We start from the raw sequence: 45,728 nt of genomic DNA, 5'->3' as shown, positions 1-45,728 counted from the left end.
TGTGGCGGGTGTCATCAAGATGGTGATGGCGATGCGCAACGGGGTGCTGCCGAGGACGCTGCACGTGGACCGGCCGTCCACGAAGGTCGACTGGGGGGCCGGGAAGGTGCGGCTGCTGACCGAGCGGCGGGAGTGGCCGCGGCAGGGCCGTCCGCGCCGGGCCGGGGTGTCCTCCTTCGGTATCAGCGGCACCAACGCCCACACCGTCATCGAAGAGGCGCCCCCGGAGGACCGGCCGGACACCGAACCGGATGCCCCGGCCGTCGTGTGGCCCCTGTCCGCCCGCTCCGCCCAGGCCCTGCCCGCGCAGGCCGAACGTCTGTACACGTACCTGGCGGACCGGCCCGAGCTGCCCCCCGCGGCCGTCGCCCGTGCTCTCGGCACCCGGCGCACCGCGTTCGACCACCGGGCGGCGGTCACCGGTACGGACCGCGACCGGCTGCTGGCCGCTCTGCACGCCCTCGCCACCGGCGCGCCCGCCCCCGAGGCCGCCACCGGCAGGGCCCGGACCGGGACCCGTACGGCGTTCCTGTTCACCGGCCAGGGCGCCCAGCGCCTGGGCATGGGCCTCGAACTGCGCGCCCACTACCCGGTGTTCGCCGACGCCTTCGACGCGATCGACGCCCGTCTCGGTCTGGACCTGGCCGGAGTGCTGGCGGGCGACGACGCCGACGCGGTCCACCGCACCCAGTACGCCCAGACGGCGCTGTTCGCCTTCGAGGTGGCCCTCTTCCGGCTCGTGGAGTCCTTCGGCCTACGGCCGGACCTCCTGGCCGGGCACTCCGTCGGGGAACTCGCCGCCGCCCATGTCGCGGGCGTCCTCGATCTGGACGACGCCTGCGCCCTGGTCGCCGCCCGCGGCCGGCTCATGCAGGCGCTGCCGGAAGGCGGCGCGATGGTCGCCGTACAGGCCACCGAGGACGAGGTACGGCCGCTGCTGGACGACCGCGTCGGCCTCGCCGCGGTCAACGGCCCCAGCTCCGTGGTCCTTTCGGGCGAGGAGCGGGCGGTGCTCGCCGCCACCGCAGGCTTCGCGAAGACCAGGCGGCTCGCCGTCTCGCACGCCTTCCACTCCCCGCTGATGGACGGCATGCTCGACGAATTCCGTGCCGTGGCCGAGAAGCTGACGTTCCACCCCCCGCGCGTCCCGCTGGTGTCCACCCTCACCGGCCGCCCCGCCGAGGGTGAGCACCTGTGCGACCCGGGCTACTGGGTGCGGCACGTGCGGGAGACGGTCCGGTTCGCCGACGCCGTCGCCGCCCTCACGGCCTCGGGCGCCGGACGATTCGTGGAACTCGGCCCCGACGCCGTGCTGACCGGCCTCGCCCGCGAGTGCCCGGAAGCCGACGGTGCCGTCCTCGTCGCCCTCGGCCGACGCCACGGCAGCGAGCCCGCCGCCCTCGTGTCCGGCCTCGCCCGCCTGTACACCGACGGCCTCGCCCCCGACTGGGCGGCACTGTTCCCCGGTACGGCCCGTGCCGAACTGCCCACCTACGCCTTCCGGCGCCGGCGGTACTGGATCGACGCGGACGTACCCCTCACCGCGGGCCCCCTGGGCGAACCCTCGGCGCCTGCCGCCGCCACCGGTCCCGTGGACGCCGAGCCGCTGCGGCAGCGGCTGGCCGATGCCCCGCCGGCCGAGCAGGAGGCACTGCTGACCGACGTGGTCCGGGCCCAGGCCGCAGCGATCCTCGGCCATCCGGGACCGGAGGCCGTCGAACCCGACGCCGTGTTCCTGGAGATCGGCATGGACTCCGTCTCCGCGGCCGAACTCCGCACCTCCCTCGGCGCCGCCCTGGGCGTCCCCCTGCCGGCCGGTGCCGTCTTCGACCATCGCACCCCGGCCGCCCTCGCCGCCGCGCTGCGCGGGCACCTGACCGGCGGCGCGCCGGACCCGGAAAGCGCCGGTGACTCGGAGTCGGTCAGCGCACTGGTGCGGCGCGCGGCGGCCGACGGACGGATGGCACAGGCCATCGAACTGCTGCGCACCGTCGCCGAGATCCTCCCCGGCTTCTCCTCCCTGACCGAACTCGGCGACGTCCCCGATCCCGTGCGGCTGTCCACCGGCGACGCCGCCCCGCGGCTCGTCTGCCTGCCGTCGCCGATGGCACTCGGCGGCGCGCACCAGTACGCCCGGTTCGCCCGGCACTTCACGGGCCACCGGGACGTCCTGGTGCCCGCGGTGCCCGGCTTCGGACCCGGCGAGGCGCTGCCGCGCTCCGTGGACGCCGTGCTGGAGGTGCTGGTCGAGGGCATCCGCCGCGCCTGCCCGGACGAGCGGCCGTACGTGCTCGTCGGCTACTCCTCCGGCGGCCAGTTCGCCCACGCCGCCGCCGAGATCATGGAGAAGGCCGGACAGCCGGCCGAGGGTGTGGTGCTGCTGGACACCTATCTGCCCGGGGACGACGGAAAGGACGACCTGTGGCGGCAGATGTTCGACGGGATGCTGGACCGTGAGTCCGCCCTGGGCGGCTTCGGGACCGCCCGTCTGGCCGCGATGAGCCGCTACAGCGACCTGATCCAGCACTGTCTGCCGGGCGCCCTCACGGCACCCGTGCTGTTCGTGCGGCCCGAGGAGTCCTTCGCCATCGGGACCGGTGCCGACGACTGGCGGGCGACCTGGCCCGGCGAGCACGAACCGGTGGACGTGCCGGGCACGCACTTCACGATTCTGGAGGAGTGCGCGCAGGCCACCGCGGCGGCGGTCGACGCGTGGCTCGACGACCTGCCGGCCGGCCGGCGCGAAGAAGCCGAATAGATACGACGGCATCGGGAAACCGGAGTTGTTCCACGGTGGCACGGCCGAGGCCGAACGGGCCGCGGGGCGCGGTGGTCGAAAGGCCGACCGCGCCCCGCGGCTTCCTCACTTTCCGGCCTCATGAAAATGCGCCAGCCATGCGTCGATATCGCAGCGGATACTGTCCGGATCCACGCCCAATTGCAGGGCGATTTCATCCGCTGCCAATTCCGGTTGCCAGCCGCTCCGCTGCAGCGCCAGCCACATCGTCGTGCCACGCGGGCCGCACCGATGCCGCTTCCCCGTGCGCCGGGAGAACAGCTCCAGATATCCGTCGGGCCGGACCTGAGCGGTCAGTTCGTGGTCAGGCCTCCTGGCCATGGGACTTCCCATCTTTCGAGGATTGATCCGACGGTTCCGACGTTACCCGCAGTCCCGCCGGACGGCACGGGTGCTAACCGAACTTTCCGACGGGGAGTCAGGTATTCGGACAGAGGTGGGAAGAGATATCCGGGCGGGGGAAGTTTTCTCGCCCTTGACAGCACGACCACGGAGTTCGCGGGCCATCTGTCGAAACCTGCCGTGCCGAGGTAGAGAAACCTCTACCTCGAACCGGCCGGAGAATGCCAATGTGCCGCGAGCCCGTCGTTCCTAATGTGGTCACCAGACACCGCGTGAGAAGCGCGTCATCTCATAGGGGAGCCCCCAGTGCACACTTCACAGGACCTCCGCCGGGCGGAGGCGGTACGGCTGGACGCCGTGTCGAAGACCTATGGCCGGGGAGACAGCCAGGTGGCTGCGCTCCGAGGGCTCACCATGAGCTTCGCCGACGCCACCTTCACCGCCGTGATGGGCCCGTCCGGATCGGGCAAGAGCACCTTCCTGCACTGCGCGGCGGGACTGGTCCAGCCCACCTCCGGCACGGTCACCGTCGGCGGCACCGACCTCGCGGGCCTCGACGACACCCGGCTCACCAAGCTGCGCCGCGACCGGATCGGCTTCATCTTCCAGTCCTTCAACCTGCTGCCCGCGCTGACCGTCATGCAGAACATCACGCTCCCCCTGCAACTGGCCGGACAGCGGCCCGACAAGAGCCTCATCCGCAACGTCGTGCAGCGCGTGGGCCTGGCCGAGCGACTCGGCCACCTGCCGTCCCAGCTGTCCGGCGGCCAGCAGCAGCGCGTCGCCATCGCCCGCGCCCTGGTGACCCGGCCCGCCGTGGTCTTCGCCGACGAGCCCACCGGCGCCCTCGACACCCGCACCGCCGCGTCCGTGCTCGCCCTGCTGCGCGAGTCCGTCGACACCGCGGGCCAGACACTGGTCATGGTCACCCACGACCCGGTCGCCGCCTCCTACGCCGACCGCGTCGTCTTCCTCGCCGACGGCGCCTTCGCCGGCGAACTGCCCCGGCCCACCGCCGACGCGGTCGCCGCCCGGATGACCAGGCTCGGCGCCTGGGAGGACGACACCCACCGGCAGGGCATGCCGCAGCACTCGGGAGGTCGGCACTGATGTGGCGCCTGGCACTGCGCACCCTGAAGTTCCGCAGGACGAGTTTCGTCGCGACCTTCCTCGCCATGTTCCTCGGCGCCGCGATCGTCATCGGCTGCGGCGGCCTGATGGAGACGGGCGTCCGCATGGCGGCCGACCCGCAGCGCCTGCAGGGCGCCCCGGTCGTCGTCACCGGTGAACAGACCTACAGGTCCGTCGCCCTGACGGAACGACACCGCATCGACGCCGGCCTCGTCCGCAAGGTCGCCGAGACCGACGGCGTACGCACGGCCGTCGGCGACGTGTCGGTGCCGGCCACCGTCCTCAAGGACGGCGAGCCGGTGACCGGCAAGGCCGACTCGTTCGGCCACGGCTGGGCCGCCGCCCGGCTCACCCCCTATACCCTCGCCGCCGGTACCTCCCCCGTCGCCGGCGGCGAGGCCGTTCTCGACGCGGACCTCGCCGAGCGCGTCGGCGCCCGCCCGGGCTCCTCGGTCGACATCGTCGTCCAGGGCACCACCCGGCGGTTCCGGGTCACCGGCATCGCCGAGCAGCACGGTGACCGCAATCCCGACGCCGCGGTGTTCTTCACGGACGACGAGGCGCGTGCCCTCGCCGGCGGCCGCATCGACTCCATCGGCGTCCTGCCCGCACGAGGCACCGACGTCGCCACCGTCGCGGACGCGGTGCGCGCCGCCGTCGGCGACCGCGCCGAGGTGCTCACCGGTGAGCGCCGGGGGCTGGCCGAACTGCCCGGCACCCTCTCCAGCCGGCGTACGGTCGTCATCCTGGCGGCGGTCTTCGGCTCGTCGGTCGTCCTGATCGTCATGTTCGGCGTCGCCTCCACCCTGGGCCTCTCCCTCCAGCAGCGCGCCCGCGAGATGGCCCTGCTGCGTGCCGTCGGCTCCACCCCCCAGCAGCTGCGCCGCATGATCCTCACCGAGACGGCCGTGCTGTCGGCGGGATCCGTACTGCTCGCCCTGCTGCCCGGATACGCCATCGGCCGGCTGCTGTTCGGGGTGCTCACCGCCAGCGGGGTGGTGTCGTCGTCGATCGTCTACCACGCCGGCTGGATCCCGATGGCCGTCGGAGCGGTCGTCACCGTGCTCGCCGCGGCCGGCGCCACCCGCTTCGCCGGACGGCGGGCCGCCCGCACCGAACCGGTCGCCGCTCTCGCCGAAGCCACCGCGGGCACCCGCTGGTTCAGCGTGCCCCGGCTGCTCCTGGCGCTGTTCTTCCTCGCCAACGGCATCGGCCTGGCGATCGCCACCGCCACCGTGATGGACGACGGCCCCACCCTCGCCAGCACCGCCGGGCCCGCCTCCGTGCTGTTCTGCATCGGTCTCGCCCTGCTCGCCCCCGGCATCACCAAGGCCATGGTGGTGCTGCTGCGGCTGCCGGTGCGCGCCGTGTCCGGACTCGCCGGCCGGCTCGCGCTGCGCAACGCCGCCACCGCCAGCGTCCGCATGGCGGGCGCCGTCGCCCCGATCGTCCTGCTCATCGGCATCGCCACCGGCACCCTGTACATGCAGTCCACCGAGGACCACGTCTCCCGCAGTTCCTACGACCGGAACATCCTCGCCGACTACGTCCTCGACTCCACGACGGGCGGCTTCGCCCCCGGCGTCGTCGACCAGGTGCGCGCGACGCCCGGTGTGGCCGCGGCCTCGGAGTTCGTCACCAGCCGCGGCTTCGTGGACCGGCCGGACGGCCCGGCCGACGCCGATCTGCGGGGTGTCTCCGCCGACGGCGTGCGGCAGAGCCTGGACCTGCCCCTCGTCTCCGGCTCCCTCACCGACCTGCGCGGCGACACCGTGGCCCTCTCCGACAAGAAGGCCCGGGAGTACGGGGTGAAGGTCGGCGACCGGCTGCCGATGCACCTCGGCGACGGCACCGCCGTCCGTCCCACCGTCGTGGCCCTCTACACCGACAACCCCAAGCAGCAGTACCTGACGCTGCCCGCAGCGGCCCTCGCCCCGCACACCGGTGACGGGCTGCCGCACCAGATCCTGGTCCGCGCCGCGCCCGGCGGTGGCGCCGGGGTCCACGACCGCCTGGCCGCACTGGCCGCCCGGGTGCCCGGCACCGAACTGGACGACAGCTCCTCGCTGGCCGGCCGGAACAACCAGATCCAGCAGATCCTGGTGTCCGCGAACTACACCATCGTCGCCATGATCGTGGGCTATGCCGCGATCACCGTCGTCAACACCCTGGTGTCGGTCACCCGGAAACGGCGCGCGGAGTTCGGCCTCCAGCGGCTCACCGGCGCGACCCGCGCCCAGGTGCTCGCCATGCTGACCGTCGAAGGCGTGCTGATCGGAGTCGTCGCCACCGTCCTCGGCACGATCGCCTCGGCGACGACCATCGTCCCCTACAGCCTCGTCAAGAGCGACTCGTACCTGCCCTCCGGCTCCATCGGCATCTACCTCGCGATTGTCGGCGGGTCGCTGCTGCTGGTGTTCGGTGCCACGCTGCTGCCCTCCTGGCGCGGCATGCGCAGCCCCGCCGTCGACACGGTGAAGGCCGCGTGAGCCTCCCCCCGGCCGGGCCGTCCCCGCTTCCCCCGGGCGGGGACGGCCCTTCCACGACCGGCGGCCGGGGATGGGAGCATGAGGACATGAAGCCTGTGCCGGTCACGTGGCGCGGCCGAGCCGGCCGCGCCGCCCTGGACACCCTGCTCGGCGTGGCCGTCGCCACCGGAGCCCTGCTGTCGATCGTCCTGTTCGTCACCACCGCCTACTTCATCATCCTGTGCCTCATCGGCATCGGCTTTCTCGCACTGCCCTATCTGACCCGGGCGGTGCGGTGGCTGTGCGACCTCAACCGGCGCGCGGCCGCGCGCTCCGGCGTCCCGGTCGAGCGGCCCTACCGGCCCGAACCGGAGGAGATCGAGAAGGACATCGTCGGCTGGATGCGCCGCTGCAAGTGGATCCTCGCCGACCCCGCGACCTGGCGGGACCTGCTCTGGCTCCTCCTCAACTGCGTGGTGGGACTGGTGGGTTTCACGCCGGCCGCCCTGCTCTACTACGCGGGGGAGGGGCTCTTCCTGGCCTGCGGCCTGTGGCGGCCCCTCGCCGAGGGCGGACAGGGCCGCTGGTACGCGTTCGTCACGGTCGACAGCTGGCCGGCCGCGCTGGCCGCGGCCCTGCTGGCCCTGGTGGTGCTCACCGGCTGGCTGTTCCTCGGCCCGCTGGTGCTCAAGGGGTACGCCTACTTCGTCCGCTTCCTGCTCGGCCCCACCCGCCGGTCCCAACTGGCCTCCCGCGTGCAGCAACTGTCCGAGACCCGCTCCGGCGCCCTCGACATCCAGGCGGCCGAACTGCGCCGCATCGAACGCGACCTGCACGACGGCGCACAGGCCCGGCTCGTCAGCCTCGGCCTCCAGCTCGGCGCCGTCGACCGCAAGATGAGCCAGGACCCCGAGGAGGCGCGGCGGCTGCTCAGGCAGGCCCGTACCTCGTCCGTGCAGGCCCTGCGCGAACTGCGCGACCTGGTCCACGGCATCCACCCCCCGGTCCTCGCGGAGCGCGGCCTGGCCGACGGCCTGCGTGCCCTGGGCCTGGCCAGCCCCTTGCAGGTCACCGTGGTCGTCGACCTCCCCGACAGGCTGCCCGACCCGGTCGAGTCCGCCGTCTACTTCGCCGTGTCGGAGCTGCTCGCCAACGCCCTCAAGCACGCCGACGCCCAGCACGTGGAGGTCGTCGCCTGGTGCGAGGACGGCACCCTGCACGCCCGCGTCACCGACGACGGCCACGGTGGCGCGGACGTGTCGGCCGGGAGCGGTCTGGAGGGCATCCGGCGGCGGCTGGCATCCTTTGACGGGGTCCTGGAGATCTACAGCCCTCCGGGTGGTCCGACCGTGATGAACATGGAGCTGCCGTGCGCGTTGTCCTCGCCGAAGACCTCTTCCTCCTGAGGCAGGGGATCATCCAACTGCTGGAGGCGTACGGATGCGAGGTGGCCGCCGCCGTCGACAACGGCACGGACCTCGCCGCGGCCCTCGCCGAACACCGGCCGGACGTCGCCATCGTGGACGTACGGCTGCCGCCCACCTTCACCACCGAGGGCCTCCAGGCCGCCCTGCGCGCCCGCCGCGAGCAGCCCGGCCTGCCGATCCTCGTCCTCTCCCAGCACGTCGAGCAGATGTACGCCCGCGAACTGCTGGCCGACGGCACCGGAGGGATCGGCTATCTGCTCAAGGACAGCGTGCTGGACGACGAGCAGTTCATCGACGCCGTACGCCGGGTCGCGGCCGGCGGCACCGCGATGGACCCCGCCGTGGTCGCCCAGTTGATGACCAGTCACTCCCGGGACGAGCCGCTGGCCGCGCTCACCGGGCGCGAACGGGAGGTGCTGGAGCTGATGGCCGAGGGCTGCTCGAACACGGCGATCGCCCAGCGGCTCACCGTCACCGAGGGCGCCGCCGCCAAGCACATCTCCAACATCTTCACGAAGCTGATGCTGCCTCCGTCGAGCGACAGCAACCGCCGGGTGCTCGCGGTGCTGGCGTATCTCAACGCCTGAGCAGGGGGTGGGGCGGCTAGGGGTGGCCGCCAGCATCCGGGCGCGTGAGACTGCTGGGGCCCGCCCGCGCCCCGCGACGCATGCCCGCCAGGAAGGGACCGCCCGCCCCCATGACGACGCTCACCGAGCAGGACCGTCTCTGGATCCGCCGTTACCACCCCCGTCCGGACGCGGCGGCCAGGCTGGTGTGCCTGCCGCACGCGGGCGGCTCCGCGCCCTTCTACCGTCCGGTGTCGGCGGGCATGCCCGCTTCCGTGGATGTGCTCGCCGTGCAGTACCCGGGACGCCAGGACCGCCGCGACGAGCCGTGCGTGACCAGCATCGAGGAACTGGCCGACCGGGTCACCTCCGTACTGCTGCCGTGGACGGACCGGCCCCTGCTCGTCTTCGGGCACAGCATGGGCGCCACCCTCGGCTTCGAGGTCGCCCGCCGGCTGGAGCGCGACCACGGTGTCGTCCTGCGCGCACTGTTCGTCTCCGCCCGCCGGGCCCCCTCCTGCCCGCGCGACGAAACCGTCCACCTGCGCGACGACGACGGACTCGTCGAGGAGGTGCGGAGGCTGAGCGGGACGGACGCGGCGATCCTGGACGACGACGAGCTGATCCGCATGGCCCTGCCCGCGATCCGCGCCGACTACCGGGCCGCCGAGACCTACGTCTGCGCACCGGGCCCGAACCTGCGCTGCCCCGTCGTCAGCCTGGTCGGCGACGACGACCCCAAGGTCACCGTGGACGAGGCACGCGCCTGGTCGCGCCACACGGACGCCTCGTGCGAGCTCCACGTCTTCCGGGGCGGCCACTTCTACCTGACGGACCACCAGAAGGACGTCCTGGCACTGCTGGCCGGGCACGCCCCGGCGCGGTAGGGGGCCCTAGGGGCTCGATGCCCCGGCACCGCCTGCCTAGGCTGCCGAGTGCTTCCCCGCCCCGCCCCCCGGAAAGCAGGCGCTTCGGTATGACGTCGGTCCTCATCACCGGTTGCAGCAGCGGCATCGGCCTGGAGACGGCGCTCGCCTTCGCCCGGCGCGGAGACCGCGTGCACGCCTGCGTACGCAACCCGGCCGGCGCGGAGGAACTGCTGCGGCGCGCCCGCGCCGAGGACCTCACCCTCGACGTGCCCCGGCTGGACGTCACCGACGACGCCTCCGTCACCGCCGCCGTCACCTCGGTGCAGGACCTGCACGGACCGATCGACGTCCTGGTCAACAACGCCGGGGTCGACCACACCGGTCCCGCCGAGACCATGCCTCTCGACCGGGCGCGCACCCTGCTGGAGACCAACTTCTGGGGCCCCCTGCGCATGGCCCGCGCGGTACTGCCCGGGATGCGCGCTCGCGGCGGCGGCGTCGTCGTCAACGTCTCCTCCCTCGCGGGCCGGACGTTCGCCGTGCCGCACGGCGGCTTCTACGCGGCGAGCAAGGCCGCCCTCGGCGCGCTCAGCGAGGCCCTGTACGCGGAGGTCCAGCCGTTCGGCATCCGGGTGGTGTGCCTCGAACCGGGCAGCTTCGCCTCCGCCGTCCGGCGCGGTTCCGTCCGGGCCGAGGCCGCCGGGCCGCCGTCGGAGACCGGCCCGTACACCGCGGACCACGCCTGGCTGGCACGGTTCCTCGCCCGGGTGGCGGAGGGTGCCGCCGACTGCGGCGAGGCGGCCGCGGCGGTCGTCGCCGCCGTCGACGACCGGGACACCCCCCTGCACACGGTGGTCGGCAAGGACGCGGAAGCGGCCCTGGAGTTCCTGGCGGGCGTCTCCTACGAGCAGTGGCTGCCCCGCTTCCTGGAGCAGGCCGAGTCCATGGCGGGCCCGCGTCCCGCCCTTCCCGCCTGACCGCCTGCGGGCCTCCGCCGGCCTATTCCGGCTGGCTGACGACGCCCTTGCAGGCCGGAGTGTTGTCGTTGACGCCCGGCTTGGCCGCTGCCTTGACGGTGGTGAAGTTGGCCAGGTAGGCATCGTGCGCGGCCGAGTCGTCGACCTTGAGCAGCGCTTCGTCGTTCTCCCGGAGCGCCGGACCGCTGTAGTTGTGGCTGCCCGTCCAGAGGACCTTGTTCACCGCGCCGTCGTACTTGCCGTCGATCAGCAGGTACTTGCTGTGCACGATGCGGGCGGCGGTGGCGGGGTCGTTGTCGTGGTCGTCGTAGTAGCAGACGGGCGAGAAGCCCGAGACCGAGTGCAGCGTCTCCCAGGTGCCGGCCGATCCGCTGCTGTCCTTGCTGTCCGTGGAGGTGTACACGAGTTCGACCGAGCATCCGGCCTTCTTCAGCTCGATCAGCTTGTCGGCCACACCCTGCCGGGTGAACTTGAACATGGCGACCCTGACCTTGGTGTGCTTGGTCGCGCCGTCCTGGGTGTAGGTGCAGGTGACGTTGTCGAGGGTGTTCCAGATGGTGTCGGTGGTGTTGCCGGTGCCCGGGTAGTACGGGAAGAAGTAGGCCTTGTACGGGCTCCAGGCGCTGGAGGTGTAGCGCCAGTTCTCCCAGTCCTTGCCGACGAGGGCGGAGAAGTATCCGCTGTAGGCGTTGTAGATCCCGGTGTTGTAGGCGACGACGTAGGCGTCGTTCCAGAACGCGCTGTACGCCGACGGCGACATGTTGGAGGAGGTCTGCAGCACGACGTCCGCCGCCCCGTCGACCTGCGAGAACAGCCAGAACTTGTTGTGGTTGATGGAGGTGCCGAACTCCGGGCGGCCCAGGCAGGACTTGCCCTCCGGGCACAGGGTGACGAACGATCCCTGCGTGGTGTCGGTGCCGAGGGCGTCGCGCAGGACGCCGTAACTGGGGTCGCTGGGACGGGAACTGACGGTGGACTCGTCCAGCACCATCTGCACGTGGACGCCTCGCAGTCGCGCGTCGGCGAGAGCCTGCGCCACCTCGCGGTCCCACAGGTGGTACAGCGCGACCTTGATCGACGAATCCGCCGGGGCCGAGCCGACGTAGGTCAGGATCTTGGTGCGGATGGCGTTCTGCTCGGCCGTCGTGCCGAGTGGGTTGTTGAAGATGGGGCCGGACTGTTCGGTGGCTGCCGTCGCCGTGGCGGTCTCGGCTCCCGCGGCCGTCGTCGGTGCCAGACCGACCGTCAGGAGCGACGCCGCCGCGGCAACGGCTCCTGCTGCGATTCTCCCGCGTGCACCAGGACGCATGGGTCCCCTCCCGTGTGATGAGCGGGCCGCCCACTCCCCTCGGGACGGCCTCACGACGGGTGGATCATGACAGACGCCGCGGCTGCGCGACAGCCGGTGCCGCATCCTTCGTACGTCACAGCTGAACTGGGGTTTTGGTCTCGACCGCACGCGATCACCCGTGTACTGTCTGCCGCCGGTGTGCCAAGTTCATGTCATCTCTGGGTGAACAGAAGGTTTCCTGGGCGCACTTACGCCGACATGTGGGGGGCTCGTGAGCTTGAGACAGAGAGCCGTCGCTCTGACGACGGTCAAGGTGATGCTGGCGGGGATGATCTCGTCCGTCGTGCTGGCACCCGCCGTGGCCATGGCCGCGGATCGCCAGCCCAGCGTTCCGGGCCGTTCGACGGGGAAGGCACTGTCGCAGCCCGCGGAGCCGGGCATGGCCAAGGCACCGAAGGTGGCGTGGCCGCGGGCACAGTCGGCCACGGTCGACGTCCCCGCGGTCGGCGCGGCGCCCCGGGCGTTGACCGCCGACGGATCGTCAGGAGCCGGATCGGCAGCCGATTCCTCCGTGGTGTCCATCGGCGCCGCGGCCACGGCCGTGCCGAAGAAGATCGTCGGTCCCATCGCGACCTCCCCGGCCTCGGTCCGGGTGGAGGTCCTGGACCGCAAGTCCGTGGCGCCCGTGGGCGGCGTCGGCATGGGGCTGAAGGTGACGCGCAAGGACGGTGTGCCGTCCACCGGAACCGTCAACGCGACCCTGGACTACTCGGGTTTCGCACACGCCTACGGCGGCGACTTCGCCTCGCGCCTGCGCCTGGTCCGGTATCCGGCCTGTGCCCTGACCACCCCGCACAAGAAGGCGTGCGCCAAGGCCCGGACGGTCGCGGGGCAGCACAACGATGTGCGGTCCGGCAGACTGACCGCGCCGGTCGAGGCGGCCCCGGACGCGGCCACGGCCCGCTCCCTGCCGGTCCCGGACGCGGTCACCGGCCGCTCCCTGGCGGCGGCCCCCGCGGTCTACGCGCTCGCTTCGGGTTCGTCGTCGGACGCGGGTGACTATCGCGCCACAGCGGTCAAGCCGTCGGGCAAGTGGGACGTCGCCCTGTCCTCCGGCGCGTTCACCTACTCCGTGCCCATCGAGGTACCGCAGCCTCCCATGGGCATGGCTCCGGACCTGTCCCTGTCGTACAACTCCCAGAGCGTGGACGGCCGCACCTCGGCCTCCAACAACCAGGCCTCGTGGGTCGGCATGGGCTGGGACCTCAACGTGGGCGCCATCGAGCGCCGGTACATCAACTGTGCCGACGACGGCCACAAGACCTTCGGCGACCTGTGCTGGGACTCGCCCAACTCCACGTCGGACCCCAACGGAGCCGTGTACACGATCCAGTTGGACGGCGTCACCTCGGACCTCATCCAGGACGGTACCGGCACCGGGTCCTTCCGGATCAAGGACGACCCCGGCTGGCGGGTGCAGAAGCTCAACGGCGGCTACGGGTCGGACAACACCGACGAGTACTGGGTCGTCACCAAGCAGGACGGGACCCGCTACTACTTCGGCTGGGGGCGTACCGAGCGACTGAACCTGGACAACGAGCGGGAGAAGACCAATTCCGTCCTCACCGTCCCGGTCATCGGCGACGACGAGGGCGAGCCCTGCCACGCCTCCTACCCCGAGCCCTGCAAGCAGGCCTGGCGCTGGAGCCTCGATCGCGTCGTCACCTCCAACGAGGTGGAGAACTCGTACTTCTACAACAAGGAGACGAACTACTACCGTTCGGTCGCCGCGGCGGACAAGGCGCGCGGCTACGACGCCGGTTCCTACCTCTCCCGGATCGACTACGGCTGGTCCTCCCAGATCCCCGGCGCGCAGCTGCCCGCCATGATCGACTTCCAGCATGTGAACCGCTGTGTCGAACGCATGACGGAGAAGGACCCGCTCAACAACGTCGCACCCGACTGTCCCTCCGTCGACGCCAAGCCCGCGTCCTACCCGGACGTGCCCGTCGACCTGATCTGTGACGGTCCGGAGGACGGCGAGACCTGCGCCGGCAAGACGTACTACCCCACGTTCTTCCAGCGCGACATGCTGTGGGACATCACCATCCACGCCCGCGACACCAACACCTCCGGCTGGGACCTGGTCAAGCAGTACCAGTTCAAGTACGCCCTGATGAACCCGTCGGGCTCGGTGGGCGACCAGCTCTGGCTGGACTACATCCAGCGCCGGGGCTACGCCGGGGACGACATCGACATGCCGACCATCAACTTCAACGGTGAGTGGCAGGACAACAAGGTCGGCAGCGGGGAGCTGAACTTCCGGCGCGTCAACAAGATCTTCACCGACGCCGGTTCCACCGTGACCGCCACGTACGGCCACGCCACCGACGAAGGCGGCACCCTCGACCGGACCTGCCCCGAGAGCGGTGCGCCCTCCGAGTCGGACAACCACTTCGAGTGCTTCTGGCAGAAGTGGGTCCCGGAAGGCGCCGACGCCGAACGCACCGGCTGGTTCAAGAAGTTCGTCACCAAGCGCGTCCAGGTGGACCCGGGCAAGGCCGACGACGGCGCTCCGCCCCTGATCACCGACTACGAGTACGACGGCGCCCCCGGCTGGCGCTACACCGACGACCCCCTGGTCGATGACGACGACGAGACGTGGTCGGACTGGCGCGGCTACGGCAAGGTGCTCGTGACGACGGGCGCCAACGAGAACAGGCACTCCACCTACCACTGGCTCTACCGCGGTCTGGACGGCGGCCGGACGTCCAAGAGCGACGCCTCCAAGACCGCGAGTGTCAAGGTCGCCGACTCCGACGCCAAGGAGTGGACCGACAGCCCCTGGCTGGCCGGACAGACGCTGGAGACCTCCAGCCGCGACCACAACGACGACTCCCAGGAGCGGGAGTGGCACGAGTACTGGGCCCATGACACCGCCCAGTACACGGGTATGCCCGACGCCCGCATGGTGCGGGAGGACAAGGTCCGCACCCTGGAGAAGGTGGCCAACTCCACCGACGGCTCCGGCTGGCGTGAGCACATCGTCGAGACCGAGTTCGACGACGCCGAGAAGGCGTCCACCACCTTCGGCCTGCCGATGCGCGTCGACGACTGGGGCGAGACCAACGTCTCGGACAACAGCTGTACCGAGTACGGCCGCGCCTACAACACCGATGACCTGACCGACGCCGACGACGGCGCCAAGCGCTGGATGGTGTACCAGGACGACGAGCGCCACTACAGCGTTTCCTGCAGCGCCGTGGCGGACGACGAGACCGCCGGCACTCCCGCCGCCCACATGGACAAGCGGGTGACCACGTTCTACGACGGGGCCCTGTCCTTCGCCGAGAACGACAAGGCGCTGGTCGACGGCAACGCGACCGAGGTGCGCACGTACACCTCCGAGACCGCCTGGCACACCATGAGGGCCCAGTACGACGCGGTGGGCCGGCAGACCAGGACGTGGGACGGCAGGAACCAGGCCACCACGATCGCCTACAAGCCGCAGACCTCCTGGCCGGTGGACGGGATCACCACCACGACCCCCGACCCCGACGGCACCGGCCCCGGCGTCCCCCTCACCACGACCCGGTACCTGTCGCGGTTCTGGGGCCAGGCGTGGAAGACCGTGGACGCCAACGGCAACACCACCCAGCTCGTCTACGACGCCGTGGGACGGCTGTCGAAGGTCTTCAAGCCCAGCGAAGCGGCGAACTACCCCGACGGAACCGCCTCGATGACCTTCGACTACCAGGTTCCGGTGGCATCGTCGGAGACCGGTGTGCCGCGGGTGGCCACCGGCGACCCCGTGCGCACCACGACCCGGGTGCTGCAGTCGGGCACGACCTACCTGGCGTCCTACGCCTACAGTGACGGACTCGGCCGCGAGCGCGAGAAGCAGACCGTCGCCCCCGACGGAACCGGACGGGACGTCCAGGTCACCCGCTACGACTCCTCGGGCAACGTGGCCGGCACCTCCGCCGTGTTCTACAACAGCGGGTCCGCCGGCTCCGGTCTCGTCAACCCCACCGTCGCCGCCATCCCCTCCTACACCGACCTCAAGACCGACTGGGCGGGACGCACGATCCTCTCCCAGGTGCAGGCCAAGGGTGTGGTCCAGGCTTCCGGCAAGACGGTCACGCAGTACCAGGGTGCCGACGAGGTGACCGTGTTCCCGCCGGTCGGCAGCCCGACCAAGACGGTCCGGGACGCCTTCGGTCTCACCAGCAAGGTGGTGGAGAACCTCGGCACCCAGCAGTTCACCACCACGTACGAGTACACCCGCAAGGGCCAGCTGAAGTACGTCCACGACGCGTCGGGCAACACCAGCCACTACGCCTACGACTGGGCCGGCGAGCGGGTCCTGAGCGAGGAGCCGGACACCGGCAGGACCACCACCGGCTTCGACGGCAACGGGCAGATCCAGACCGTCACCGACAAGCGCGGCATCACCCTCACCTACGACTACGACACCCTGAACCGTCCCACCGCCGTCAAGCAGGGCGCGAGCGTGCTGACGGAGAAGACCTACGACAGCGCCACCCAGGGCAAGGGCCTGCTGGCCACCGCGACGAGCTACAGCGGGGGCAAGGCGTACACGTCCAGGGTCGACGGGTACGACGTGCGCGGACGGGCGACCGCCAAGACGTTCGTGATGCCCGACGACGGGTCCGGGCTCGCCGACTCCTACCAGACGAAGTACCACTACGACCTGGCCGACCACGTCACGGCGGTGGACTACCCGGCGCTCGGCGGCCTGCCCGCCGAGACCGTCACCACGACCTACAAGGACGGACGGGCCACCAAGGTCGCCAGCCCGCTCGCCACGTACGTCGCCGACGTCGGCTACGGCACCACGGGCCGCCTGACCTCACGAAGCCTGGGCACCGCGGGGACCGGCACCACCGTCGTGCGCCGCTTCGGCTACGAGGACACCAACGGCTCCGGCTGGCTGAAGAACATCACCACCGAGACCACCACCGGCGGCACCACGAAGACGGTTCAGAACGACACCTACACCCGCAACAACGGCGGACAGGTCACCGCCCTGCGGGAAGGGACCGACAACCAGCAGCAGTGCTTCACCTACGACGAACTGCGCAGGACCACCGGGGCCTGGACCACCGCCTCGACCACCTGCACCGGCACGCCGGCGTCGGACTTCGCCGGTCCCGACCCCTACCAGAGCAGCTACACCTACGACCGGATGGGCAACATCCAATCGGTCACCGACAAGACGTCCGCCTCGGCGGCCGCCGTCACGAGCGACTACAAGTACCCCGGCTACAGTGCCGACGAATCCACCTACACCCCTGACCAGGCCCGCCCGCACGCCGTCACCGGGGTGACGCGCAGCAACGGCGGCACCGACACCTACAGCTACAACGACGCCGGGCAGATGACCGGTCGCACCGTCGGCTCCGTCTCCTCCGTCCTGGACTGGGACGCGCTGGGGCATCTCGCCAAGGTGACGCAGCACAAGACGGACGGGGACCAGGTCTCCACCTACGTCTACGACGCCGACGGCAACCCCGTCGTCCGCAACACACCGAAGGAGAAGGTCCTCTACCTGGAGGGCCACGAACTCCACCGCACCGACAAGACCCGCGCGACGCGCTACTACGCCGTGGACGGCAGCAGCGTCGCCATGCGCACCGCAGTCGACGGCGACGCGAACGGCAAGCTCACCTGGCTGCTCTCCGACGGACAGGCCTCCACGCAGCTGATGATCACAGCGGTCGGCGGCGTCCTGGTCCGACGGCGCACCACCCCCTTCGGGAAGCAGCGCGGGACCACGGCGAACCTGCCGGCGGAGACGGACCGCGGGTTCGTCGGCAAGGCGGAGGACGACAGCACGGGACTGTCGCTGATGGGGGCACGCGTCTACGACCCGAGCCTCGGCCGGTTCCTCAGCACCGACCCGGTCACCACACCGGAGCAGCCCCAGACCCTCAACCTGTACAGCTACGCCCGGAACAACCCGGTCAACCTCACCGACTCGACCGGCCTGTACTCCTGGGACGACTTCACGGACGACGTCAAGAGCACTGGCAAGGCCGTCTTCGCCAGTGTGTGGGTGCAGACGGTGGACACCGTGGGGCACGGCGTGGGCAACAGCCTGAAGGCCGTCGACACTCTCGTCGACGTGCCCGACCCGATCGCCGACTACATCGCGGGGCCCCCGGACGACCCCAACGCCTTCCGCATCGGCTGGGAGTGGGCCACCGACTCCGGACCGCGCCACCGTGATCTGACGGGCAACAACCGCTTCACCAAGACGCTCAAGTCGCACGCGCACGTGAAGGAGACACGGACCAAGATCGCTCAGGACCTGCGCTCCGGCAAGCTGGACGCCGGGGACACGGGACACAGCAACTACAGCCTGGGCGGACCCGTCTCGGAGAGCATCGGCAAGCTCTACAGCGACTTCACCGGTAACCTCTCGGCCGCCTTCCTGGGCTCGTACACCCTCAACTACAAGGTCAAGTCCATCAACAAGGCGGAAGGCACGGCCCGGATCCAGTTCACCGTCAAGAACGACAGTACGATCAACTCCGCCACCCACCTCGGCGGTGTCGGCTACGGCGACTGGTGGGACAAGAACATCGCCGAACCGCTCAACAACGAGCTGTTCAAAAAGGGAGTGATGTCCAAGAGGAGCCAGACGGTCACCTGGACGGAGACCGTCCACTACGGCTCGTCCGGCTCCGGCGGGGGCGGCGGCTACGGCGGTGGCGGCGGTGGAGGAGGCGGCGGCTCCGTGGCCTCGGTGGTCGCGTTCCTCCTCTGGCTGCTCAGCCTCATCTTCTAGCCGGCGAAAGATCGACAGGAACGAGTGAAGTGCGGATGAGACAGGTGTCGACCAGCTGGACCGCCGTGACGGTGATGTGCGCTGCCCTTCTCGCATCGCTCACCGGATGCGCGGACCAGGAGAACCCTCCGGCACCTGTCTCGTCCGCGGCCGTGATCGGCCACTGGAGGGGCACCTGCGGTGCCACCCTCGACATCGCGGAGGGCGGTCGCTTCACCTTCGCCGACTTCCCCTCGGGAGAGGGAGCGCACGACGGGCGGCGCCTCGACGGGAGCGGCACGTGGTACCTGTACCGCGGAGGGAAGGGGGCCCCGCCCCCGTCCCTCGACCTGAAGTACGACAAGACCCTGCTCTCGCTCCTCTTCACCCGGTCGCCCGACGGCACCCTCACCGCGATGCGGTTCGAGGAGGAGGACCGCACCTGCTCCTTCACGCGGAAGGGATAGCCGGCCGGCCGTCGCTCCTCAGTCCTGCACGCGCAAGGAGCGCGACGGGCACAGGTCGACGGCCTGCAACACCCCCGCGCGGTGGCCGTCGGCCGGCTCCTCGACCAGGACGACGACCAGACCCTCGTCGTCCTGGTCGAACACCTCGGGGCTGAGGAGCGCGCACTGGCCGGAGCCCACGCACCGGTCGCGTTCGGCGCTGACACGCATGAAAGGGACTCCGATCGGGTCGGCCGTCACCAGGTGACGGGGAGTTCGTAGACGCCGTACACCATGGCGTCGTCCTTGAACCGCAGCTCCTCCGGCTCGGCCGCCAGCCGGAGGCCGGGGATCCGGCGCAGCAGCGTGCCGTAGACGACCTCCAGCTCCACCCGGGCGAGGTTGGCGCCGATGCACTGGTGGATGCCGTAGCCGAAGGCGAGGTGGCTGCGGGCCTCCTTGCGGTGGATGTCGAAGGTGCCCGGGTCGGGGAAGACGGACTCGTCGTGATCGGCGGCGTTGTTCAGGGCGAGAATGCCCTCGCCGGCACGGATGGTGACGTCACCGACCTCCATGTCCTCCACCGCGACCCGCGCCGTCCCGGAGTCGGAGATGGAGAAGACCCGCAGCAGCTCCTCCACGGCGTTCGGGAGGAGAGCGGGCTCGGCCCGCAGCTCCGCCAGCTGCTCGGGGTGCCGCAGCAGGGCCAGTACACCGAGAGCGATCATGTTGGCGGTCGTCTCGTGGCCGCCGACCAGCATCAGCCGCGCCATCGTCACCACGTCGACATGGTCGGCGATTTCCTCGGCGCGGTTCTTCTCCAGGAAGCGGCTGATCAGGTCGTCGCCCGGCTCGCTCTCCTTGAGGGTGACGAGCTTGTCCAGGTACATGTCCAGGGCCTGCACCGCGGCCCCGTACTCCGCGGGGCTCAGATCGTGGTTCATCATCGCCGCCGACCACTCCTCGAACTGGGCGTGGTCCTCGTACGGCACGCCGAGCAGCTCGCAGATCACCAGCGAGGGCACCGGCAGCGCGAGGGCGGTGACCAGGTCCACCGGGCCGCCCGCGGCCAGCATCGCGTCGATGTGCTCGTCCACGATCTGCTGGATGCGCGGGCGCATCTCCTTCACCCGCCGCGCGGTGAACTCCGGTATGAGCATGCGCCGCTGCGCGGTGTGCTCCGGCGGGTCCATGTTCAGCAGCATCAGCCGGACCTGCGCCAGCATCTCCTCGGGGATGTGGAACTGGTGCGGGTAGCCCGGCAGTTTCAGGTTCGAACTGGCCCGGCTGTCGCCCAGCACCTGACGGACGTGCTCGTGCCGGGTGACCAGCCAGGTCGGCTTGCCGTTCACCTTCAGCGCGGCGCGCGAGACGGGACGGTCGGTGCGCATCTCGGCGTACTCGCCCGGCTCGCTGAACGGACAGGTGCGCCGCATCGGGAACTGCGGTAGCGGCGTCCCGGTCTCGGGCGCGGCGTCGGCGGACTGGGTCATGGCTGCCTTTCGTACGGTGTCGACGGCGACGGTGTCGTCGGAAAGCGGGCGGCGGTGCGGTGCGGTGTCCGCCGTCACCAGGTGACGGGCAGCTCGTACAGGCCGTAGACGATGGCGTCGTCCTTGAACCGCAGTTCCTCGACCGGAGTGGCCAGACGCAGGGTCGGGACGCGCCGCAGCAGCGTCGAGTAGACGACGTCCAGTTCCATGCGCGCCAGGTTCTGGCCGATGCACTGGTGGACGCCGTAGCCGAACGCCAGGTGGCTGCGGGCCTCGCGGCGCACGTCCAGGCGGTCGGGGTCGGGGAAGACGCGCTCGTCGTGGTTGGCCGCGTTGTTCAGCGGCAGGATGCCTTCGCCGGCCCGGATGGTGACCCCCTCCAGCTCGACGTCCTCCAGCGCGACGCGCGCGGTGCCCGCGTCGGAGATGGAGAAGAAGCGCAGCAGCTCCTCCACCGCCTTGGGCATCAGCTCCGGCTCCTCGCGCAGCGCGGCGAGCTGCTCGGGGTGCTCCAGCAGGGCCAGCACACCCAGTGCGATCATGTTGGCGGTGGTCTCGTGCCCGGTGACCAGCATCAGCTTGGACATGCTGACGATGTCGGAGTGTTCCACCGCCGGCGTCCGCCGGTTGAACTCGATCAGCCGGCTGATCATGTCGTCGCCCGGCTCGCTCTCCTTGGCGGTGACCAGCCCGTCCACGTACCGGTCCAGCTCGTAGTGTGCCCGGCCCCGGTCCTCGTCGCTGATGTCGTGGTTCATGATGGCCCACGCCCACTCCTCGAACCGGCCGTGGTCCTCGTAGGGGACACCGAGCAGCTCGCAGATGACGAAGGACGGCACCGGCAGCGCGAACGCGGTGACCAGGTCGACCGGGCTCTCCGTGCCCTTGGCGAGCATCTGGTCGATCTGCTGGTCCACGATCTGCTGCACCCTGTCGCGCAGCTCGCGCATCCGCCGGACACTGAACTCCGGTGCCAGCATCCGGCGTTGGACCGTGTGATCCGGCGGGTCCATGGAGAGGAAGGTCAGCGGGACCGACTGGAGCGTCTCCTCCGGCACCGGCACCTGCAGGGGGTACCCGGGCAGCTTCAGGTTCGCGCTGACCCGCGCGTCGCCCAGCAGCTTCTTGTACAGGTCGTGCCGGGTGATCAGCCAGGCGGGCTTGCCGTTGACCCTCAGCTGCGCCCGGGAGACCGGCTCGGTCTCGCGCAGCTCGGCGTATTCGGCCGGCGGGCTGAAGGGACAGGCCCGCCGCATCGGAAACTCCGGCAGCGCGGCCCGGTCGGCCGGTTCGGCAGGTGCAGTCATCATGTCCTCTTCGCACGGAGGGAACGGAGCGCCGGCAGCGGAACGGGTCCGGACTCGGCGCCGGGGCGGCGCGATCGGCCGTGCCTCGCACGCTAGGCAGCTCCGGCGGGGACTCCCAACCCCTAGGCGCCCCTAAGCGATCGGGGGCGCGGGCGATGGGTGTCCGGGGCAGGGAAGAGCCGTCGCGCGTGCGGCCGGGGCCCGGCCGAGGAGGACGCGAGGGCCGGTCGTGGACGAGCCGGGCCGTGCTCCCGGGACCGGTCGGGTGAGGGGAACGCACGCGGCGACGGCGCCGGGACCGGGAGGGCACCGGGGCCGGTCGTGGACACCCGCACCCCCCAGTCGCCCGCGGACCGCCTAGGGGCGGCTAGGGGTCTGGCGGCGGCGCGGGGCCGGTTAGCGTCGGCTGCGGACCACGACAGATGCGCGGAGTGCTCTCAGCCCCGGCTCTCCGGTCCCGGCCGACGTCCTTCCTTCCCCCGGCCGCCGCCGCGTCCCGCAGCCGAGCAGAGGTGATCAGCGTGTCCCCGGAAGCCAGCGCCAAGGGCACCGTCCCCTTCGGGGAGTACCGGACCTGGTACCGGGTGACCGGTGAGCTCGGAGCGGGACGGCCGGCGGTCGTCGCCGTGCACGGCGGGCCCGGCAGCACCCACGACTACCTGCTGCCGCTGGCCCGCCTCGCCGACGACGGCTGGCCCGTCGTCCACTACGACCAGCTCGGCAACGGCGGCTCGACGCATCTGCCGGACAAGGACCCGGAATTCTGGACCGTCGAGCTGTTCGAGCGCGAACTCGACAACCTGGTGCAGCAGTTGGGGATAGCCGACGACTACGTGCTGTTCGGCCAGTCCTGGGGCGGCCCCCTGTGCGCCCGGCACGCCATGACCGGCCCGGCCGGTCTGCGCGGACTGGTCGTCGCCAACGCGCCGGCCTCGTACCCCCTCTGGCTCCGGGAGATGGCTCGGCTGCGCGCCGAACTGCCGCCGGACGTGCAGGAGACCCTGCTGCGGCACGAGGCGGCCGGCACCTACGACACCGAGGAGTACCTGGCCGCGATGCGGGTCTTCTACGACCGTCATGTGTGCCGTGTGACACCTTGGCCCCGCGACTTCCTGTCCTCCTTCATGGAGATCTACAACGACCCGACCGTCTACTACGCGATGAACGGGCCCAACGAGTTCCACGTCATCGGTTCGCTGAAGGACTGGTCGATCGTCGGCGAACTGCACCGGATCCGCACCCCGACCCTGCTGATCAGCGGCCGCCACGACGAGGCCACCCCGGCCGTCGTGCAGCCCTACCAGGACGGGATAGCGGGCGCGCGCTGGGAGATCTTCGAGGAGTCCAGCCACCTCCCGCACCTGGAGGAGCCGGAGCGGTTCTTCGAGGTGCTGACCGACTTCCTCAAGAGCCTGTGACGCGCGACGGCCTGTGAAAGGGATCCCGCCATGGCACACGACACCGCTCTCGTCTTCCCCGGCATGGGACCCGTCCCGTTCGCCGAGGTCGGCAGGTTCATGGTGGCCAACCCCTTCGCCCGGGACCTGGTCGCCGTCGCCGACGAGACTCTCGGCTACTCCCTCGTGGACGCCTTCCGGACCTCCCCGGGCGACTACTCGGAGGCCGCCCAGGTCGCCTTCTTCGTCAACTGCCTGGCCTGCGCGTACTGGGCCCGCGACCACCTCGGCGTGACACCGGACATCGTCGCCGGGCCCAGCTTCGGCGAGAAGGCGGCCATCGCCTACACCGGCGCCCTGGAGCTGCCCGACGCGATCCGCCTGACCGCCGGCATCGCCCGCTGCCTGGAGGAGTACTTCGCCGAGGAGCACCAGGACATCGTCACCCTGTCCTTCGTCCGTGCCCCGCGGGACGGCCTCGACGCGATCCTCGCCGAGCTGGCCGAGGCGGGGGAGTGGCACGAGATCTCCTGCCACATCGACGACGGCTTCCACATGGTCTCCCTGCCCGAGCGCCGCGTGGAGTGGATGGAGGAGCGGCTGCGCGCCCTCGGCAGCCTCCCGCTGTACACCATGCGCCCGCCCATGCACGCCTCGGCGTTCCGGCCGCTGCGCGACAAGGCCGAACGCGAGGTGGTGTCCCGCTACTCCTTCGCCGATCCCGAGCTGCCCGTCGTCGCCGACCAGGACGGCAGGCTGCTGCACACCGGCGAGGAACTGCGCACCATGCTGCTCGACGGCTTCGACCATCCGATGAACTGGCCGAGCGTCACCACGGCGCTGAAGGACGCCGGCGCCCGCCGCCTGTGCGTCGCCGGGCCCGACAGCCTCTTCGGCCGGGTGCCCTGCGCGACCCGCAACTTCGACGTCGTCGCCGCGCAGCCGCGGCTGGCGATGACCCCCCGGCGCCGCTCGCGCGCCGCCTGACCCCGCCCGACTCGTTGGAGGCCCTCATGTGGGACGACCGGTTCGAACAGATACTCCGCCCCTTCCTGCCGTTCCTTCCGCCGCAGGAGGAGCTGACGCCGGAGACCGACCTGAAGGACCTCGGCCTGGACTCGCTCGGCACGGTCCAGCTCCTCGGCACGCTGGAGGAGGCCTACCAGCTCCGCTTCCGCGACAGCGCGCTGACCATGGACACCTTCCGCACCGCCGGCGTGCTGTGGGACACCGTGCAGAGCATGCTCCAGAGCACCGCGAGCTGACGGGCGGCCACCGTGGATCCCACCCTGGAGGGCACGCTGTCGGGCCGGTTCCTGCGCGGCCTGGCCCTCGCCCCGGACCGGCCCGCGCTGCGCGCCGACGGCGTCGACACCACCTACCGCGAACTGCACGAACGCGCCCTGGTCCTGGCCGGCTCCCTGCTGGCCGGGCTCCCCGGCCGGCCGCCCGCCGTGGGCGTGCTGGCCGGCAAGGGACCCACGGCGTACGCCGCCCTGCTGGCCGGCCTGTACAGCGGTGTCCCCGTCGTCCCCCTGCAGCCGGCCTTCCCCGCCACCCGCACCCGGCAGATGATCGAGGCCGCAGGCGTCGGCGCGCTGCTCGCCGCCGACGACGCCCTGCCCGCCCTGACCGAGCTGCACGCGGACGGTGTCACGCTGCCGACGCTGTTCGCACCGGGCGGCCAGCCGACCCCGGCACTCGCCGTCGACGCGGACAGCGCCCTCAAGGCCCCCATGCCCGCCCGGCCGTCCGACATCGCCTACGTGCTGTTCACCTCCGGCTCCACCGGCCGGCCCAAGGGCGTGCCGGTCACCCACGCCAACACCGCGCACTACTTCCACCTGCTGGACGAGCGCTACGACTTCGGTCCGCACGACGTCTTCTCGCAGACCTTCGACCTCAACTTCGACTGCGCGATGTTCGACCTGTTCTGCGCCTGGGGCGCGGGCGCCGCCGTCGTCCCCGTTCCGGCACGGGCGTACGCGCACCTCCCGGAGTTCGCGGCCGAGCAGCGCATGACCGTGTGGTTCTCCACGCCCAGCGCGATCACCCTGGTGCGCCGCACCGGCGGGCTCGTGCCGGGCGCCCTGCCGTCACTGCGGTGGAGCTTCTTCGCGGGGGAGGCGCTCAGCTGCAAGGACGCCGAGGACTGGGCCGCGGCCGCGCCGGGCGCGACGCTGGAGAACCTGTACGGCCCCACCGAACTGACCATCACCGTCACCGCGCAGCGATGGACTCCGGGACCGCACCCGAACGGCATGGTGCCCATCGGCACCGTGCACCCCGGCCACGCGACCCTGCTGCTGGACCCCTCCGGCGCGCCCACTGCCGCCGACGAGGGAGAACTCTGCGTCGCGGGGCCCCAGTTGACGCCCGGCTATCTCGACCCGGCCGACGACACCGGACGGTTCCTGGAGCACGACGGCCGGCGCTTCTACCGCACCGGCGACCGCGTCCGGCGCGCCGACGGCGGCGGCTGGCACTACCTGGGCCGCCAGGACGCGCAGGTCCAGGTGCACGGGATACGGGTGGAACTGGCCGAGGTGGACGCCGCCGCACGCACCTGCCCGGGCGTCGAGGACGCCGTGACCGTGGCGGTGCCCGTGGACGGCACGGTGGAGCTGGCCGTGTTCCACACCGGCGAGCCCGTGCCGCCGGCCCGGCTCGCCCGCCATCTGCGGGAGCTGCTGCCGGCCGCGGTCGTCCCGCGCGCCTACCACCACCTGGACGCGCTCCCGCTCAACTCCAACCGCAAGACCGATCGCAGGAAGCTCGCCTCCCGGGCCACGGCCATGCGGCAGACCGCCGGAGCGGGAGGCACACACGAGAGGCGGCAGGAGTCGCAGTGAACGGTCACCCCACAGAGCAGGCCCGCACAGACACTCCGGTGCGTGACGCCCGTACCGACGCCCGGGTGCACGACCTGCTCGACGAGGCCACCGCCGAGCGCCCGGACGCTCCCGCGGTCGCCGACGGCGCGGGCCGCTGGACCTACCGGGAACTCACCGCCCACAGCCACGCCGTCGACGCCTGGCTGGAGGAACGCGGCATCGGCCACGGCGACCGCGTCCTCGTCCAGCTGCCCAGCACCCGTGAACTGGTCGCGCTGATGTACGGCACCGCGCGCCGCGGCGCCGTCCTGGTCCCCGTCAACACCGGCATGAAGGACTACCACCTGCGGGCGGTCGTCGCGAACGCCGAACCCTCGCTGCTCGTCGTCACCGACCCCGCCGTCGGCCGGATCACCGCCCTCGCCGAGGGCGTCCCCGTCCTCGGCCTCGGCGAGGTGTGGCGGGAGATCACCGCGCTGCGCGAGCGGGAGGCACGCTCCGGCGGCGCCCTGGTCGGCCCCGAGGACCTCGCCGTCCTCGTCTACACCTCCGGCTCGACCGCCGCCCCCAAGGCGGTGATCTGCCCGCACGGCCGCATGGTCTTCGCCACCGAGGCCATCAACCAGGAACTCGGCTACCGCCCCGACGACGTGGTGTTCTGCCGCTTCCCCATCTCCTGGGACTACGGCCTGTACAAGGTGCTGCTCACCGCCGCCGGCCGCAGCGAACTCGTCCTCGCCGACGGCGAGTCGGACCTGGTGCTGCTGCGCCGCATCCGGGAGACCGGCGCCACCGTCGTCCCGATCGTGCCGTCCCTGGCCACCATGATCGTCGCGCTCGCCGAACGCGAACCCGGCCGGGAGTCCCGGGTGCGCATGTTCACCAACACCGGTGCCGCGCTGGCCAAGGCCACCGCCGACGGACTGCGCACGGCCTTCCCCGGTGCGGAGGTGGTCATCCAGTTCGGGCAGACCGAGTGCAAGCGGGTGTCGGTGCTGCCGCCCGCCTTCCAGGACGCCAAACCCGACTCGGTCGGCCGCCCGCTGCCCGGCACCCGCGCCTTCGTCGTGGACGACGAGGGCACGGCGCTGCCGCCCTGGCAGACCGGCGAGATCGTGGTCGAGGGACCGCACGTCATGCCCGGCTACTGGCGCGCGCCCGAGCAGACCGCACGCGCCTTCCGCCCCGCCCCCGGCGGCGGACTCCGGCTGCACACCGGCGACTACGGCCACGTGGACGAGGACGGCTTCCTGTACTACGAGGGCCGCCGCGACGACATGTTCAAGCACAAGGGCGTCCGCATGAGCACCACCGAGATCGAGAGCGCCGCCACCGACGTGCCCGGCGTCCGCGCCGCCGCCGTCCTGCCGCCCGCGCCCGGCCGCGACCTCGCGGTGTTCGCCGAGGGCGACATCGACCCGCACGCCCTGCTGAAGGAGCTGTCACTGCGGCTGGAACCCGCCAAGGTGCCCGGCGTGAGCCGCGTCGTGGCCGAGCTGCCGCTGACCCCGCACGGCAAGCACGACCGCAAGCAGCTCGCCCGCCTCCTGGAAGGAACCACCCCGTGACCGGCCCCACCGAACTGGCCGAGCGCTTCGGCACCCCGTCCTACGTCTACGACCTGGACCGGGTGGCCGCGGCCCGCGACGACCTGTTCGCCGCGCTCCCCGACGAGGTCGAGGTCTTCTACGCCGCCAAGGCCAACCCGCACCCCGAACTGCTGCGCGAACTGCGCACCGGCGGCACCCGCGGCTGCCGCGCCGAGATCAGCTCCGTGGGCGAACTCGACGCCGCGCTGCGGGCCGGCTTCCCCGGCGACCGGATCCTCTACACCGGACCCGGCAAGACCACCGAGGAACTGACGGAGGCGATGACGCGCGGCGTCCGCCTGTTCTCCACGGAGTCCTACGGCGACCTGCGCCGCGTCGGCGAGAGCGCGCTCCGGCTCGGCCTGACCGCCGACTGCCTGATCCGCGTCAACAACGCCACCGGCGCCGCCGCCACCAGCATCCGCATGACCGGCGTGCCCTCCCAGTTCGGCTTCGACAGCGAGACGCTGCCCGGCCTCGCCGCCGCACTGCGCGACGTCCCCGGCACTCGCATCGCCGGGCTGCACTTCTTCCCGCTGAGCAACGCCAAGGACGAGGCCAGCCTCATCGCCGAGTTCCGGCACACCATCGCCACCGCCGCCGCCCTCCAGCAGACCCTCGGCGTCCCGTTCCGCTTCCTGGACGTCGGCGGCGGATTCGCCGCACCGTACGCCGTCCAGGGCGAGCGACCGGTCTACGGCGAGCTGCGCGACGCCCTGGCCGAGACGCTGGACGAGCACTTCCCCGGCTGGCGCGCGGGCGCCCCGCGGATCGCCTGCGAATCGGGCCGCTACCTCGTCGCCGACAGCGGCACCCTGCTCACCTCCGTCGTCAACGTCAAGGACAGCCGCGACACCCGCTATCTCGTCCTCGACGCCGGCATCAACACGTTCGGCGGCATGTCCGGGCTCGGCCGCATCCTGCCCGTGTCCGTCGAGCCGCACGAGTCCGTGGGCGCCGACGGCACACCCGCGAGCCTCGCCGGGCCGCTGTGCACCCCCGGCGACCTGCTTGGCCGGAACGTCCCGCTGCCCGCACTGGCACCGGGCGACCTGCTCACCGTGCCCAACGCCGGCGCCTACGGGCCGACAGCCAGCCTGCTGATGTTCCTCGGCCGGCCCGCCCCCGCCGAGATCGTCGTCCGCGGCGACGACGTCGTCTCCGTCTCCCGCATCCGGCACACCCGAACCTACGACCACGGACAGGCCCTGTGATGAGCCCCTTCGCGATCACCCCCGCCCCCGCCGACCAGCCCGTGCTGGTGGCCGGCGGCATCTCCGACTCCCACACGTGGAACCTGGTCTACCTCCAGCTGCTCCTCGAAGAGCACGGGCACCGCGTGGTCAACCTCGGCCCCTGCGTCCCCGAGGACCTGCTCATCACCGAGGCCCTCGCCCACCGCCCGGCCCTCATCGTGGTCAGCAGCGTCAACGGCCACGGCTACCACGACGGCATGCGGACCGTCACCCGGCTGCGCGAACACCCGGAACTCGCCGCCGTGCCCGCCGTGATCGGCGGCAAGCTCGGCATCGCCGGACCGTGCGGCAGCGACGAGACGGCCGCGCTGCGCGCCGCCGGGTACGACGCGGTGTTCGACGACAGCGCCGAGGGCGTCGCCGCCTTCCGGCGGATGCTCGACACGCTGCCGCAGCGGGCCCTGGTGTGACCGGTGGCGGGTTCGGCGCCTTCGTGCGCCGGGCTCACGACGCCGGCCACCTGGTGGTCCAGCCCCGGATGGGGATGAGCAGCCCGGAACTGATGCGGGCCGGGCTGCTCGCCACCCGGGACGCCGCGGCGACCACCGTCGGCACGATCACCCTGGACAGCTACACCCGGGTCGGCGACCTGGAGTCGGCCAAACTGGCCGTCCTGGAGGGCGTCGCCCTCAACGGCTACCCGATCGTGAGCCACGAGACGACCACCACCCGCCAGGTGCTCGACGGCATCCACGGCCCCCGCTTCCCGGTCCAGGTCCGGCACGGCTCGGCCGCGCCGCAGGACATCTTCCGGGCGCTGACGGCCGTGGGGCTCGACGCCTCCGAGGGCGGCCCGGTCTCCTACTGCCTGCCGTACGGCCGGGTCCCGCTGCGCGACTCCGTCGCCCACTGGGCCGCCTCCTGCGAACTGCTCGCCGCCCTGCGCGAATCGGGCGCCGAACCGCACCTGGAGACCTTCGGCGGCTGTGTCCTCGGGCAGCTCTGTCCGCCCAGCCTGCTCGTCGCCGTCAGCGTCCTGGAGGCGATGTTCTTCCGCCGGCACGGCATCCGGAGCATTTCGCTGAGTTACGCCCAGCAGACCGACCCGCGCCAGGACGCCGAAGCGGTGGCCGCGTTGCGCACGCTGTGCGCGCGGTTTCTGCCGGACACCGAATGGCATGTCGTCGTCTACGCCTACATGGGGCTGTTCCCGGAAACCGAGGAAGGCGCCTACCGGCTGCTCGGAAAAGCGGCCGAACTCGCCGTCGCCAGCGGCTCCGAACGGCTCATCGTGAAAACCGTCGCGGAATCCCGGCGTATTCCGACGGTGGCCGAGAACGTGGCCGCCCTGGAGTACGCGGCCGCGGTCGCCGCGCGGACCGCGCGCGCCCCGCTGGACGGCCCGGGCACCCAGACGTACGCCGAGGCGTCGGCACTGGTCGACGCCGTGCTGTCACTGGACGACGACCTCGGCACGGCACTGCTGACGGCGTTCGCCGAGGGATGTCTCGACGTTCCCTACTGTCTGCATCCGGACAACGCCGGATTCAGCCGGAGTTATATCGACGCGGACGGCCGGCTGTGCTGGTCCGACATCGGGAAAATGCCGCTCAACGGCATCGCCGACGTACGCCCGGCACAGGCCATCACCTCCGCGGACCTGCTGGATTCCCTGTCCTATGTGCGGCGTTCGTACGACCGGCACGACCCCGAGGAACGCACGGACCGCGAACCTGCCCGCCCCTAGGGGTGTTTAAGGGTGTGGCCTTGCCGAGGCCGTCACTAGCGTGTGGAAAAAGGTGAGGAAAACCGGTGTCGGCCGAAAGTGGAGATGCGTGGATGAACGGGCCCGGATCCGACTCAGCTCTGGCACGACGGCTCGCCACCGCCGTACCGTCCCAGCACCGCAGGCTGGTGACCGAACTGGTGCGCACGGCCGTGACCGAGGCGATCGAGGCGGCCCGCCCGGGCACGGTGGACTCCCTCGACCCTGCCGCCCCGTTCTCCGCGCAGGGACTCGACTCGCTCGCCGCGGTCGACCTGCACCGGCGGCTGACCGAACGGACCGGTCTCGCCCTGCCCGTCGGCCTCGCCTACGACTGCCCCACCGTCCACGACCTCGCCGCCCGGCTGCTCGCCGAGGTCCACGGCCGGGCGGACGACCCCACCGAGCCGGCCGGTGACGGCACCGCCGACGAACCCGTCGCGGTCGTCGGTATCGGCTGCCGCTTCCCGGGCGGCATCGCCACACCCGCCGATCTGTGGCGGCTGCTGACCGACGGCGGCGAGGTGCTGTCCGGCTTCCCGCGGGACCGCGGCTGGGACCTCGACGCCCTCTACGACGAGAACCCCGAGGTACCCGGCAGCGCCTACGTCCGCAGCGGCGGATTCCTGGACACCGCCACCGAGTTCGACGCCGAGTTCTTCGGCATCAGCCCGCGCGAAGCGCTCGGCATGGACCCGCAGCAGCGGCTCGTGCTGGAGACCTCCTGGCAGGCCCTGGAGGACGCCGGCATCGACCCCACGGCCCTGCGCGGCACCCCGGCCGGCATGTTCTTCGGCGCCGAGGTACAGGAGTACGGGCCGCGCCTGCACGACGCCCCGGACGGCCTCGACGCCTACCTGCTCGCCGGGAACGCGGGCAGCGTCATCTCCGGCCGTGTCGCCTACGTACTGGGCGCCGAGGGCCCCGCGGTCACCGTCGACACCGCCTGCTCCGCCTCCCTGGTCGCCGTCCACCTGGCGTGCCGCTCGCTGCGCCAGGGCGAGTCCTCGCTCGCGCTCGCGGGCGGTGTCGCCGTGATGGGCGGACCCGGTGTGTTCACCGCCTTCAGCCGGCAGCGCGGTCTAGCACCCGACGGCCGCTGCAAGGCGTTCGCCGCCGGGGCGGACGGCACCGGTTTCGCCGAGGGCGTCGGGGTGCTCGTCCTGGAGCGCCTCAGCGACGCACGCCGCCACGGGCACCGCGTACTCGCCGTCGTCCGCGGCTCCGCCGTCAACCAGGACGGCGCCTCCAACGGCCTGACCGCGCCCAACGGCACCTCCCAGCAGCGGCTGATCCGCCGGGCCCTCGCCGACGCCGGACTCACCGCCGCCGACGTCGACGTGGTCGAGGCCCACGGCACCGGCACCCGGCTCGGCGACCCCATCGAGGCCACCGCGCTCCTCGCCACCTACGGCCAGGGCCGCCCCGACGAGGCCCCGCTGCTGCTCGGCTCCGTCAAGTCCAACCTCGGCCACACCCAGGCCGCCGCGGGCGTGGCCGGCATGATCAAGGCGATCCTCGCCATGGAGCACGGCCGGATACCGGCGACGCTGCACGTCGACGCGCCCACCCCGCACGTCGACTGGTCCGCCGGGGCCGTGCGGCTCGTCACCGAGCAGCGCCCGTGGCCCGAGACCGGGCGGGCCCGACGGGCGGGCGTGTCGTCGTTCGGGGTCAGCGGAACCAACGCGCACGTCATCCTGGAACGGCCGGAGCCCGAGGAGACCGACGCGCGGCCCCGCCCCGTCCTCCCCGCCGGCACCCCGCTGCCCTTCGCCCTGTCCGCCCGGAGCGAGGCCGCCCTGCGGGCCCGCGCCGCCGACCTGCTGCCCCTGGCCGACGAGGCCGACCCGCTCGACCTCGCCCACACCCTGGCCACCACCCGGGCCGCCCTGCCCCACCGGGCCGTCCTCGTCGCCGCCGACCGCGCCGAACTGCGCTCCGCACTCCACGACCTGGCCTCCGGCGGCATGCCTCCCGTCACCCGGGTCGACGGCGAACTCGGCTTCCTGTTCACCGGACAGGGCAGCCAGCGGATCGGCATGGGCCGTGAACTCGCCGCCGTTCACCCGGTGTTCGCCGACGCCCTGGACGACGTCTGCGCCCAGTTCGACCTCCAGCTGGCCCGGCCGCTGCGGGACGTCCTGTTCGCCGGCCCCGCCACCCCCGAAGCCGCGGCGCTGCACCGTACCGAGTACGCGCAGCCCGCCCTGTTCGCCGTGGAGGTCGCCCTTTACCGGCTCCTGGAGAGCTGGGGCCTCACCCCGGACCAGCTCGCCGGGCACTCCGTCGGAGAGATCGCCGCCGCGCACGCGGCCGGAGTGCTCACCCTCCAGGACGCGACGATCCTGGTCGCCGCCCGCGGCCGGCTCATGCAGGCACTTCCCGAGGGCGGCGCCATGGTCGCCGTACGCGCCGCCGAGGACGAGGTGGCGCCGCTGCTCACCCCGCGCACCGGCATCGCCGCCGTCAACGGCCCCGCCGCGGTGGTGGTCTCCGGTGACGCGGCGGACGTGGAGCGCATCGCCGCCGAACTCGCCGCGCGCGGTCACGACACCAAGCGCCTGCGCGTCAGCCACGCCTTCCACTCACCGCTGATGGAACCGATGCTGGCGGAGTTCCGGCGCGTCGTGAACGTCCTGGACTACGCCGAGCCGAAGCTGCCGGTCGTCTCGACCGTCACCGGCGGCCCCGTCGGCTCCGAGCTGTGCGACCCCGAGTACTGGGTGGAGCACGTCCGCGCCCGGGTCCGCTTCCACGACGCCGTCCGCACGCTCACCGACAGCGGGGTCCGGACCTTCCTGGAGATCGGCCCCGACGCGGTGCTGTCCGCCATGGGCCCGGACTGCACCGACGCGCCCGGCACCGCCTTCCTGCCGGTGCTGCGGCGCGAGCGGCCCGAGGCCCGTGAGGCGGCCGCCGCGCTCGCCGCCGCCCACGCCCGGGGCGTACCCGTCGACTGGCAGCGGCACTTCGCGGGGCTGGGCGGACGCCGTATCGACGTGCCCCGCTATCCCTTCCAGCGGCGCCGGTTCTGGCTGGAGCAGAGCACCGCCACCGACGCCACGGGCCTCGGCCAGCTCCCCGCCGCCCACCCCCTGCTGGCCGCCGTGGTCGCCGTCGGCGCCGAGGGCGTCGTCCTGACCGGGCGGCTGTCCCCCCGCACCCAGCCCTGGCTCGCCGACCACGTCATCGCCGGGCGGGTGCTGTTCCCCGGCACCGCCTACGTCGAACTCGCCCTGCGCGCGGGCGACCACGTCGGCGCGGGCACCCTGGAGGAGCTGACCCTCGGCACCCCGCTCGTCCTGCGCGCCGACGACGACGTCGCCGTCCAGGTCGCCGTCGGCGAACCCGACGAGACCGGGCGGCGCGGCGTCACCGTCCACACCCGCGCCGACGAGGCGGCCCCCTGGACCCAGCACGCCGCGGGCGTCCTCACCACCACGGCCCCGGCCGCCGCGGCCGACCTGACCGCATGGCCGCCGCGGGACGCGCAGCCGCTCGACACCGCGCGCGTCTACGCGGACCTCGCCGACCAGGGCTACGCATACGGGCCCGCCTTCCAGGGGCTGCGCGCCGCCTGGCGGCACGGTGACGACGTGTACGCCGAAGTCGCCCTGCCCGAGGAAACGGCCGCGGACGCGTCCGCGTTCGGCCTGCACCCCGCGCTCCTCGACGCCGCCCTGCACGCCGCCGACCTCGACGCCCCGCCCCGCCCCGAGGTGCTGGTGCCGTTCGCCTGGACCGGCGTCACCCTGCACGCCACCGGTGCGCCCGCCCTCCGTGTGAAGATCACCCGCGTCGGCGGCGACACCATCGCCCTGCACCTCGCCGACGCCACCGGCGCCCCGGTGGCCGACATCGAGGCCCTGACCTCCCGTCCCGTACCGGACAACGACGTCCTGTACGCCGTGCGGTGGTCGCCGTACCCCCGACCGGCGACCACCGCACCCCTCCGCATCGCCGTCCCGGAGGGCGGAGCCGCCGGAATCGCCGCCCTGCTCGACGGCCCCGCCCCGGACGCCGTCGTGCACCACGTGCCCGGCCCGGCGGCCGCCGACGCCGGCGCGGCACGCGCCCACGTCCGCGACGTACTGCGGGTGCTGCGCACCTGGCAGACGGACGAGCGCCTCGCGGACACCCGGCTCGTCGTCGTCACCCCGCCCGGCAGCCCCGCCCACGCGGCCGTGCGCGGCCTGGTCCGCTCCGCCCAGGCGGAGAACCCGGGCCGCTACGTCCTCGTCGAGCACGAACAGCCGCCCACCGAGGCCGACCTGCGCCGGATCCTCGCCACCGGCGAACCCGAACTCTCCCTCGCCGAAGGCCGGTTCAGCGTGCCACGGCTGACCGCACAGCCCTCCGGGGACGCACCCGTCGCCGGCTGGGGCACCGTCCTCGTCACCGGCGGCACCGGCGGACTCGGCGCGCTGCTCGCCCGGCACCTGGTCCGTACCCACGGTGTACGCCGTCTGGTGCTCGCCGGCCGACGCGGCACGGCGCCCGCGCTGAGCGCCGAACTCGGCGCACTCGGCGCCGAGGTGACCGTGGCCGCCTGCGACGTCGGCGACCGCGAGGCACTGCGCCGACTGCTCGACGCGCACCCCGTCGACTCGGTCGTCCACGCGGCGGGCACCGTCCGCGACGGCATCGTCGACAGCCTCACCGACGCCATGGTGGACGAGGTCTTCCACGCCAAGGCGCTCGGCGCCTGGCATCTGCACGAACTGACCCGGGACCGCGACCTCGCCCACTTCGTGCTGTTCTCCTCCCTCGCCGCCGTCCTCGACGGCCCCGGCCAGGGCAACTACGCCGCCGCCAACGCCTACCTCGACGCCCTCGCCGAGCACCGCGCCGCCCTCGGCCTGCCGGCCACCGCGCTCGCCTGGGGCCTGTGGGACACCGACACCGGCATGGGCGCGGCCCTGGACGACACCGCCCGGGAGCGCATCGCGGCCCACGGCCTGCCCGGCCTGTCCGCCGAACGCTCCCTGGAACTGTTCGACGCGGCCCTCCGCTCCCGCGCGCCGCACCTGGTACCCGTCGAGATCGACGCCGCCGCCGTACGCCGCCGCCCCGACGGCACACCCCCGCTGCTGACCACCCTCGTCCGCCCCCTCACCCGCCGTGCCACGGCGAGCACCGCCCCCGCGGCGACCTCGGCCGGGCACCTGTCCACGCTGCCCGCGGCCGACCGCGACCGCGCCCTCCTCGACCTCGTCCGCACCGAGGTGGCGGCCGTGCTGCGGCACGACGGGCCGTCCGCCATCGACCCCGGCCGGGCCTTCACCGACCTCGGCTTCGACTCGCTGGCCGCCGTGGAGCTGCGCAACCGGCTGGGCCCCGCCACCGGACTACGGCTGCCCGCCACCCTCGTCTTCGACCATCCCACCTCCCGGGCACTCGCCGACCACGTCCGCGACACGCTCTTCGGCACCGGCGAGGAGCAGACCGCCGCCCCCGCCGCACGCACCACGGCCGACGACGACCCGATCGTCATCGTCGGCATGAGCTGCCGCTACCCCGGCGGGGTCCGCTCCCCGGAGGACCTGTGGCGGCTCGTCGCCGACGGAGTCGACGCGGTCGGCGGCTTCCCCGCGGACCGGGGCTGGGACACCGAGGCGCTGTACGACCCGGAGCCGGGCACCCCCGGCCGCACCTACACCCGTGAGGGCGCCTTCCTGTACGACGCGGCCGAGTTCGACGCCGGCTTCTTCGGCATCAGCCCACGCGAGGCCACCGCGATGGACCCGCAGCAGCGGCTCCTGCTGGAGGTGTCCTGGGAGGCGCTGGAGCGCTCCGCCATCGACCCGCACCGCCTGCGCGGCTCCCGCACCGGGGTGTTCGCGGGCGTCATGTACCACGACTACGGCACCTGGCTGGCCGAGGTGCCCGAGGACCTCGCCGCCTACCTCGGCAACGGCAGCCTCGGCAGCGTCGTCTCCGGCCGGGTCGCCTACGCCCTCGGCCTGGAGGGGCCGGCCGTCACCGTCGACACCGCCTGCTCCTCCTCGCTGGTCACCCTGCACCTCGCGGCGCAGGCCCTGCGGCAGGGCGAGTGCGACCTCGCGCTGGTCGGCGGCGTCACCGTCATGTCGACACCGGACACCTTCGTCGACTTCGCCCGGCAGCGCGGGCTGGCCGCCGACGGCCGCTGCAAGTCCTTCGCCGCCGCGGCCGACGGCACCGGCTGGGGCGAGGGCGTCGGAGTGGTCGTCGTCGAGCGGCTGTCCGACGCACGCCGCAACGGCCACCGCGTACTGGCGCTGGTCCGCGGATCCGCCGTCAACTCCGACGGCGCCTCCAACGGTCTGACCGCCCCCAACGGCCCCTCCCAGCAGCGCGTCATCCGCGCCGCGCTGGCCGCCGCCGGACTCACCCCCGCCGACGTCGACGCCGTCGAGGCGCACGGCACGGGTACGACGCTGGGCGACCCGATCGAGGCGCAGGCGCTGCTCGCCACCTACGGCCGGGACCGGCCCGCCGGCCAGCCGCTGTGGCTGGGCTCCGTCAAGTCCAACATGGGCCACACCCAGGCCGCCGCCGGTGTCGCCGGCGTCATCAAGACGGTGATGGCGATGCGCAACAAGGTGCTGCCGAAGACCCTGCACGTCGATGAGCCGTCCCACCAGGTCGACTGGAGCGCCGGCGCCGTGGAGCTGCTCACCGAGCAGCGCCCGTGGCAGGCGCCGGACCGGCCGCGCCGCGCGGGCGTGTCCTCGTTCGGGATCAGCGGCACCAACGCCCATGTGATCCTGGAGGAGTTCACCGAGCCCGAGCCCCCGCGGGCGGACCCCGCCACCGCCCCGCCGGTGCTCGCCCTCCCCGTCTCCGCCCGCTCGCCCGAGTCCCTGCGCGGCCAGGCCCGCCGCCTGCGGGACCTGACCGGCACCGCCCCCGCCGACCTCGGCCGGGCCCTGTCCACCACCCGTGGCACCCACTCCCACCGGGCCGTGGTGCTGGCCACCGGCGACGGCCCGGCCGCCACCGCGCTGGACGCCCTGGCACGCGGCACCGAGGCGCCGGGCCTGCTCGTCACCGGCTCCGCCACCGACGGCACCCTCGCCTACCTGTTCTCCGGTCAGGGCGCCCAGCGCCCCGGCATGGGCCGCGACTGGTACGACGCCTTCCCCGTCTACGCCGAGCACTTCGACCGCGCCGCCGCACTCTTCGACAAGCACCTCGAACGGCCGCTCGCCGAGGTCGTGTTCGGCGACGACACCGAGACCCTGGAGCGGACCGCCTACACCCAGGCCGCGCTGTTCAGCACGCAGGTCGCGCTCTACCGGCTGCTGGAGTCCTTCGGACTGCGCCCGGCCTGGCTGGCCGGCCACTCCGTCGGCGAGTTCGCCGCCGCGCACGTCGCGGGCGTGTGGTCGCTCCAGGACGCCGTCACCGCGGTCGCCGCCCGGGGCCGCCTCATGCAGGCCCTGCCCGAGGGCGGCGCGATGATCGCCGTGCAGGCGTCGGAGGAGGAGGTGACACCGCTGCTGGACGAGCGGTGCGCGATCGCCGCCGTCAACGGGCCCCGCGCCGTGGTCGTCTCCGGGGACGAGGACGCCGTCACCGAGGTCGCCGCGCACTTCACGACCACCCGCAGGCTGCGCGTCTCGCACGCCTTCCACTCGCCCCGTATGCAGCCCATGCTGGAGCGGTTCCGGGAAGTCGTGCGGGGCATCCGGGCGGCGGAACCGGCCGTGCCGATCGTCTCCACCCTCACCGGCGCACCGGCCACCGCCGCCGAACTCGGGTCCGCCGACTACTGGGTACGGCACGTGCGGGAGACCGTCCGCTTCGCCGACGCCGTCGCGACCCTGGCCGCGAAGGGCGCCGACACCTTCCTCGAACTGGGTGCCGCGCCCGTCCTCGCGGCCATGGGCCCCGACTGCCTGCCCGACGCCGGGGACACCGCCTTCGTCGCGACCGCCCGCAAGGACACCGCCCCGCTGCCCGGCCTGCTCGCCGCCCTGGCCACCGTGCACACGCGGGGTTCGGACGTCGACTGGGCGACGCTGTACGAGACGTACCCGGGAAACCGCGTCGAGCTGCCCACCTACGCCTTCGACCACCACCGGTACTGGCTGCCCACGGCCGCCGTCACCGCCGGGGACGCCACCGGGCACGGGCTCGCCGCCGTCGACCACCCCCTGGTCAGCGCCCGCCTGGACCTGCCCGGCGACGCCGGGCTGCTGCTCACCGGCCGCATCTCCACCGCCACCCACCCGGTCCTCGCCGAGCACGCCGTCATGGGCACGGTCCTGGTGCCCGGGGCCGCACTGGTCGACCTCGCCCTGCACGCCGGGCGCCTCACCGGACGCCCCGCCGTGGAGGAACTGACCCTGCAGACACCGCTGGTGCTGCCCGCGGACACCGCCGTACGCCTCCAGGTCGCCGCCGGCTCCGACGGCACCGTCGAGATCCACTCCCGTGCCGAGAACGCCCCCGAGGACGAGGGCTGGACGCGGCACGCCACCGGCACCCTCACCGCCGCCGCCGCGCCCCGGCCCGTCCCCGGCAGCTGGCCGCCGCCCGCGGCCACCCCGCTCGACGTCGGAGACCTCTACCCGCGCCTGCACGCCGAGGGCTACGACTACGGCCCCGTCTTCCGCGGGGTACGGGCGGCCTGGCGGCACGGCGACACCCTCCTCGCCGAGCTCGAACTGCCCGCCACCGCCGGGCCGGACGCCGCCCGGTACGCCCTGCACCCGGCGTTGCTGGACGCCGCCCTGCACGTCACCTCGCTCCAGGACGACGACGGTCACGAGCCGTCCGACGGCATCGCCCTGCCCTTCGCCTGGACCGGGGTCACCGTGCACGCCCAGGGCGCCCGCACCGCGCGGGTCCGCGTCACCCGAGGCCCCGACGGCACCCGTATCGAGCTGGCCGACTCCGACGGCCGGCCCCTCGCCGCCGTCGACTCCTACGTCAGCCGTCCCGTGGCCGCCGACCGGCTCACCCGGCGGCAGCGCCAGCTGTACGCCGTCACCGACGAACCGCTGCCCGAGGCCGCCGGCCGTCCCGACCGCCGTACCTGGGCGGTCCTCGGCGACGACGACCTCGGCCTCGGCGTCCCCGTGCACCCCGGACCGGACGCGCTCGGCACCCCCGTGCCCGACGTGGTGATCCTGCCCGTGAACGCCCCCCGCGCCGAGGGCGGCCCACTGCCGGACGCCGTGCGCACCGCCCTCGCCCGCACCCTGGAGACCCTCCGGACATGGTCGGCCGACGAACGGTACGCCGGGTCGACGCTCGTCGTCCTCACCGGCGGCGGCCTCGCCGACGCCGCCGTGCACGGGCTGGTGCGGGCCGCGCAGGCCGAGGACCCCGGCCGGATCCTCCTCGTCGGACGGAGCGCACCCGACGGCCCGGTACCGGACCGGGCCGCGCTGGCCGCCCTCCTGGACTCCGGGGAGCCGGAGGTGCGGTGGCGGGACGGCCGGGCCCACGCCCCCCGCCTCGTGCGCGCGGAGGACCCGCCGCGGCCGGACCGCCCCTGGGGCACCGTCCTCGTCACCGGCGGCACCGGCGGACTCGGCGCCCTCGTCGCCCGCCACCTGGCCGGCCGGCACGGCGTCACCCGCCTGGTGCTGACGAGCCGCCGCGGCCCCCAGGCACCCGGCGCCGCCGACCTGCGCGCGCAGCTCACCGCCCTCGGCGCCGAGGCCGAGATCGTCGCCTGCGACGTCTCCGACCGCACGGCCCTCGCCGCCCTGCTCGCCGCGCACCCCGTCGACAGCGTCGTCCACACCGCGGGCGTCCTCGACGACGGCGTGATCGCCTCGCTGACCCCCGCGCGTCTGGACACCGTGCTGCGGCCCAAGGCGGACGCCGCCTGGCACCTGCACGAACTGACCCTGGACCGGGAGCTGTCCCGCTTCGTGCTGTTCTCCTCGGCCGCCGGCACCCTGGACGCCTCCGGCCAGGGCAACTACGCCGCCGCCAACGTCTTCCTCGACGCGCTGGCCGCCCATCGCGCCGCCCTCGGCCTGCCCGCCACCTCCCTCGCCTGGGGCCTGTGGTCCGGCGGCGGCATGGGCGCCGCACTCGACGCGGCCGAGGTCCAGCGCATCGAACGGTCCGGCATCGGCGCGCTCGACCCGGACGAGGGACTGGAGCTGTTCGACGCCGCCGTGGCAGCCGGCCGCCCCGCCCTGGTGCCCGTACGGCTGGACACCGCGGCCCTGCGCCGCCGCGGCGACGACGTCCCGGCCGTGCTGCGCACCCTGGCCGGTGTCACCCACCGCGCGGCACGCGACGACCGGGCCCGCACCCTGGGCGAGCACCTGGCCGAACTCCCCGCCGCCGACCACGAGCACACCGTGCTGGAAGCCGTCCGCACCGAGGTCGCCGCCGTCCTCGGCCACGCCGGACCCGCCGCCGTGGAGCCACGCCGCGCCTTCACCGAACTGGGCTTCGACTCGCTCGCCGCCGTCGAACTGCGCAACCGGCTGAACACGGTCTGCGGACTGCGCCTGCCGTCCACGCTGATCTTCGACTACGCCACCCCGGCGGCACTCGCCGGCCACCTCCTCGAACGACTCCTGCCGGACCCCGCGGACCCCGGCCCGGACACCACCCCGCACGGCGACGACGAGCTGCGCACCCTGATCTCCCGCATCCCCCTCGCCCGCATCCGCGAGGCCGGACTCCTCGACGGCCTGCTGAAACTGTCCGAGCCGGCTTCGGCCCCCGCCCCCGCCGACCGAGCCCTGGACATCAAGTCCATGGCCGTGGCCGACCTGGTGCGCGCCGCGCTCGACCGCAGCGGCACCGAGTGACCCCGCCCCGGGTGCCGGACGACGCGCCGCGTCCGGCACCGGGCCACCCCGTACCCGGCGCACCCTCCACCGCGTCACCAGCGCCGCCGAGCCAGCAGGGAGCGACACCGACCGTGGACACATCCGTCGAGCAGATCGTCGAGGCGCTGCGCGAGTCATTGCTCGAGAACGAGCGACTGCGCCGGCAGAACGACCGGATCACCGAGGCGGCGCAGGAGCCCGTCGCGATCGTCGCCATGAGCTGCCGCTACCCCGGCGGCGTCGATACGCCCGAGCAGCTGTGGCAGCTGGTCGACTCCGGCACGGACGCCGTGGGCGACTTCCCCGCCGACCGCGGCTGGGACGTCGAGGGCATCTACGACCCCGACCCCGACGCCCCCGGCAGGACCCATGTGCGCGAGGGCGGGTTCCTCTACGACGCCACCCGGTTCGACCCCGGTTTCTTCGGCATCAGCCCGCGCGAGGCCCTCGCGATGGACCCGCAGCAGCGACTGCTGCTGGAGACCGCCTGGGAAGCGTTCGAGCGCGCCGGCATCGACCCGCACACCCTCAAGGGCAGCCGCACCGGCATCTACGCGGGCGTCATGTACCACGACTACGGCAGCTGGCTCACCGAGGTGCCCGAGGGCGTCGAGGGCTATCTCGGCAACGGCAACCTGGGCAGCGTCGCCTCCGGCCGCGTCTCCTACATCCTCGGCCTGGAGGGGCCCGCCGTCACCGTCGACACCGCCTGCTCGTCCTCGCTCGTCGCCCTGCACCTCGCCGTGCAGGCGCTGCGCACCGGCGAGTGCACCCTCGCCCTCGCGGGCGGTGTGACGGTCATGTCCACCCCCGACACCTTCATCGACTTCTCCCGCCAGCGGGGCCTCGCGCTGGACGGCCGCTGCAAGTCCTTCGCCGAGGGCGCGGACGGCACCGGCTGGGGCGAGGGCGCGGGACTGCTCCTGCTGGAGCGCCTCAGCGACGCCCGCCGCAACGGCCACCGCGTGCTGGCCGTGGTGCGCGGCACCGCCGTCAACCAGGACGGTGCCTCCAACGGTCTGACCGCCCCCAACGGCCCCTCCCAGCAGCGGGTCATCCGCGCGGCCCTCGCCGACGCCCGCCTGGAACCCCGCCAGGTGCACGCCGTCGAGGCACACGGCACGGGCACCCCGCTGGGCGACCCGATCGAGGCACAGGCCCTGCTGGCCACCTACGGTCAGGACCGGCCCGCCGGCGAACCGCTGTGGCTCGGCTCGGTCAAGTCCAACATCGGACACACGCAGGCCGCCGCCGGTGTCGCCGGCGTCATCAAGATGGTGATGGCGATGCGGCACGGGCGGCTGCCCCGGACCCTGCACGCCGAACGGCCCACCTCCCAGGTCGACTGGGCGGCCGGCGCCGTCGAACTGCTCGGCGAGCCCCGCGACTGGCCGGCCGACGGCGAGCCGCGCCGCGCGGCGGTGTCGTCCTTCGGTATCAGCGGCACCAACGCCCACGTGATCGTGGAGGCCGCCCCCGAGCCCGAGGCCCGGGCGGAGGAGCCCTCCTGGGCCGGACCCCTTCCGCTGGTGCTGTCCGGACACGGCGAAACGGGCCTCGCCGCCCAGGCCCGCCGCCTCCACGACCACCTCGTCACCGGCACCGACCCCCTCCCCGACGTCGCCCACACGCTCGCCACCGGGCGCGCCGCGCTGGCCGAGCGGGCCGTCGTCACCGGCACCGGCCTGCCCGCCCTCACCGCGGGCCTGAGCGCGCTCGCGGAGGGGCTCGCGGCGCCGAACGTGGTGCGCGGCAGGCCGGCGGGGGAGTCCCGTATCGCCTTCGTCTTCCCCGGCCAGGGCTCCCAGTGGGCCGGCATGGCCGCCGATCTGCTCGACAGCTCACCCGTCTTCGCCGCGCGCATGGCCGACTGCGCCGCGGCCCTGGCCCCCGTCACCGACTGGGACCTCCTCGAGACCGTGCGGGCCCGGCAGCCGCTGGAACGGGTCGACGTCGTCCAGCCCGCGCTGTGGGCGATCATGGTGTCGCTCGCCGAGGTGTGGCGCGCCCACGGGGTCCGGCCCGCCGCCGTCATCGGCCACTCCCAGGGCGAGATCGCCGCCGCCTGCGTGGCCGGCGCGCTCTCCCTCGCCGACGGCGCCCGCGTCGTCGCCCTGCGCAGCCAGGCCATCGCGCGGGAACTCTCCGGCCGCGGCGGCATGATGTCGGTGGCCCTGCCCGAGGCCCGGGTACGCGACCTCGTCGCCCGCTACGACGGCCGCGTCGCCGTCGCCGCCGTCAACGGCGCCTCCTCCGTGGTCCTGTCCGGCGACGCCGACGCCCTCGACGAACTCCGCGAGACCCTCGTGGCCGGCGGCGACCGGGCCAAGCGGCTCCCGGTGGACTACGCCTCGCACTCCGCGCACGTCGAGTCGATCCGGGAGCGGCTGCTCGCCGACCTGGCGGACGTCCGGGCCCGGCCCGCCGACGTGCCGTTCTACTCCACCGTCACCGGCGCCCGGCTCGACACCACCGGCCTGGACGCCGGCTACTGGTACACCAACCTGCGGCAGAGCGTCCTGTTCGAGCCGACCACGCGCACCCTCCTCGACGCCGGGTACGGGGTGTTCGTGGAGTGCAGCCCGCACCCCGTGCTGCTGCACAGCATCGAGGAGACCGCCGACGCCGCAGGTGCCGAGGTCACCGGCCTCGGTTCGCTGCGCCGTGACGACGGCGGCCCCGAGCGCGTCCTGGCCGCCCTGGGCGAGGCCTTCGTCGCCGGCGTCCCGGTCGACTGGTCGGCCGTGTTCGACGGCACGCCGGTACGCGCCGTCGACCTGCCGACGTACGCCTTCCAGCGCGAGCGGTACTGGCTCGGCCGGTCCACCGGCACCGGCGACGTCACCGCCGCCGGGCTCGAGACCACCGGCCATCCGCTGCTGGGCGCCGCGGTCCCGGTCGCCGAGGGCGGCACCCTGTTCACCGGCCGTCTCTCCACGGCCACCGCCCCCTGGCTCGCCGACCACGCCGTCTCCGGCACCACCCTGCTGCCCGGCACCGCGCTGGTCGAGCTGGCGCTCGGCGCGGGCCACGGCCTGGGCTGCGGGCACCTGGCCGAACTCACCCTCCAGGCACCGCTGGTGCTGCCCGACCGGGGCGCCGTCCAGCTGCAGCTGCACGTGGCCGCCGCCGACGACTCCGGGCACCGCGCCCTGACCGTCCACTCCCGTCCCGAGGGCGCCGACGGCACGGCCTGGACCCGGCACGCCACCGGTCTGCTCGCCCCGCGGACCGCCGCGCCCGCCTTCGACCTCGCGGCCTGGCCGCCGGAGGGCGCCGAGCCCGTACCGGCCGACGACGCCTACGCCCACCTGGCCGGCCTCGGCTACGACTACGGGCCCGCCTTCCAGGGGCTGCGCGCGGTCTGGCGGCGCGGCGACGAGACCTTCGCCGAGGTCGAACTGCCCGTCGAGGCCGAGGGCTTCGCCCTCCACCCGGCCCTGTTCGACGCCGCCCTGCACGCCGACGGCCTGCGCACCGACGGCAGGGACTCCGCCCGGCTGCCCTTCGCCTGGACCGGGGTCTCGCTGTACGCGGCCGGGGCCACCGCCCTGCGGGTCCGGCTGCACGGCGGCGAGACACTCTCCCTCCGGCTGGCCGACCCCACGGGCGCCCCGGTCGCCGAGGTCGAGGCCCTGGTGTCCCGGCCCGTCGACCCGGCCGCGCTCGCCTCCGGCACCCGTACCGAAGACCTGTACCGCCTTGACTGGCCGGTGCTGCCCGTACCCGACGTGCCCGCACCCGAGTACGCCGTCCTGGACGAGCGGGGCCCGGCCGGGCTGGACGCCGTGCCCGCGTGGGTGGTGCTGCGGGCCGGTGGCGACGGCCCCGACCCGCGTCCGGCGACCCAGCGGGTCCTGGCCGCCGTACAGGCGTGGCTGGCCGACGAACGGACCGCCTCCGCCCGGCTGGTGGTGCTCACCCGGGGTGCCGTGGCCGTGGGGGAGGAGGACGTCACCGACCTGGCGGGTGCCGCCGTGTGGGGCCTGGTCAGGGCCGCGCAGGGCGAGCACCCCGGGCGGTTCGTGCTCGTGGACTCCGCCGACCCCGAAGCCGCCGCGACCGCCGCCGCGGCGAGCGAGGAGCCCCAGCTCGCCCTGCGCGACGGCACCGTGCACGTTCCCCGGCTGGCCCGCGCCACCCCACCGGGCCAGGCGCCGTCCCTCGACCCCGACGGCACCGTGCTGATCACCGGCGGCACGGGTGTGCTCGGTGCCCTGGTGGCCCGGCACCTGGTCGCCGGG

General features: G+C 73.0%; 24 protein-coding genes (1 of these 24 cut by a window edge). 19 read left to right on the top strand and 5 right to left on the bottom strand.

Annotated features, from left to right (window positions below; genetic code table 11):
• On the top strand, positions 1-2,758 hold a 2,758-nt coding region (locus tag ACZ7KF_RS31050), incomplete at its 5' end, for an alpha/beta fold hydrolase (protein WP_471082304.1).
• 105 nt (positions 2,759-2,863) lie between these two features.
• Here ACZ7KF_RS31050 and ACZ7KF_RS31045 read toward each other — a convergent pair.
• Positions 2,864-3,118, bottom strand: coding sequence for a hypothetical protein (locus ACZ7KF_RS31045; RefSeq protein WP_471082301.1), 255 nt, complete (start codon positions 3,116-3,118; stop codon positions 2,864-2,866).
• Positions 3,119-3,445: 327 nt separating this feature from the next.
• On the opposite strand from ACZ7KF_RS31045, the gene ACZ7KF_RS31040 reads away from it, so the two are divergent.
• From ACZ7KF_RS31040 to ACZ7KF_RS31015, 6 genes are all read left to right on the top strand, one after another.
• Positions 3,446-4,249, top strand: coding sequence for an ABC transporter ATP-binding protein (locus tag ACZ7KF_RS31040; RefSeq protein ID WP_471082298.1), 804 nt, complete (start codon positions 3,446-3,448; stop codon positions 4,247-4,249).
• A complete protein-coding gene (locus ACZ7KF_RS31035) occupies positions 4,249-6,759 on the top strand; it encodes an FtsX-like permease family protein (RefSeq protein ID WP_471082295.1) in 2,511 nt (836 codons plus the stop codon). Before ACZ7KF_RS31040 ends, ACZ7KF_RS31035 begins: the two co-directional genes overlap by 1 nt.
• 86 nt (positions 6,760-6,845) lie before the next feature.
• On the top strand, positions 6,846-8,144 hold the full coding sequence (locus tag ACZ7KF_RS31030) for a sensor histidine kinase (protein ID WP_471082292.1): 1,299 nt from the start codon (positions 6,846-6,848) through the stop codon (positions 8,142-8,144).
• Entirely contained in the window at positions 8,108-8,752 is a 645-nt protein-coding gene (locus tag ACZ7KF_RS31025; protein ID WP_471082289.1) for a response regulator transcription factor, read from the top strand. Before ACZ7KF_RS31030 ends, ACZ7KF_RS31025 begins: the two co-directional genes overlap by 37 nt.
• Positions 8,753-8,862: 110 nt before the next feature.
• Positions 8,863-9,618, top strand: a complete 756-nt coding sequence (locus tag ACZ7KF_RS31020; protein WP_471082286.1) for a thioesterase II family protein — start codon at positions 8,863-8,865, stop codon at positions 9,616-9,618.
• Between the two features lie 89 nt (positions 9,619-9,707).
• On the top strand, positions 9,708-10,577 hold the full coding sequence (locus ACZ7KF_RS31015; RefSeq protein WP_471082283.1) for an SDR family oxidoreductase: 870 nt from the start codon (positions 9,708-9,710) through the stop codon (positions 10,575-10,577).
• A 22-nt stretch (positions 10,578-10,599) separates the two neighbouring features.
• Here ACZ7KF_RS31015 and ACZ7KF_RS31010 read toward each other — a convergent pair whose 3' ends face one another.
• Positions 10,600-11,886 (bottom strand): phospholipase D-like domain-containing protein, encoded by a 1,287-nt coding sequence (locus ACZ7KF_RS31010; RefSeq protein ID WP_471082280.1) that lies wholly within the window; start codon positions 11,884-11,886, stop codon positions 10,600-10,602.
• A gap of 259 nt (positions 11,887-12,145) precedes the next feature.
• Here ACZ7KF_RS31010 and ACZ7KF_RS31005 point away from each other — a divergent pair, with 259 nt between their 5' ends.
• Together ACZ7KF_RS31005 and ACZ7KF_RS31000 are read left to right on the top strand one after the other, a co-directional pair.
• The gene (locus ACZ7KF_RS31005; protein WP_471082277.1) at positions 12,146-18,682 is read left to right on the top strand and encodes an RHS repeat-associated core domain-containing protein; all 6,537 of its coding nucleotides are present in this window, start codon (positions 12,146-12,148) and stop codon (positions 18,680-18,682) included.
• Between the two features lie 35 nt (positions 18,683-18,717).
• The gene (locus ACZ7KF_RS31000; RefSeq protein ID WP_471082274.1) at positions 18,718-19,128 is read left to right on the top strand and encodes a hypothetical protein; all 411 of its coding nucleotides are present in this window, start codon (positions 18,718-18,720) and stop codon (positions 19,126-19,128) included.
• Between the two features lie 18 nt (positions 19,129-19,146).
• Here ACZ7KF_RS31000 and ACZ7KF_RS30995 read toward each other — a convergent pair whose 3' ends face one another.
• The 3 genes from ACZ7KF_RS30995 to ACZ7KF_RS30985 all read right to left on the bottom strand — a co-directional run bounded on the left by ACZ7KF_RS30995 (position 19,147) and on the right by ACZ7KF_RS30985 (position 21,907).
• Positions 19,147-19,338: a ferredoxin gene (locus tag ACZ7KF_RS30995; RefSeq protein WP_471082271.1), complete on the bottom strand. Its 192-nt coding sequence runs from the start codon at positions 19,336-19,338 to the stop codon at positions 19,147-19,149.
• A 26-nt stretch (positions 19,339-19,364) separates the two neighbouring features.
• Positions 19,365-20,600: a cytochrome P450 gene (locus ACZ7KF_RS30990; RefSeq protein ID WP_471082268.1), complete on the bottom strand. Its 1,236-nt coding sequence runs from the start codon at positions 20,598-20,600 to the stop codon at positions 19,365-19,367.
• Positions 20,601-20,674: 74 nt separating this feature from the next.
• Positions 20,675-21,907: a cytochrome P450 gene (locus ACZ7KF_RS30985; RefSeq protein ID WP_471082321.1), complete on the bottom strand. Its 1,233-nt coding sequence runs from the start codon at positions 21,905-21,907 to the stop codon at positions 20,675-20,677.
• Between the two features lie 521 nt (positions 21,908-22,428).
• Here ACZ7KF_RS30985 and ACZ7KF_RS30980 point away from each other — a divergent pair.
• The 10 genes from ACZ7KF_RS30980 to ACZ7KF_RS30935 all read left to right on the top strand — a co-directional run.
• Entirely contained in the window at positions 22,429-23,325 is an 897-nt protein-coding gene (locus ACZ7KF_RS30980) for a proline iminopeptidase-family hydrolase (RefSeq protein WP_471082265.1), read from the top strand.
• Between the two features lie 30 nt (positions 23,326-23,355).
• A complete protein-coding gene (locus ACZ7KF_RS30975) occupies positions 23,356-24,291 on the top strand; it encodes an ACP S-malonyltransferase (RefSeq protein WP_471082262.1) in 936 nt (311 codons plus the stop codon).
• 26 nt (positions 24,292-24,317) lie between these two features.
• Positions 24,318-24,569 (top strand): phosphopantetheine-binding protein, encoded by a 252-nt coding sequence (locus ACZ7KF_RS30970; protein WP_471082259.1) that lies wholly within the window; start codon positions 24,318-24,320, stop codon positions 24,567-24,569.
• Positions 24,570-24,581: 12 nt separating this feature from the next.
• Positions 24,582-26,156: an amino acid adenylation domain-containing protein gene (locus ACZ7KF_RS30965; RefSeq protein WP_471082256.1), complete on the top strand. Its 1,575-nt coding sequence runs from the start codon at positions 24,582-24,584 to the stop codon at positions 26,154-26,156.
• Positions 26,153-27,706 (top strand): AMP-binding protein, encoded by a 1,554-nt coding sequence (locus ACZ7KF_RS30960; protein ID WP_471082253.1) that lies wholly within the window; start codon positions 26,153-26,155, stop codon positions 27,704-27,706. The genes ACZ7KF_RS30965 and ACZ7KF_RS30960 overlap by 4 nt, the downstream gene beginning before the upstream one ends.
• Positions 27,703-28,941, top strand: a complete 1,239-nt coding sequence (locus ACZ7KF_RS30955) for a type III PLP-dependent enzyme domain-containing protein (protein WP_471082250.1) — start codon at positions 27,703-27,705, stop codon at positions 28,939-28,941. Before ACZ7KF_RS30960 ends, ACZ7KF_RS30955 begins: the two co-directional genes overlap by 4 nt.
• Entirely contained in the window at positions 28,941-29,393 is a 453-nt protein-coding gene (locus ACZ7KF_RS30950; RefSeq protein WP_471082247.1) for a cobalamin B12-binding domain-containing protein, read from the top strand. Before ACZ7KF_RS30955 ends, ACZ7KF_RS30950 begins: the two co-directional genes overlap by 1 nt.
• A complete protein-coding gene (locus tag ACZ7KF_RS30945; protein ID WP_471082244.1) occupies positions 29,390-30,670 on the top strand; it encodes a methylaspartate mutase in 1,281 nt (426 codons plus the stop codon). Before ACZ7KF_RS30950 ends, ACZ7KF_RS30945 begins: the two co-directional genes overlap by 4 nt.
• Positions 30,671-30,762: 92 nt before the next feature.
• Positions 30,763-41,463: an SDR family NAD(P)-dependent oxidoreductase gene (locus tag ACZ7KF_RS30940; protein WP_471082241.1), complete on the top strand. Its 10,701-nt coding sequence runs from the start codon at positions 30,763-30,765 to the stop codon at positions 41,461-41,463.
• A 113-nt stretch (positions 41,464-41,576) separates the two neighbouring features.
• Positions 41,577-45,728 carry the 5' portion of an SDR family NAD(P)-dependent oxidoreductase gene (locus tag ACZ7KF_RS30935; RefSeq protein WP_471082238.1) on the top strand. Its footprint extends 6,339 nt past the window's final position, so the window shows 4,152 of its 10,491 coding nt (coding positions 1-4,152); it begins with the start codon at positions 41,577-41,579; its stop codon lies off the right edge, out of view.

This window comes from Streptomyces sp. NPDC038200, from assembly GCF_055600785.1.
The sequence above is the reverse complement of the archived record's forward strand: the minus strand, read 5'-3'. Positions and strand labels throughout refer to the sequence as shown.

What these genes read in the sequence shown, in the direction of transcription:
- ACZ7KF_RS31045 (WP_471082301.1), bottom strand. Translation starts at nt 3,118, where the DNA reads ATGGCCAGGAGGCCTGACCACGAACTGACCGCTCAGGTCCGGCCCGAC.
- ACZ7KF_RS31035 (WP_471082295.1), top strand. Translation starts at nt 4,249, where the DNA reads ATGTGGCGCCTGGCACTGCGCACCCTGAAGTTCCGCAGGACGAGTTTC.
- ACZ7KF_RS31030 (WP_471082292.1), top strand. Translation starts at nt 6,846, where the DNA reads ATGAAGCCTGTGCCGGTCACGTGGCGCGGCCGAGCCGGCCGCGCCGCC.
- ACZ7KF_RS31020 (WP_471082286.1), top strand. Translation starts at nt 8,863, where the DNA reads ATGACGACGCTCACCGAGCAGGACCGTCTCTGGATCCGCCGTTACCAC.
- ACZ7KF_RS31015 (WP_471082283.1), top strand. Translation starts at nt 9,708, where the DNA reads ATGACGTCGGTCCTCATCACCGGTTGCAGCAGCGGCATCGGCCTGGAG.
- ACZ7KF_RS31010 (WP_471082280.1), bottom strand. Translation starts at nt 11,886, where the DNA reads ATGCGTCCTGGTGCACGCGGGAGAATCGCAGCAGGAGCCGTTGCCGCG.
- ACZ7KF_RS31000 (WP_471082274.1), top strand. Translation starts at nt 18,718, where the DNA reads ATGAGACAGGTGTCGACCAGCTGGACCGCCGTGACGGTGATGTGCGCT.
- ACZ7KF_RS30995 (WP_471082271.1), bottom strand. Translation starts at nt 19,338, where the DNA reads ATGCGTGTCAGCGCCGAACGCGACCGGTGCGTGGGCTCCGGCCAGTGC.
- ACZ7KF_RS30990 (WP_471082268.1), bottom strand. Translation starts at nt 20,600, where the DNA reads ATGACCCAGTCCGCCGACGCCGCGCCCGAGACCGGGACGCCGCTACCG.
- ACZ7KF_RS30985 (WP_471082321.1), bottom strand. Translation starts at nt 21,907, where the DNA reads ATGACTGCACCTGCCGAACCGGCCGACCGGGCCGCGCTGCCGGAGTTT.
- ACZ7KF_RS30975 (WP_471082262.1), top strand. Translation starts at nt 23,356, where the DNA reads ATGGCACACGACACCGCTCTCGTCTTCCCCGGCATGGGACCCGTCCCG.
- ACZ7KF_RS30970 (WP_471082259.1), top strand. Translation starts at nt 24,318, where the DNA reads ATGTGGGACGACCGGTTCGAACAGATACTCCGCCCCTTCCTGCCGTTC.
- ACZ7KF_RS30950 (WP_471082247.1), top strand. Translation starts at nt 28,941, where the DNA reads ATGAGCCCCTTCGCGATCACCCCCGCCCCCGCCGACCAGCCCGTGCTG.
- ACZ7KF_RS30940 (WP_471082241.1), top strand. Translation starts at nt 30,763, where the DNA reads ATGAACGGGCCCGGATCCGACTCAGCTCTGGCACGACGGCTCGCCACC.